Source organism: Pseudoalteromonas sp. CR1 (assembly GCF_019392235.1).
Lineage (GTDB): Bacteria > Pseudomonadota > Gammaproteobacteria > Enterobacterales > Alteromonadaceae > Pseudoalteromonas.
Genome location: NZ_JAHXRM010000010.1, coordinates 115,344 through 156,934 on the forward strand (window position 1 = coordinate 115,344; position 41,591 = coordinate 156,934).

The following is a 41,591-nucleotide window of genomic DNA, read 5'->3' on the forward strand; positions in this document are numbered from 1 at the left end:
GACCAGATGCACGCAGCTACACGCCAATTGAATCAAGGGGCTAATTAGTCAGTATGTAAGGTGAGCAACACGCTCACCTTTTTGCCTTTTATTTCCCGTCACTTATTAGCGAGTTTTTATTATGACCATAATTAACAATACTCAGTACCGCAAACCGCTTGCGGGCTCAAACGTAGATTACTACGATACTCATGCCGCTGTTGATGCTATTAAACCCGGTGCTTATGCTACTCTTCCTTACAGCTCGCGTGTATTTGCCGAAAACTTAGTACGCCGCTGCGACCCTGCTATGTTAACCGATGCACTTAGCCAAATAATTGAGCGCAAACAAGATTTAGATTTTCCGTGGTATCCGGCACGTGTGGTGTGCCACGATATTTTAGGCCAAACAGCCCTTGTTGATTTAGCAGGCTTGCGCGATGCTATTGCAGCAAAAGGGGGCGATCCGTCTAAGGTTAACCCTGTGGTACCAACGCAGTTAATTGTTGACCATTCGTTAGCGGTTGAACATGCGGGTTTTGATCCTGACGCATTTGAAAAAAACCGTGCAATAGAAGACCGCCGCAACGACGACCGTTTTCACTTCATTAATTGGACTAAAACGGCCTTTAAAAATATTGATGTGATCCCGCCTGGTAACGGCATTATGCATCAAATTAACCTTGAAAAAATGTCGCCCGTTATTCAAAACCGCGATGGTATTGCATTCCCCGATACTTTGGTAGGTACCGACAGCCACACCCCGCATGTTGATGCGTTAGGTGTTATTGCTGTAGGTGTAGGCGGGCTTGAAGCTGAAAGCGTTATGCTTGGCCGTGCATCGTATATTCGTTTACCTGATATTGTGGGTGTAGAGCTAACGGGTACTCGCCAGCCGGGGATCACCGCTACCGATATTGTGTTAGCGATTACTGAGTTTTTACGCGAGCAGCGTGTGGTATCTACCTATTTAGAGTTTTATGGCGAAGGCGCTGATGCGCTAACGCTTGGCGACAGAGCGACCATTTCGAACATGACACCCGAATTTGGTGCAACTGCGGCCATGTTTTATATCGACGATAAAACAATAGACTATTTACGTTTAACAGGGCGCGATGAAGAGCAAATAGCCCTTGTTGAAAACTACGCTAAAACAGCAGGCCTTTGGAGCGATAGCTTAAAAACAGCAAAATACGAGCGTGTTTTGACTTTTGATTTATCGAGTGTTGGTCGCAATATTGCGGGGCCTTCTAACCCACATCGTCGTGTTTCAACTAGCGATTTAGCGAAAGAAGGTATTTCGGGTGTTGTTGAAAACGAAGAAGGCCTAATGCCAGACGGCGCGTGTATTATTGCGGCAATTACCAGTTGTACCAATACCAGTAACCCGCGCAATGTAATTGCGGCAGGTTTGTTAGCGCGCAACGCAAATGCCAAAGGCTTAATGCGCAAACCGTGGGTTAAAACGTCGTTAGCGCCGGGCTCTAAAGCCGTGCAATCGTACCTCGAAGATGCAAACCTATTACCAGAGCTTGAACAACTTGGTTTTGGTATTGTTGGCTTTGCGTGTACGACTTGTAATGGCATGAGTGGGGCACTTGACCCTGTTATTCAAAAAGAAGTAATAGATCGCGATTTATACACAACGGCTGTGCTTTCGGGTAACCGTAACTTTGACGGGCGTATTCATCCTTATGCAAAACAAGCCTTTTTAGCATCACCGCCTTTGGTTGTGGCTTACGCTATTGCGGGCACGATTCGTTTTGATATTGAAAAAGATATTTTAGGGCAAGACCAACACGGTAATGATGTAACCCTTAAAGATTTATGGCCAACCGATGAAGAAATTGATGCGGTTATTCAGCAAAGCGTTAAACCCGAGCAATTTAAAAAAGTGTACGAGCCGATGTTTGACTTAACCGTAGATTACGGTGAAGACAACGACCCACTTTATGATTGGCGAGCGCAAAGTACCTATATTCGCCGCCCACCTTATTGGGAAGGCGCACTTGCAGGTGAGCGCACCATGAGTGGTATGCGTGCATTAGCGGTATTGGGTGACAATATTACAACCGATCATTTATCGCCTTCTAACGCGATTATGGCAAGCAGTGCTGCAGGTGAATACCTGACTAAAATGAATGTGCCAGAGGAAGATTTTAACTCATACGCAACGCACCGCGGCGACCATTTAACGGCGCAGCGTGCCACGTTTGCAAACCCTAAATTACTTAACGAAATGGTACTTGATGAAAACGGCGAGGTTAAGCAAGGCTCGTTCGCACGCATAGAGCCCGAGGGTAAAAACACGCGTATGTGGGAAGCAATCGAAGCCTACATGGAGCGCAAGCAACCGCTTATTATTGTGGCCGGTGCCGATTACGGGCAAGGCTCGTCTCGCGATTGGGCTGCAAAAGGCGTTAGGCTTGCCGGTGTTCAAGTGATAGCTGCAGAAGGTTTTGAACGTATTCACCGTACTAATTTAATTGGCATGGGGGTTTTACCGCTTGAGTTTGCACCAGGTACTACGCGTAATACACTAAACCTTGATGGTAGTGAAAGTTACGATGTAAAAGGCGCACCAGCACCGGGCGCAACATTAGAGCTGGTGATCACCCGTAAAAATGGTGAAGTGCTAACTGCAGCAATGAAATGCCGATTAGATACGCAAGAAGAGCTTTCTATTTATGCTGCTGGTGGTGTATTACAGCGTTTTGCTCAAGACTTTTTAGAAGCGACAAACGCGTAATAAGGATTTTTTAAAATGTTTAAACCACAAATAAAAGTGCCGGCAACCTATATGCGTGGCGGTACGAGTAAAGGTGTGTTTTTTAATTTAACCGATTTGCCAAAGCCTGCCCAAGTGGCAGGTGAGGCGCGGGATAACTTATTACTTCGTGTTATTGGCAGCCCCGACCCTTATGGAAAACAAACCGATGGCATGGGTGGGGCTACATCAAGCACAAGTAAAACGGTCATTTTAAGTAAAAGTGAGCAAGCCAATCACGATGTAGATTATTTGTTTGGGCAAGTCGCCATTGATAAAGCCTTTGTTGATTGGAGCGGTAACTGCGGTAACTTAACCTCTGCAGTGGGTGCGTTTGCTATTAGTAATGGCTTAGTTGATAAAAACCGCTTGCCCGAAAATGGCATTGCTATTGTGCGTGTGTGGCAGGCCAATATTAAAAAAAGCATTTTAGTGCATGTACCAATGACTAATGGCGAAGTGCAAGAAACAGGGGACTTTGAGCTTGACGGTGTTACGTTCCCAGCGGCTGAGGTAAAGCTTGAGTTTGTAGACCCTGCTGATGGGGATGGGGCTTTATTTCCTACAGGTAATGTTGTTGACGATTTAGAGGTACCAGATGTTGGCACACTAAAGGCGACGATGATTAATGCGGGTATTCCAACTATTTTTATTAATGCTGAAGATATTGGTTATACCGGCACTGAGCTTCAAGACGACATTAACAATGATGACGCTGCGCTTAAAAAGCTTGAAACAATACGTGCTTATGGCGCTGTTAAAATGGGCTTAATTAATAATATAAATGAGGCACAAGCACGCCAGCACACTCCTAAAGTGGCGTTTGTTGCCAAGCCCGTTGCGTATAATGCATCAAGCGGTAAACACATAGATGCGGGCAGTATTAATTTATTAGTACGTGCTATGTCGATGGGTAAATTACACCATGCCATGATGGGAACAGCCGCTGTTGCTATTGGCACCGCAGCGGCTATAGAAGGTACGTTAGTTAATTTAGCTGCAGGTGGCGGCGCATTGAGTGAGGTGAACTTTGGTCATCCTTCGGGCACGTTAAAAGTAGGCGCCGAGGCTAAAAACAGTAATGGCGACTGGCAAGTTACCAAAGCGAGTATGAGCCGAAGCGCCAGAGTATTAATGGAAGGGCTTGTAAGGGTTCCTTTTTAATCATTTTTTGCTGCATTATTCACTTTTAAAAATCAACTGACCCTTATAGTCAGTTAGGGTTAATTTAACAGTATTAATAATGCAGTAACAATTAAGCAGGATTTTAAAATAAATAATAAACAAGGGATTAGCTTGGTTAGTTCTAAAGGGTTGCTTTTTCATTAAAGCTAAATGCTTTAGGGTTGATTTCCTTCCAATCTACATTTATTTTTAATGTTCTGTCGCAAATACTTGAAGAAAAAATTTAACAAACTAAATTTAATGTAATAATCAATCAACAAACACGATATATTATAAACCAACATGTTGGTTTTTTGTGGCTCTAACCTAGGTTATTGAATTTAATTAAGGCCTATAAAAATTAAAACATGGCGTTAAACTAAAATTACATCATTTTATATGTATAAATATGTAGCAACAACTCATAGCTTAATGGTACTTTTAAAGTTCTAGTAACAAAGGTTAGATTATTGTGCTTGTTTACATTTTTTGTAAACGGTGAATAAGCTTACCCAAGTTTAACCAAACTTTTTCAGATACTTATTTCATAGCTATCAAGGAGAAATAAATGGCGAAGCGTATGATCAAATTTACACCAATAGCGGCATCAGTTGCACTTACACTCGGCTTAACTGCGTGTGGTTCTGACAACGATGGCAATAACTATGTTGCACCAACACCACCGGCTGAATCTTTTAGCTCAGAAGACACGGCTTTATTTAACGTAGAAGTTACAGGTAAAGCGGTTAAAGGTGCGATGATGAACGCGGTGGTTAGCGTTTCAACATTAGATGCAACAGGTGAAATGGTAGCAGTACCATTTCGTTTAGCGGCTTCAGCTGAAGCTGAAACATTCTCTGCTGAAGAGTCAACTCAAGAAGCTGCAGATGCAGCTGTTGCTGCAAGCATTTTAGCAGCAAACCCAGAAGCCGTTTTAACAAACGAAAGTGGTCGTTACAGCGTTTACTTAGAAAATGACTTTTCAGGTCCTGTATACATCACAGTTAAAACATCAGCTGAAGGTGACGATAGCTACCTACGTTGTGATGCTTACCTAGGTTGTGGTACTTATGACGAAGCACCAGCAGCAGAAGACGATGTTAACGATGGCGATACAGCGATTGAGTTTGGCGAGTGGTACAAAACAGACCTAGAGCTTTCTGTTGTTAAATTTATTCCAGCGGTAGAAGCTGATGCATCTGGCGCAAGTGGTGCTTTAGGCGACGCAAACGTAGCGCGTTCACTTAGAGCAAATGCGACTTTCTTAACAACGCTTGTTTCACAACTTTTAATTGATGCAGGTGAAGGTGTTGATGCTGCTGGTATTGCTAATTCAAGTGTTGATGTGCTTGTTCAAGTTTTAGGCCCAGATACAGCACTTTTACTAGCTTCTTTGCTAGGTGATGTTTCTAACGGCGGTGCAGTTGATTTAACTGACGTTGACGGTGAAGAAATGCTAGACGATGGTATTTTATCGTTAACTCAAGTTGCTTCATCTATTCAGGGCCTTTCTGACATTAACGGCAACATGACAAAACTTATTGCTGGTATTAAAGCAGGTAAAGTAACAGGTAGTGACGATGCAGAGATAGCTGCACTAGCCACTGCATTACAACAAGCTGCTACAAATACAGCTAATATTTTCTTTGCAATTGCTACAGGTGAAGAAAGCGATATTGAAGCTGCACTAGCAGCTGCATTTGCTGTAAACAACCCAGATGCGACTGACGCTGAAAAAGCGGCGTTTGCTGCGCAATCTACAGGTATTGCTAAAAAGGCAAAAGCTGCTAAAGATAAAGCTGTTAAAAATGGTGCAGCGAGTGATGCCGGTTTAGCAAAGGCCGCTGAAAAATCTAAAAAAGCACTTGAGAAAATTGGTTGTACTGACGATTGTACAGTGGGCGATGGCTTTTACATGCAACTTGCAGCTAAAACAACTGCTGCCGTTACTGTTGCAGAAGCTGAGCTAGTGTCAATTCAGGCATCAGTTACTGCTGCGCAGGCTGATTTAGTTGCAGTACAAGCACTAGGTGGTGACACTGTAGTTGACGCAGACACAGCCGTTGCGTTTGCAAATGCGGTTGAGTTACTTGCAAATGAAGCTGAAGTGGCTGATTTAGCCGGTGAATCAGATGCATTATTTGTACAGTCTCAAGGTTTAGTGTCTGTAGCTACTTTACTTGTGGCTAATAACACTGATTACCAACAGATTTTAGATGATGCAGACGCGTTAGTTGTCGGTTCTTCTGCTGAAATTGAAAAAGTTGCTACATTTAATACAGAACTTGAAGCACTTGTAGCTGCAGCAACACAAGCACTTGTTGATTTTGATGCAGAAGTTGCAGCAGCTGCTGCTCTTGCTACAGAAACAAATGATTTAGCGCTAGCGGCTGAAACTGCTGCAATGACTGCTGAAACAGCGTCAACAACAGCACTATCTTCTGCTGAAGATGCAATGGTAGACAACGCTGAAAATGCAGCTGAAGCGCTAGTACTTGCAGACGCTGCAATTGTTGCGGCTTCTGACTTTGCTGCAAGTGTTGACGCATTAGAAGTTGCTATTGCACAAGCATTAGCTGCTGCAGAAGCTTACTTAGCTTTAGATGCTGACAACGCAGATGCACAAGATTTAATTGACGCTGCAGAGGCTATGGCTGTTACAGCGGCTGCTAAAGCTGAACTTGCATCAGAGCAGTTTGCTACAGCGTATGCTTTACAATTAACAGCGCAAGACGCTATTGCTAAGTTTGAAGTACTTGTATCAGTTAAAGCAACATCAGAGTCACTAAGTACAATGACTGTACTTACAAGTACTGGTGGTGAAGCGGTTCTTGATGCAGCTGATGTATTAGCTGACGTAATTAACGAACTTGCTGATATGGGCAACTCTGGTGAGGGTACGTCTACTCGTCAACCTAACTGGACTTATGCTTACAGCTTAGACGACCTAACGCTTATGCTTAACAATGCAACCACAGGTGAAATGATCAGCGCTGCTGCATCTTACCAAGGTGAGCAGTTAGTTGTTGCTTGGGGCGCTACATTAGTTGGTGGTGATGCTACGGTTGAGCTAATGACTGCAGACACGCAAACTAACGCACTTGCAGATTGTGTTGACTTTGCAGCTGGTACTATTGACGAGACTCAAATTGATTCTTGTTTAATATTTACGTTTGACGGTGAAGTAGATGCTGACACAGTAGATGACGCTGAAATCGTTAATACTGAGACTTGGAACCACGTTACAATTATGGACGGTGATTCTGGGTTTACTGGTATGTTAAATGTAACTGCTGATGACGCGACTGACATGGGTACTGTTACTCTTGAAGGTATGTCGGGCGACCTAGACTTTAAAGTTATGGGTACGGTTGACGCAAGCGGCGATGAAGATCAAAGCATGTTAGATGTAATGGTTAAAGGTGATGCAGCAATGGGTTACACATTATCTCTTATGGGCGCTGAGTCTACAGGTTACACTGGCGACGTTAAAGCGATGTACGAAGGCATGATGATGTCGTTTGGTACTGCTACTAAAGTTACTAATGGGCTTTCAATCACTTACATTGATGGTGTAACAATGGATTACACTGATGTTGATTTAATTGACTCAAGTAAGTAATTTTTAAACTATTAAAGGGAAAAGCAGTGTGCTTTTCCCTTTTTTTATTGAAAGCGATTAAATTATGAAAAAAAAAATTCTTTTGCTAGGATTTTCATCAGCTCTACTTTCTCCACTTGCATCCGCTAATAATCAGTTTCAAGTTTTTACTCATTTTGACGCAGAAATTTATACCGAAGCGCAACCAGTACAAGCATTTGTTGATGACTTTGATGCGCCGCTGACATCGGGTGACAGTGCATTTACGTACAATATATTTGAAGTAGGTGTAGGATACGGTAATTTTAAAGTTGGACTGCAAAGTCGCTTTGACTACGTATTAAACTTTGACCCTGATACGGCAAAATATACGCACACCGAAAAAAATGATCTTGCTTTTGAAGATAGATATTACACTTACTTTTTAGACGCCAAACAGGCAACGTCTAACGGTGTTTTTGTGTCTTACGATTTTAAATTTTTAGACAAAAATGCATTAACCATTACCCCAAAATTGTCTGTGTTTGCGAGTACGCATTTTCAAGATGGGATAGTTGATGGACGTATTTACAGTGATGAAGTAGAAGGCGATATCTCTGTTGATTATAACTATTCAAAAGATATTTTATTTAAAAAGTTTACTCCCTCTGAAAACCCTGAAGGGCTAGGTTACAGCCTAGATATATTTGCTGATTGGCAAGTAAATGACGAATTACATGTAGGCTTTAGCGTTAAAGACTTACTTTATAAAACAGATTACGAAGACAGTGGTTTTGTAAACGGCCAAACCACTGAGATCCCATTTAGCCAAAACGACAATGGCGACATAATAACTCAGCCAACGGTATCGTTAAAAACGTCGTCATTTGGTAATACGCAATCTCACGATTTTGATATGAAAATGCGCATGCAAGCGTTTGCTGATTACAGAATTAATGATCGATTTTCTACTCAATTAACTCTTAAACGTTACGATCAAGATACATTTAGCCAGTTAAAAGGGCGAGTTCACTTTTGGGACCATTGGAAAGTACAGGCTGGCTACGAAACTAAAAGTAAAGCTTACTTAGTGGGGATTGAAAGCAAGTATTTTGGTCTTAATTTGCAAACCGATAGTTTAGATTTGGATAAAGCGTATTATGCAAATATAAATTGGTACATGAACATTAAGTTTTAAGGAATGAAGATGTTAAAACAAATTATACCCTTAGGGGTTGCAGTAGCATTAGCGGGTTGTGGTGGATCATCTTCGAGTACTGATAACAATGAAAACGTGGCTTTAACTCAAATTACAACTAATTCAACAGCACGTTTTTTTGTAGCTAATTGGCAGTCGCCGCAGGGTACGCTCAATATTTTAAATAGTGAAGGGGTTATTCAAGAATCAATTGACGTTGATAATATTAATACCTTTAGTGTTACTGTAACACCACTCGCTTATAGCCGTTTTGAATTTATACCTGATAACACGTCGCTCCCATGTCCGCGATTTACCGGTTGTGGCAGAACTGTGCGTGACGACCCTAATGATTTAAACGGCAACCGCTTAGTTGATTTTCAAGAACCGACGGCTGTTACATTAAATTATAAGGCCGATGCGTTTATTGCCCCTGGTGTGAACGCGGTGTATTTTTCTCCATTAAGTACCGCTATCACTGATGCCGGCTTAAGTGCAGCAAAAGCTAGTTTATCGGCCACGCCGTTTTATCATTTAACGCACAGTAACCTTACAGCAAGTGTTGAAGCTGAAATGGTCACAAATGCATTTACGTATGCCGCTATTATTGCAGGTGTAGCCGACAGTACATTTAATGTAGATGCGGCATTTAATGCTTTTTCTAGTAATGATACTGAACAGCAAGCATGGCAAGATTACAGCCAATTAGCTGCTCAATACATTCCCGATAATCTGTTTAATGAACAGGGAAATGGCTTATTACCTAACGTTGCAGGCCAAGTAAACCAAACAATTGCGAGTGTAACTACTTATCAACAGTGGGTGCCACGTGTAAGCGAAGCACAAAGCTTAGAGTCAAGAGAGTTGCTTGTTGATGTTAGAAACATTATTGGTGTGACAAGGCTTCAAGAAAAAAGCTATTCAGAAGAAATCGATGCTAAGTTTGCTGAACTTGAGGGCGCTTTTGATGAAGATACCCAAGCAACACTGACTGCACTTATTAATGCGCTCAACGAGGTAATAACAAATTATTCTCCGCTGGCTGATGACTCAGTGCCTGCTGGGCAATATTCGCTTAGAAATTTAGACATTGATTACAGCAAATCGCCTTATACTTGGGCTATAACGGGTACCTACGATGACTTACCGATCAGCATAGACTTATCTATCCCTACTTTTAGAGTAAGTGGTGTGTTAGGCAATAAAATTGAGGGGGTAATGAGTGCTACGGTAACCAATGGTGCAACGATACTGAGTGTTGATGTTAGCGAGTTACTGATTCAGTTTGATGGTATTGAGGTGGTAAACGAAACAAACCCAGACGCTGATACAGGTATTGCCCAGCTTACTACAGATGTTGTTATTAATAAGGCTAATGGTAAGTTGGCAGGGGATTTGTCATTAAATTTAAATCGTTTTGTAGACTCATTTGCAGAGGTGTCTAACACGTTATCGTCTTTTAATTTTCAAGGTGATTATGAAAGTGATATTCAAAATACCGCGTTTCATATTACTGCAATTGAATCGTCACCCTTTATTGGTGAAGAAAATGATGATTTAGCATTTACCTTTGAATTAGATTTTCCGCTAAGTGCTGCCAACGATTTTAAATTTGCTTATGTGGGTGCTGTAGATAATTTAACAGAGCTAACATCAACAGATATATATGTGAGTGCTCAAGGGCAAGCGTTAGATCTTCGTATTCGCGATGTTAATGGCAATATTAGCTTAGTTGCTAAAGGTGAGTACGGTCGCTGGCTAGATGTAAAACAAGCGGGTCGTAATTACAGTGGCGGCTTATACTTTGGTGATACAAAAATTGCTGAGGTTACCGCTGTTCGTGGTATTCCGGGTGTTTTATTTCCAAATGGTGATTTTGAATCGTTGTTTTAAACCCCCTTTAGTTTTAAAAACTAATATTAAAAAGCCCAACAAGGTGAACACCTAGTTGGGCTTTTTGTATTATTGCTCGCTGGTATTACAGCAGTTCTATTTCAACGGTTTCGCCTTGTGCAATGTTGCCACTTTGTGCAGGGACTACAATTAAGCAATTTGCTTTACTGAGTGACGACAGTACACCTGAGCCTTGTTTTTCAACAGGTTTAACAACAAGGTTATTGTTTTCATCGTTACTTGCAATACCACGTTGAAAATCTGTACGGCCAGGGCGCTTTTTAATTTGCTGAGTTGTGACTGCTTTTAAACGAAGCGTGGCTTTATGCTCATTGCCCGACAGTTTAGTCAATGCTGGTTTTACAAGTCGCTCAAGCGTCACAGCGGCAGAAACTGGGTTGCCAGGTAAACCAAAAAAGTAGCTGTTAGGCAATTTACCAAAGGCAAAGGGTTTGCCTGGTTTCATGGCTATTTTCCAAAAGTGAATATCGCCAATGTCGTTTAATACTTCTTTTGTGAAGTCGGCTTCACCAACCGATACACCGCCTGAGCTAATAACGGCATCGGCTTGCTCGTTCGCTTTTAAAAAGGTGTTTTTAATCAAGGTTTTGTCATCAGCAATAATACCAAAATCAATAACTTCTATATTGGGATTATTAAGTTCGCTAATAATAACAGCGCGGTTACTTTCAAAAATAGCGCCTGCAGATAAGGTATTACCCGGCTCTATTAGTTCGTCACCAGTTGAGAACACGGCTACTTTTAGTGTTTCGTAAACGTTTACTTTATTTATGCCAATAGAGGCTAATAACCCTACATCTACACCTTTGAGCTTTCTGCCTGCTTTTAATACCACACTGTTTACTGCAATATCTTCACCAGCAAAACGGACATTGTTATTGAGCTCAATAGTGCCTGAAAAAGTAATTTCATCGTTATTAACAGTGGCGTTTTCTTGCATAACAACGGCGTTAGCACCAGGTGGCAATGCTGCACCGGTCATAATTCTTACGCATTGGCCAGGATTAAGCGTTTTGTCGAAGGTTTGCCCAGCAAATACACTGCCTACTTGTTTGTAGGTGGTAAGGCCGTTGCTGATACACAGTGCATAACCATCCATTGCCGAGTTATCATGAGCGGGCACATTAATTGTTGATTTAACATCAGTAGCTAAAATGCGGCCAACGCTACTCATTAAAGGTATTGTTTCGGTGAGTTTATTGAAGCTAATTGCGTCCAACATATTACTGATTGCGGTTTCTATGGGTAATAAACCGGGTGCATTGCAAACATCGTTCATATATATTGCTTACTTAAATCATTTTTTAAAACAATACTTACAATGTCAAAGCTTTACAATACATGGCTGGGTTATTTTTTGTTGGGTGTTTGCGTGTTTTCAAACATGTTAAACGCAAAAGAAACAATACATGTTGCGGTGGCAAGTAATTTTAAAGCTGTGCTACAAACCTTGCTACAAGACTCCCCAATACCGGGTATACAAGTAAAAATATCAGCAGCATCGAGTGGGGTTTTATATTCTCAAATTGTGCATGGTGCGCCGTTTGATGTGTTTTTATCGGCTGACGATGCGCGCCCGCAAGCATTAATCAAAGAGGGGTTTGCTAGTGAAAGAACATTAGTTACTTATGCGCTCGGTGAACTTGCTGTATGGCAGCCCAATGCTAATAAACTAAACGAAAAAGTAGCTATAGCTAACCCGCGTTTTTCACCTTATGGGCAAGCGTCTGAGTTTTACGCTAATGCCAATTTTAAAAAGCCAATAAGTTATGTATATGGGAATAACATTACGCAAGCCTTTCAGTTTGTTCAAAGTGGTAATGCGTCAGTGGGGATAGTGGCTGTTTCTACATTAAAAATGGCGTTTAATACCAGTCAAGATCCTCAATATTTGTCGTATAAGTTAATTCCACCGAGTGAGTACCCCGAAATTATTCAACAGGGGGTGATTATTAAAACGAGTAAAAAAATATTGAGTGCTCAAAAGCTTATGGATTTTTTAATGACCAGCAACACACAAAAAAAGCTTGTTGAATTAGGGTATAGAACAAAGGATAGCAATGCTTCAAAGTGATTTAACAGCGCTGTGGTTAACGGTAAAGTTAGCTTTTATAACCGCTGTGATGCTGCTTATTTTATGTATTCCTGTTGCATATAAGTTAGCAGGGTACAAAGGTAAATTTAAACCGTTTTTAGAAGCGCTTATTGCAATGCCGCTTGTACTTCCACCGACTTTACTTGGTTTTTACTTACTTGTTTTATTTTCACCCACGCATGCAGTTGGGCAGTTTTGGTTTTGGTTAACAGGCACGCAGCTGGCGTTTAGTTTTCAGGGGGTGGTTATTGGTTCGCTTTTTTATTCTCTTCCTTTTGTAATGCAGCCCTTAGTTGCAGGGTTTAAGCAAATTAATCAAACCTATAATGAAGCTGCAATAGCACTGGGGTTAAGCCACTTTAAACGCTTTGTTTATTTAATTTTGCCGTTATTAAAACCCAGTATAGGTAGTGCGTTTGCATTGGGTTTTGCGCATACATTGGGGGAGTTTGGCTTAGTACTTATGATTGGTGGCAACATACAAGGAGAAACTCAAGTGGTTTCTATTGCCTTGTACGACCATGTAGAATCGTTAAACTATGCAGCTGCGCATCAGCTTTCGCTTATTTTACTCGCTATTTCGTTTGCCTGTTTAGTGCTGTTATTTAAATTTAATAAAAGCATAGTGGGGGTTAAACAATAACATGATTAAATTAACCCTATTTAAAGCACTTAATAATTTTGATTTAGATATAAAGCTTCACCTTGAATCGTTTTCTATTGCTGGGGTTTTTGGCCCATCAGGTTCAGGAAAGTCGACATTACTGCGCTGTATTAGTGGCCTTGAGGGCGAGCAGAGTGTTTATATAAATCACCAGCAAGTTGATCACTTACCGACTGAGCAACGCGGGGTAACACTACAGGTTCAGTCTTGCCCATTATTTCCGCATTTAGATGTGGCAGGTAATTTAGCCTTTACACAAACGCATTGTACTAATAGGCGAACTGATTTAACCGAGCAAAAAGTAATAGAGGCGCTTGAATTACAACCATTATTAAAGCGCGATGTACATAGTTTGTCGGGCGGAGAGCGCCAACGTGTTGTGTTTGCCCGCACATTATTAGCAGGGCAAAAATTTATTATTTTAGATGAACCATTTAGCGCTCTTGACTGGCCACTGCGCTTTAAAACACTTTCAACAATTAGTGAGCTTGCTGCAGAATATAATATTAAATTTATACTCGTGAGCCACTCTTTAAAGGAGTTGTTGTTTTGTTGCGATACCCTTGTGCAACTTAATAATGGTAAGGTAATTAATCACGGCCCAAGTGCGCTGGTGGCTAAAGCTATTTACGCTAATAATAAACAAACACCACTGAGCCTAATTAACTTTCAAATAATTAAATTTGACGAAAAATACGGCGTGTATCAGCTTAAACTGCACGAAAGCGAACAGCAGCTATTTGCATTACCCAGCGCTGTGGAGCAAGGAAGTAAACTGATATTAGAGTGTGAGCAAATATCTGTCAGTGCCGATAGGCCAGTAAATGTAAATAACAGTAATGTTTTAGTGGGGGTGCTTGTTAATGCAGACCTTATTAACGGCTCATGGCAGCTTGCGTTAAATATTGATGGGCAAACCTTGTATTGTTTGCACTCTAAAAGGCTATGTGAGCAAAGTAGCTACAAATTAGGCGATACACTTTACGCCGCTATTCATAACCTAGAGTAAAATAATCAAAACCCGAGTTATTGACTACACGTGGGGCACTGGCTATTTTTAGGGATTTTAAAGCGGTTAAACTCCATGCTGAGCCCATCCACCAGCAATAAGTGTTCACTCAAGCCGCTTGGTAAACCCGCAAGTATTTTTAGTGCCTCTGTGGCTTGAATACTGCCAATTAATCCTACAATGGGTGATAGCACGCCCGACTCTGAGCAGCTTTGTGTTTGATCAGACATAAACTGCGATAAGCACGCGTAGCAGTGGCTATTTTGCTGCATTGTAAAACAGGCAACTTGGCCTTCCATTCTAATTGCAGAGCCTGAAACGAGCGGTGTTTTTGTTTTATAACAGGCGCTATTGAGTAAATTACGTGTAGGCAAGTTATCAGAGCAATCAATTACTATATCAATATTATTTAATAGCTCGTCAAGCGTTGACTGCTCATCTAAAAATACATCAATTGTATGTATATCTATTTCATCATTTAGACTCGCTAACTGTGCTTTAGCAGCATGCGTTTTTAAGCGACCTACGTCTGTTTGTTTATAAAGCACCTGCCTTTGTAAGTTAGTCGCATCAACCACATCGTTATCTATAAGCGTTAAGGTTCCTACTCCTGATGCTGCTAAGTACTGTGCAACCGGGCAGCCTAAACCACCTAAGCCTACTATGAGCGCATGAGACTGCCATATTTTTTCTTGCCCCTCTATATCTAATTTAGGCAGCATTATATGACGCGAGTAGCGCAGTTGTTGTTGGTAAGTCAGGGCTGGTTTAGTCATTAGCGGCTTCTCATTATTTTTATACACAATAGCAATTTTTAGAATATGTGGGCAAGAACGGGGTTAAAAGTAATTGCACTGTTAGTGCTCACATTGATTACCTTAACAGTGCAAATGAAAATTATAACGAATTAGGAAAAACATAAGTCAATGATTTTTAATAAAATAAATTATTGGCTCACTAATTGCTCAGTATGGTTAACGTGAAATTAACAAATGTAGCAGTGTAATTAATAATAAAGTAGTAACTGCTATAAATAACTACAAACGTAACTAAGGAAAAATAACATGCAACCGAGTACTGGGTTTAATCTCATATCGTTTAGCGGAAAAATGAAAATACTGCATTTAAGCTGGATGGTGTTTTTTATCTCATTTTTTGTCTGGTTTAACCATGCGCCATTATTAGGCGCTATAGCGGGTTCGCTAGGCATTACTATGGCACAAGTAAAAACTCTGCTTATTTTAAATGTAGCACTAACCATTCCTGCGCGTGTTGTGGTGGGTATGCTTACCGATAAATTTGGGCCGCGTATTGTTTATGCGGCTTTACTCATTACGTGTAGTATTCCGTGTTTTATGTTTGCATTGGCCACTACGTTTGAGCAAGCCGCTATCGCGCGTTTTGCACTTGGCTTTATTGGTGCGGGTTTTGTTGTTGGTATTCGCATGGTGAGCGAGTGGTTCCCGGCAAATGAGTTGGGTACAGCCGAAGGTATTTACGGTGGCTGGGGTAACTTTGGTTCGGCGGCGGCTGCTATGTTGTTACCAGTACTCGCGCTTATGTTTGGCGGTGATGATGGTTGGCGCTACGCGATTGGCTTGACGGGTGTGTTAAGTGTAATTTTTGGTGTTATATGGTACGTAAACGTAACTGACACGCCAAAAGGTGGCACGTACTTTAAGCCTAAAAAAGTAGGAGCTATGGAAGTAACGAGTAAAGGCGACTTTGTACTACTTCTTATAATGAAGCTACCTATGTACGGTGCTTTAGCACTACTTACTTGGAAATTATCGCCTACTGGCGCAAACTTACTTTCAGAAAACTTTGTTATTGGTACATATGTATTTTTGGTGCTGCTTTATCTTTACGAAGTGTATAAAACGTATGACATAAACGGCCATATTTTTAAGCAACCTGTTCCAGAATCACATCGTTACGAATTTAAACAAGTGGCAGTTTTAAATATTCTTTATTTTACAACATTTGGCTCAGAGCTTGCCGTTGTATCTATGTTGCCATTATTTTTTAGTGAGGTGTTTGGCCTTGATATGGTGTACGCAGGTTTACTTGCATCAGCCTATGCATTTATGAATTTAGCCTCTCGCCCTGGTGGTGGTTGGATCTCAGATAGAATGGGTCGTCGTAAAACGCTTATTGTACTTACCACAGGCTTAGCTGTAGGTTATTTTGTTATGGGCTTAGTTGACGCTAGCTGGCCGCTTTGGCTTGCAGTTGCAGCTGCCATGGCGTGTTCGTTTTTTGTGCAAGCAGGGGAAGGCGCTGTATTTGCGGCTGTGCCGCTTATCAAACGCCGTTTAACGGGTCAAATTGCAGGTATGACGGGTGCGTACGGTAATGTAGGGGCTGTTGTATATTTAACGGCGCTCTCGTTAGTTGATTACCAAACCTTCTTTATGATTATCGCTGCAAGCGCATTGTTAGGTTTAGGTGCTTTGTTGTTTATGAAAGAACCAGATGGCCACATCACAGAAGTAAACGAAGATGGCACCGTTGAACTTATTTCTGTGACTTAAGGCATATTTATGTTTGATGAAACCCAAAAAGCCAGCGCACTTACAAACGAACTTAACGTTGAGTTTGGTGGGCACAGTAGCAAAGGTATAAAAACCGAAAACCAAGATGCGTTTGCTGCTCTTAATACTCAAGCGCAAGAAAAAGAGTCAAAAGGGGTTATTGCCTGCTTGGCCGATGGGTGTTCATCAGCAAAAAATGCTAAACAGGCGTCACAGTTATCGGTAACGCACTTTATAAATGAGTATTTAAATACACCGCCAAGTTGGGCCGTTAAAAAGTCGGTATCTAAGGTATTGGCCAGTTTAAATCAGTGGCTGTATTCGCAATCGGTTAACTATAATCACCTTGGCCAGCGCCAAGCAGATTGGATGACCACGTTTACAGCGCTTATTTTAAAATCGGCTACGGGTTATATTTTTCATTTAGGTGATACCCGAATTACGCGTTTACGTGCAAAAAGTATGGAGGCGATAACACGCGACCATAAAGTAAACGATACCCTAACGCGAGCTTTAGGCGCGCAGCTCCATCAAGAAATTGATGTATACGAAGTTGAACTTAAAGCGGATGATATTTATATACTTACCTGTGATGGTGTACACGATGTGTTGCCATACAGTGATATACAAAAGCTAATTGATGAGCATACTAATTTAGAGCACGCAGCAAAAGCAGTGACAGAGCTTGCCATAGCAAGAGGCAGTGACGACAACGTAAGCTGCCTACTTGTAAAAGTGAATAGTATTGCAAAACAAAATTTAGACGAGTTATATCACTCTTTAACTAGGCGAAAAATTCCGCCACCGTTAAAGGTTGGCCAAAAAATTGATGACTTTACTGTTATCCGCGAATTACACGCTAGTAGCCGCTCGCACATTTATTTAGTGCAACAAACGCCCGATACGCCGCCTGTTGTATTAAAAGCGCCTTCGGTAAATTTTGAAGACGATGTGCACTACCTTCAAGGCTTTATAAGAGAAGGCTGGGTAGGGCAACGTATTAATCACCCCAATGTAATGAAAGTTTTAAATACGCAATCGCAAAGCCGATTTTTATATCATATTTGCGAATACATGGACGGGCAAACACTGAGTGATTGGAAGCATGATGTGCCGCATCCAGAAATTACCCAAGTGCGCAGTATTATTGAACAAATAGTGCAAGCACTTAGAGCGTTTCAGCGTTTGGATATGGTGCATCGCGATTTAAAACTCGATAACGTGATGATAGACGCTCACGCCAAAGTAACATTAATCGATTATGGCACGGTAAGTGTTGCGGCTATGGATGAGTCGGTAAAGCAAATTACTGATGATTGCCCGCAAGGTACGGTAGATTACACCGCACCAGAGACGCTTATCACTATGCATGCCGATTTTAAAAGTGATTTATTTTCGCTAGGCGTTGTTGCGTACGAATTATTATGTTCAAAATTGCCGTATCAGCCACTCGCGCATAATCATGTACCAAAAGATTACAGTCACTGGCAATACACAAGTATTCGTAAACACAGAGCAGATATCCCGTTTTGGTTAGATCAGGCTTTAATGAAAGCATTGGCTCCCAAACCCGAATTCAGATACCACGCATTTTCTGAATTTATAAGCGATATCAATAAACCTAATCCACATTTAAAAAGTACCGCCCCGAAATACTCAATAATGAAACGCGATCCGGTTTTAGTCTGGAAAAGTATTTCGTTGTGTTTATTTATAGCCTTGGTGTGTGTACTTATAATTAAAAATTAAGAGATAAACATGTTAAATCATAAAAAAAACTTACCTATTATTTTTATACTGGGTAGCTTAACTGCGCCTTCAATTAGTGTTGCAGCGCAAACCGATCTTAACTTCAGACTGCGTTTTGAAAGCGCAGAGCAAGATAACGCGTTAAAAGATGCAAGTAGCTTAACGCTACGAACACGCCTTACCCATAAAACAGATGAAGTGAATGGTTTTTCTGCACTTATTGAAGTTGAAGACAGCCGAAGCGTGTTAGGTGTAGACGATTACAACAATACATTGGGTAAAAATACTAATTACTCAGTAATAGCCGACCCAGAAATCACAGAAGTGGATCAAGGTTTTATAAAATACGCGAAAGATGCTTTATCAATTAAAGTGGGTAGGCAAGTAATAGCGCTTGATGGACAACGATTTGTGGGCCACGTTGGCTTTAGGCAAGACAGACAGACCTTTGATGCTGCAACAGTAAATTACACGTTTAACGACATTAACTTGCACTATAGCTACATAAGCAAGCGCAACCGTATATTTGCTGATAGCAAAGATATTGATTCATCAGATCACATGATCAATGCAAGTTTTAAAACAAGCGTAGGTAAGGTAGTTTTATACAGTTATTTATTAAGTAACGACGCAGTAGATGATGACAGCCTAGATACCTACGGTATTTCTTTTAATGGTAATAAAACGCTCAGCGACATTAAATTTTACTACAAAGCAGAGTACGCCACGCAATCTGCATCAACGAGTATGAGTGATTTTGACGCTGATTATTATGCCTTTGAAGGCGGTATTGATTTAGACGGTTTAGGCATTGAAACCGTAACATTAAAAGCCGGTGTTGAATCACTGGGTTCTGATAATGGCGATTATGGTTTTGCTACGCCACTTGCCACAATGCATAAATTTAATGGTTGGGCTGATACGTTTTTAGCAACCCCATCACAAGGACTTGATGACACTTATGTTAGCTTAAATGGTAAAGCCTTTGACGGTAAATGGTTAGTGGCTTATCACAACTTTGATGCAAGCGACAGCGTCAATGGAGTTGATGATTTAGGCTCAGAGCTCAATGTGCAATATGTTAAGCCTATTAATAAAACCTATGCCGTAGGCGCTAAATATGCCGATTATTCAGCAGGCGATAGCGCGGCAGGCAAAGTCGATACCCAAAAGCTATGGGTGTGGGTAAGTGCTAAATTTTAGCCCTCATAATTTAAAGCGTTACAAGTTGGTGCAATAGCGCCAGCTTGTGGTGCTTTCACTTCTTTTTTACTGCACCAATTTGGTTAAGTTACTGAAATATATTATTTATATATCTGGCTTGCATATTGCTATAACAACTACATAACAAATTATACGTTTGAAGTATTAATTTATGCATTTAGTACTTTAAATCAAACAGGTGATTTTAATGCCAAGCAAGCAGCGTGTTGTCGTCGTAGGAAACGGAATGGTCGGGCATCATTTTGTACAGCAGCTAGTATCGCAACAAGGTGATAGCAAAAATGTTGATATTACAGTACTCAGTGGTGAAGACCGCCTCGCTTATGACCGCGTTCAGCTCTCGTCATTTTTTAAAGGCAAAACCGAAAACGATTTAGCACTTACCTGTAGTAAAACCTACCAAGATTGGCAAGTTAGTTTTCATACTCATTCTAAAGTGGTTGATATAAACCGTGATGCAAAAACGGTGACTACCTCAAAAGGCGAATCATTTGCGTACGACAAGCTAATACTGGCAACAGGCTCATTTGCATTTGTGCCACCCATTCCAGGTAAAGATCGTGAGCATTGCCTAGTTTACAGAACCATTAACGATTTACACGCTATAAAAAAATCAGCACAAGGTAGTAAAATCGGTGTGGTTATTGGTGGCGGTTTATTAGGGCTAGAAGCTGCAAATGCGTTAAAGCAGCTAGGTTTACAAACCCATGTAATAGAATTTGCGCCACAGCTTATGGGCGTACAAATAGATGGTGCTGGTGGGCGGTTACTAAAAAATAAAATTACCGAGCTCGGCGTTACAGTGCATACCTCAGTGGCTACAGAGCAAATTATTGAAGGTGAAAACAGCCGTTATAAAATGTGCTTTAAGGGGGGGCAAACCCTAGAAACCGACATGATTGTATTTTCAGCCGGTATTCGCCCATACGATAATTTAGCTCGCGAGTTTAATTTAGAATTAGGTGAGCGCGGCGGCATTGTAATAAACAACCATTGCCAAACGAGTGATAAAAACATATACGCAATAGGCGAATGCGCCCTTTGGAATAACTTTATTTTTGGCCTTGTAGCACCGGGCTACGCGATGGCAAAAGTAGCGGCAGGGCATGTTTTAAAACAGCTTTCTTCAAGTACAGCTTCAAACACACCTTTAAGCAACTATTCAAACAATACTGATGAATTTAGCGGCGCGGATATGAGCACTAAGCTTAAATTAATGGGTGTTGAAGTGGGCTCAATTGGTGATGCCCATGCACGCAGTGAAGGCGCAATTAGCTATTACTTTGAAGATCAGCCAAACGGTATTTACAAAAAAGTTGTCACTAATGAGCAAGGCAACAAACTTATAGGTGCTGTACTTGTTGGCGATACCAGCGAATACGATAACTTATTGCAGTATCACTTAAATAGTATAGAGCTTAGTGTGCCCGCAGAGTCTTTAATAATGCCGCTTGCAGGAGATACTGGTGAGCTAAGTGCTGATGATTTACCAAGTGATGCCATTATTTGTGCGTGCCACAAGGTTACAAAACACACCATTGAACACGCTGTTATGCGAGGCTGCAGCGATTTAAGTGATGTGCAGCAAGCAACTAAAGCAAGTACTGGCTGTGGAGGCTGTGAAAAATTAGTGCAAAGCGTTATTAGTAGTGCACTTAATAATAAAATAGCCACCCTTATCCCTGTAGATGAACCTGTATCACAGAGCGCTTAACGCTAACAATATGAGAGCAGTATGGAAACTTTAAACACTTGTTCAAACACGCCTTTGCTTAAACAAACCACTTGCGCTTATTGTGGTGTAGGGTGCGGGGTTGATATTTCATTATTAAATAATACCCCAACAAAACTTGAAGGCACGCGCGAGCACCCCGCTAATTTTGGCCGCTTGTGTGTTAAAGGCACGCATTTGCTTGACACCACCGGCAGTGATAATCGCTTAACGTCGCCTCTTATTGATAACGAGCCTGCCAGTTGGGATGCTGCAACAAAATACGTTGCGAATAGATTTAACGCCATTATTAAAGAGCATGGGCCGGAATCGATTGCGTTTTATGTATCGGGGCAGTTACTCACTGAGGATTACTACGTTGCCAATAAATTAATGAAAGGTTACATAGGCTCAGGCAATATAGATACAAACTCAAGGCTGTGTATGTCATCTGCGGTTGCCGGTTATAAACGTGCGTTTGGTGAGGATGTAGTGCCATGCACCTACGAAGATTTAGAGCAAACTGAGCTACTTATTTTAATTGGCTCGAATGCAGCTTGGACTCATCCGGTACTATATCAGCGTATGGAGCGCGCAAAAAAGCTTAATCCAAACATGAAAGTAGTGGTTATTGACCCGCGAAAAACCGATACAGCCGAACTTGCCGATACCTTTTTAAATATAAAACCAGGCAGCGACGGGGCACTTTATAACGGCCTACTTAATTATTTAAATGAACATAACTATTTAGATACGCAATTTATTAACGAGCATACAAATGGCTTTGAAACAGCGCTTGCAGAGGCGAAAAAGTGGAGTGTAAAAGCGGTAAGTGACTTTTGTGATATCGACGCGCAGCTAGTCAGTGACTTTTACGCCTTATTTGCAAAAAGTCCAACCGCCATTAGTTTTTATTCAATGGGTATTAACCAATCAAGCTCAGGGGTTGATAAGTGTAATACGATTATAAATGCGCATTTAGCGTCGGGCAAATTGTTAAAACCTGGCTGTGGCCCGTTTTCAATAACTGGGCAACCTAATGCAATGGGGGGGCGTGAAGTAGGTGGCTTAGCAAATCAATTAGCAGCACATTTAGACATTGAAAACGAAGCGCATCAACAGTTAGTGCAGCGTTTTTGGCAATCACCAACAATAGCTAAAAAAGCAGGGTGTAATGCTATTGATATGTTTGATGAAATCGCCAAAGGAAAAATAAAAGCTATTTGGGTAATGGCAACCAACCCTATGGTGAGCCTACCTAATAACGCAGCAATACAAAATGCACTTGAGCAATGTGAGCTGGTGGTTGTGTCTGACTGTATTGCCAAAAGTGATACGCTAAAATTTGCTAATGTGGCGTTTCCATCAACCGGATGGGGAGAAAAAAACGGCACAGTGACTAACTCAGAACGCAGAATATCAAGGCAACGCCCACTAGTTGAGCCTTTCTCAGGAGCTAAAAACGATTGGCAAATAATGTGCTTAGTTGCCAAAAAAATGGGCTTTGAAGGATTTGACTTTACAGACCCAAGTGGCATTTTTGAAGAATGGGCGCAACTTACTGATTTTGAAAATAATGGTGATAGGCTATTAAATTTATCAGCCTTAGTAGGGCTTTCGCAGCAGCAATACGATAACTTAAAACCCGTTATGTGGCCGGTACTAAAAAATGAGCCATATAAAAACGGGCAGGTTTTTGTTAATAAACAATTTAGCACAGCAGATAAAAAAGCCCGCTTTATACCTATAACGCCCAAACTTCCTGTGCAGCAAATATCAAGCGATTACCCTTTTGTAATGAACTCAGGGCGAATACGCGACCAATGGCATACAATGAGCCGCACCGGAAAAAGTACAGCGCTTTCTACTCATATAACCCGCCCATACATTGAAATAAACCCCATTGATGCCAGCAGACTAAATATAAAAGCAAACGATTTAATAACTGCCAATGCTAAAACTGGGCAGGTTACAGCTCATGCAAAAATAACGGATGCCGTGCGTAAAGGTGAGTGTTTTATGCCTATCCACTGGAACAAGCAATTTGCCTCATCCGCTACGGTAAGTGGGCTTTATCAATCGGTTGTAGACCCTATTTCGGGCCAAGCTGAGTGCAAACATGGTGCCGTTGATTTAGTTAAAGCGCAGTTTGCTCAGTACATGCAAATTTTTAGCAAAACAGAGCTTAAAATAACCAGTGATTTTTGGCTTAAAGTTAACGCAAGTAATAGTGTTAACTACCAGTTAGCACTTAATGAAACACAAAATGACTTACTTTATTATTGCCAAACCCTTACAGGGTTACAAGGGCAGTGGTCGGCAATGGGCAGTGCAAAAGCAATGCATATTCAATGTATTCAAAACGAGCAGTTAGTGTTTGTTGCGGTAGTTTCACCTGCTCAAAAAGACATATCACTTGAGTGGATAAATTATTTATTTGCAGAGCCTTTAATAACCTTTAGTCAATTACAGTCATTGCTGTACGCCATGCCCGATGAAGAGTTTACTCAAGGCGCACAAGTATGTAGTTGCTTTAAAGTACGTGAGCAGCCCATTATAAATGCCATTAAAAGTGGTGCAAATACAGTGGATCAGTTGGGGTCTAAATTAAAATGCGGCACTAACTGTGGTTCGTGTAAAACGCAGTTAAGCCAATTAATAAAGCAACATGGTACAAAAAACGCTAACAGTATTGATGTTGCGGTTGTCATTTAAAGTGCTATTTAGAAAAAATAATATAAACACCAAGGAAGCATATGCTTAATGATCAATTTGGTCGGCAGTTTAACTATTTGCGCCTCTCAATTACCGATGTGTGTAACTTTAGTTGCACCTATTGTTTACCAAACGGGTATCAGTGCGATACCCCGCGTAACTTTTTAAATAAAAGCGAAATAAACACCTTAGTAAATGCGTTTGCGCAACTCGGCACAAAAAAAGTGCGTATTACAGGTGGCGAACCGTGTTTACGCAGTGATGTAACCGATATTATAAAGCAATGTAAAAACACGCCAGGCATAGAAAAAGTAGCCATAACAACGAATGGTTTTAACTTATTTAATAAAATTGATGAGTTTTACAATGCTGGCTTAGATGCGCTAAACATTAGTATTGATAGCTTAAACCCAAGCATGTTTAAATTAATTACAGGACACGACAAGCTAACCCATATTTTAAAAGGGATAGACCGGGCAATTGAGCTCGGCATAAAAGATATAAAAATAAATGCAGTGCTGGCTAAGCAGTTTAATAAAAACCAATTAAAGGATTTTTTAGACTGGGTGAAGCATAAAAAAGTAACGGTACGCTTTATCGAATTAATGGAAACAGGCAATGGCGCCACCTTTTTTGAACAAAATCATTTAAGCGGGCAAAGTGTTAAAACGCAGCTTTTAGCACAAGGTTGGTTACAGGTAGTGAGAGGTAAATTAAACGGGCCTGCAGAGGAGTTTTGTCACCCCGATTTTGAGGGCCGCATTGGCTTAATTATGCCCTACAGTAAAGATTTTTGTATAAGCTGTAACCGATTAAGAGTATCGTCATTAGGTAAGCTACATTTATGTTTATTTGCTGAGCAGGGAATAGACTTACGCCCGCACTTAAATGAGCAAGATACGCCAGCCACTGTAAACGCTATTCAAGCAGCAATGGGCAATAAAACTATTAGCCATGAGCTTGATAAGCGCTTAACGGGCGCCACAACCCATTTAGCTATGTTAGGCGGCTAAATATGAGTAATAAAACAGTGTTTACAGGGGTTGTACTCGCTGGAGGGCAATCATCCAGAATGGGCAGCGATAAAGCCAATCTCATTTTAAAAAATAAAACATTACTACAAAATGCATGTGAATTATTAAAAGCTGCAGGAGCTAGTAATGTACTTATAAGTCGTAATGTAAAAAGTGCTAATGGGCAATATATACCTGACATATACCCTGATTCTGGCCCGCTTGGCGGGATTTATTCAACCTTAATGGCAACAGAGCAAGATATACTTGTAACCGCTGTTGATATGCCATTGCTTACTTGCACGTTATTATCGCAAATTGCATCTGCAGGGAGCGATAATTCCCACTTTCAAACAAATCAGCCACAAATACATGCGTGGCACTTTGAAAATGAACCGTTACCCCTGTATATTCGTAACACCCAAAGCGTTAAACGTCATTTAAAACAATTACTCATAAACGCAAATAGTCATAAATCAATTAAACAGTTTACCCGTAGTATTGGTGTGCAAACGCTAAAATGTAATAAAGCGCACGCACTTGTTAATACCAATACACCGGCGCAATTTAAAGCTGTTAACGAGCAATTTGACCAACATAAACCTAATTTATTAAGAAGAACCCTATGAGCCACACAACTGAGTCACAAATAGCATTAAACATTGCCGTAATGACAGTAAGCGATACACGCGATGAAATTACGGATACCTCAGGCCATTATTTAATTAAAGCGCTAACTGAGGCAGGCCATCACTTAGCGGATAAAGACATAGTTAAAGATGATGTCTATCAAATGCGAGCAGTTGCATCGCAGTGGATTGCCGATGACACCATTCACGCTATTTTAGTAACCGGTGGTACGGGTTTTACCGAGCGCGACTCAACACCAGAGGCATTTTCACCGTTATTTGATAAAAGCGTAGATGGATTTGGAGAACTATTTAGACATATTTCGTACGGCGAAATAGGTAACTCAACTATTCAATCGCGTGCGTTGGCAGGCCTTGCCAATAACACCGTTATTTTTTGTATGCCTGGCTCTACGGGCGCATGTAAAACAGCCTGGACAGGTATTATAAAAGATCAGTTAGACTCAATGCACAAGCCATGTAACTTTGCCCCGCATATTACTATTGGTAAAAAATGCGAATCGCGAGAGCAATAATATGCTGAGCCACGTAGACGAAAATGGCCAAGCAAACATGGTTGATGTATCGCTAAAAGAGGTTACTCTGCGCGATGCATCTGCCGAGGCCTATATTAAAATGAGCAAACACGCTTTTGAGCAAGTGTTGCTTAATCAAAATAAAAAAGGTGACGTGCTAGGCGTTGCCCGCATTGCAGGTATTCAGGGCGCCAAAAAGTGCGCCGATTTAATTCCGCTTTGTCACCCGCTGGCACTGAGTAAAGTAGCCGTTGATTTTGAACTTGATGAAGCACATAGCCAAATTAAAGTCACCAGCTACTGTAAATTGGCGGGCAAAACGGGCGTTGAAATGGAAGCGCTCACCGCAGTATCAGTGGCGACCCTTACACTATTTGATATGTGTAAAGCTGCCGATCCGCTCATGGAAATACACGGTATGCGCGTAACGCAAAAAGCAGGAGGCAAGCATGGCAGCTGGCAGCGAGATTAATTTAAATAATACGAATGCAGCTGCAGGGCATGTAAATGTACTCTTTTTTGGCCAACTTAAAGAACGCCTAAAGTGCGATAAGTTAACCGTTGATATAGCTCATACCCTTAGCATTAAATCGTTTAAACACATGCTGGTTGAGCAAAACCCGCATTGGCAGGCATGGCTTGAAGAGCGTGATGTATTGTGTGCGCTTAATCAAACTATGTCATCAAGCGATGAGCTTGTAAAAGCAGGGGATGAACTTGCTTTTTTCCCACCCGTGACAGGTGGCTAATGAGTATAAGCATTAACGTACAAACGCACGATTTTTCAGTAGGCGAGCAACATGACGCACTTTGTAGTAATAACAAAAGTGATGGTGCCGTAGTGACGTTTACAGGGCTGGTGCGAGAATTTAGTAGCGGCGATAACGTAATCGCCCTTGAGCTTGAGCACTACCCAGGAATGACTGAGCATCTACTGCGATCTATAGCCGAACAAGCGCAAACACGCTGGCAACTTGCCCGCATAAGCATTATTCATCGAGTCGGTTATTTAGCCCTTGGTGAGCAGATTGTATTTGTTGGCGTAACCAGCCGCCACCGCCAAGCCGCGTTTGAAGGCGCACAATTTATAATGGATTACTTAAAAAACCACGCTACGTTTTGGAAAAAAGAGCATTTTAAAGATTCATCTAACTGGGTTGAGTTTAAACAAAGCGACAAGCAAGCACTGAGTAAATGGCAAAGTATCGAACAGGATGCAATTAAATAAATGCATATAATCTCTACCAATGTCTCTAAAATAAAAACGGTTGTGCATAACGGCAAAGAGGTCAAAACCGGTATTTTTAAAACGCCAACCAAGGAGCCTGTTGTCATTGAAAAGCTAAATATAATAGGTGATGAACAAGCCGATTTAGTCAATCACGGCGGTATTGATAAGGCGGTTTATGCGTTTTCACATAATCACTATGATTATTGGAAACACACACTTAAAAATGATGATTTAGCAGTAGGTGCCTTTGGCGAAAACTTTACAATTTCAGATCTAGATGAAGCTAACATTCACATTGGCACTCGTATTCGTGTTGGCAGCGCACTGCTTGAAGTAAGCCAGCCCCGTGTGCCATGCTTTAAGCTTGCCATTGCACTTAATAATAAACAAAGCCTAAAACTGTTTACTCAGTATTATCACACGGGTGTTTATTTTAGAGTGCTTGAGCAAGGTATTGCTAAAACAGGGGATGCAGTTACTATTGAGCATAAAGCTGAGCATAATATTTCAGTAAAAACCTTGTTTCAGGCGTTTTTTGATAAACACTACCCAGATTATGAAAGCGTATTATTAGCCGCACTTGAACTCCCTGAGCTTGCACTTGAGTGGCAAACTAAGATTAAAAAAAAGCTCTCAACTTAGGTTTAAGGCAGTTTTAATGTTCATGGCTGTGGTTAATCGCTAGCCACTCCCATTTATTTCTATAACCCGTCTTTAATTAGCATTATTAAGTTCAATTATTTTGTTCGCGACCGCATAAATTGAACTATGTGAATCCATAGCTTGTTTTTGAAGTTGCTTATGGGCATGCTCCTCACTTATTTTTAGTTGCTCTATTAATATATATTTTGCTTGATGAATCACTTTTTGCTCGGTGATGACTCGTTTTGCATCAACCAGTGCTTGGTTAATTTGTTTAATATGTTGGCTTTGCTCTAAAATTAAGTCGTACATGGTTTTATTACTATTTAGCTTGCTTGCCGCTGTATTAGTAGGTTCATTGTTTTTAAGCGCTAGCTGCCCGTCGGTTGCAGGCATATATTGTTGCTCTAAGGTATTGAGTATTTGTTTGTTGGAATTTAATTTTCGTTGTGCACATGCGATTTGCATTGCAGCAGAGTCGATTAAATGATCGCTAATGTTTTGCTCTATTTTATGCATAATATCAATACGCGTTGTGGTTACTTCGTACCACACTTCGCTAAGCTGCGATAAAGGCTGTGCATTTTCGTCATCAAGTTTTTGTAGCAAACTTCTTAGCTTATCTACTTGTTTATTTACAGGGTGCTCTATCAATGAGGTATAGCATTTAAGTAAATGATCGTCTGCGTACTCATTAAAAAACGAAAAACTATGGCTTTGCTCTTGAACAAAATGAGCGAGTTGCGTTTTTTGATCTTCTGTAAATTTACTCGCAGCAAACGCTTGTGCTCCGCAGGCGCGCTCTTGGCCAGCGTATTCTTTACCTTGCATAAAATTAAAATAAGCAACTAATAGGCGAGTAACATGTGGATCGCTTGCACCATCAGCAGCTTCTAAAATAATATTTAATAAGCTAGCTATAAGTTGCGTAAATGATTGAGTTGAATGTACAGGCGTTACGTTTTGTCTGCCTATTTGGTGGCGCAAAGCGGGTAGCACGTCTAGTGCCTGTAAGCTGTAAGTAATTAAATTATATAACCTTGAATGACCCGGGTCGGCATTATCAGATATAAAGGTTGTTTTAAGAGAATGATAAAACGTATCTTGAGCGCTTTGTGTAATGGGTATTTGCTGTGTGAGCTCATTGCTAAAACGTAAGCTTTTTGAGGCCAAAAAGATGTTGCTCATAGCACGTTCTTTTTGTAACTGGTGCACAAAATCACCTAGCTTGGTGAGCGAGGCACAGCTATTTTGCAGTTGCTTTAAAGCGTGAATTTCTTGGTACTTTGCCGCTAGTAAAAACTGTTTTGTGAGAGGATTGCTTGTCTGCATAGGTTTTGTTCCGCACTTTTTTGTTTTTAAAGTGCAACCCTTGTTCCAATCATGAATAAAAATTAACTATTGATTTTAAAATCAATCTAAAACAGCCGCTTGTGGTTATATTTTTATTTAAAAAGTATTAATCACTTTATTTTGAGCACACAAATTTACCCTTTTTGGTGCATAAAAAGGGAATATTGCACTGCTAACATTGTATATAAAAAAGCACGCTTACCCCTGGGGAGGAAATAAGCGCGAAAAGTGCATTATGTATTAAATCTGCATTAAGTATTGACCGTTTGAACTAAAAGCTCAGGGGTAATAGCCATTTTATGGTTTATTACTTCTCCAACAATTATAAGAGTAGGGCCTTGCAGGTTATGGCTAAGGTGATCATTTACTATATTTTCTAATGTACTAGTAATTGCTTTTTGCTTACTCGTTGTGGCGTTTTCGATAAGTGAGATTGGTGTGGTACTTGGCCAATTTACCGATTGAAGGCCGCTACTTAGCTCTTTTAATCGTCCTAAGCCCATATAAACCACTAAAGTTGGATTATTGTTACCTTGCACAAAGGCATAATTGCTCCAGTTTGGCAGTTTTTTAGGGTCTGCAAATTGGGCAGTTAAAAACGTGACGCTTCGCGCTACATCACGTGCTGTAAGCGGAATGCCTGTATAGGCAGAGGCCGCACATGCAGTGGTAACACCAGGTACAATCGCAAAGTTAATATTATGCTTTGTAAGCGCATCAGCCTCTTCGTTTATGCGAGCAAATATACTCGGATCGCCCCCTTTTAAACGTACTACGTTTAACCCTTGTTGAGCATATTTAACGAGTAGGGCGCAAATATTGGCCTGTGTCATTGAATGCATACCGGCTCGTTTGCCTACAAATATACGCTGCGCTGTTTTAGGTAATGTTTTTAGTAAATCTTCGCTTACAAGCCAGTCATATAAAACGACGTCGGCTGTTTGTATTAAACGCTGCGCTTTTACGGTAATTAGCTCAGCATCGCCCGGTCCAGCACCAATAATATAAACATGGCCGTTTTTGCCCTCTTTGCGAGTATGCTTAACGCCATTGGTAAGTTTATTTACAAATTTGTTTAGCCAACCATTTTCAATACCCGAAAAATAAGAAAGCACGCTCATAATAATCTCCTTAAGCAACCGCTTTAATTACTTTCGGCTCTGCGCTTATAAGTACGTTACCGTCTTCAATTTTTGCATCAAAAACCGGTAAATGTATTGTTTCGGCCTCTAGGCACTCGCCTGTTGCTAAACAAAAATGCTGTTTATATAACGGCGAAGCCACAACCAGTTTTCCCTCTATAGAGCCAATAATACCGCGCGATAATACGTTCGCTTTTCCAATTGGGTCGTAGTTACTAATGGCAAACACGCTTTGTGTGTTTTGTGGTACATAAAAAATAGCCACTTGCTGATTATTAACTAATGCGCATACACCACTGTTAGCAACTAGGTCGTCGATTGTTCCAATACTATGCCAAGACATCAGCTTGCTCCTCTTCAAGTTCCACTACCGGAATACGGTTTTGAGTAATTAGTTGTTCGCGTTTTTCAGCATCTGTAGCTGGGCGAATTTGATTACGCTCTTGTACAAATAAAATATTGTCATCGGGATTAGGGCTATTAACAAACTGGCGAAAACGCTTAGAAGCTTCAGGGCTTTCTACTGCTTTTTTCCACTCACAGGCGTATGTTTGAGTAATAAGTTCCATTTGTTCTTCAAGCTCTTGGCAAATACCTAAGCTGTCGTCTATTACTACACTTTTAAGGTAGTCTAGACCGCCTTCAAGGTTTTCCATCCATACAGACGTACGCTGTAATTTGTCGGCGGTTTTTATGTAAAACATTAAAACGCGGTCTATGTATTTAATAAGTGTGGCTGTATCTAAATCGGTAGCAAATAAATCGGCGTGACGAGGGCGCATTCCGCCATTACCACACACATATAAGTTCCAACCGTTTTCGGTGGCAATAATACCTATATCTTTACTTTGTGCTTCGGCGCATTCACGGGTACAACCAGACACGGCCATTTTAAATTTATGTGGTGAGCGTAACCCTTTATAGCGGTTTTCAATTTCTATTGCGTGGCCAACACTGTCTTGTACACCATAACGACACCAAGTACTTCCCACACATGACTTAACCGTTCTAAGAGACTTACCATAAGCGTGGCCTGTCTCAAAGCCAGCTTCAATGAGTCTTCCCCAAATAACGGGTAGCTCTTCTAAACGTGCGCCAAATAAATCGATACGCTGTCCACCAGTCACTTTACAATAAAGGTTAAAGTCTTTTGCTACTTGGCCAATGACAATGAGTTTGTCGGGTGTTATTTCGCCGCCTGCAATACGAGGTACTACAGAGTACGAACCGTCTTTTTGCATATTAGCAAGGTAAGTGTCGTTAGTATCTTGCAAGCCAACATGGGCAGGTTCTAAAATAAAGTCATTCCACGTTGAGGCTAAAATAGAAGCGACTGCAGGTTTACATATTTCACAACCATGATGTCCACTGCCGTGTTTAGCTAATAAATCATCAAAGGTTTTAATGCTTTCTACTTTAACCATATGCAGTAGCTCTTGGCGCGAATACGCGAAGTGCTCGCACACATGGTTGTTGACTTCAACACCACGACTAGCTAGCTCATCATCTACTACCGATTTAAGTAAAGCGGCACAGCCACCACAACCACTGGCTGCTTTTGTGCACGATTTAACAGCAGCTAAATCGCATGAGCCACCATCAATAGCACCCACAATGTCGCCTTTACTCACGTTATGACACGAGCAAATGGTGGCGGTATCGGGTAGGGCGCTGCCCGCTAATGAAGGTGCGCCAGCGCTGTCTGGTAAAATTAAACACTCAGGATGTTCTGGTAAGGCCATGTCGTTTAACATGTACTGCAGTAGCGTATCGTAATCACTAGTATCGCCAACAAGTACTGCACCAAGCAGCTTATCGCCGGTTTCATTTAGAATGATTTTTTTATAGCAGTCTCTAATTGGATCTTGGTAAATAAGCTCTTTGCAGTTGGGTGTTTTTGCATGGGCGTCGCCAATAGATCCTACTTCAACACCGAGCAGTTTTAATTTAGTGCTCATATCGGCACCTGAAAATTCAAGTTTGCCGCCACTTAGCTGGCTTGCTGCAACGCGGGCCATGTTGTAGCCAGGTGCCACTAAACCAAATAGTTTTTTGTCCCACAAGGCACATTCGCCAATAGCTAAAATATCAGGGTCTGAGGTTAGGCATTGGTTATTAATAATAATGCCGCCACGCTCGCCAAGTTCTAGTTCAGCCACTTTGCCCAGTTGATCATAAGGGCGAATACCGGCAGAGAACAAAATTAAGTCGGTTTCTAAAAACGTACCGTCTGAAAAGTTTAATCTAAAGCGGCTAGTTTCACCTTTAACTATTTCGCTGGTTGCTTTTGAGGTATGAACAGTAACGCCTAGTTTTTCTATTTTATTTTTTAATAGCGTGCCGCCTTGCCCGTCGAGCTGTACAGCCATAAGCTGCGGTGCAAACTCAACAACATGCGTATCAAGCCCTAATTGTTTAATGGCGTTTGCGGCTTCAAGTCCTAATAAACCACCACCAATTACTACACCATTTTTACTGGCTGCGGCACTGGCTTTTATTTGCTCTAAATCCTCTAGGGTGCGATAAACCAGGCAATGGGGTTGATCGTTCCCCTTAATTGGCGGTACAAACGGGAAAGAGCCCGTAGCAAGTACAAGCTTATCGTACGGGTATTGATCGCCAGTTTGAGTGGTTACTACTTTGTTTTTTCTATCAATGCCTTCAACCCACTGTTTAGTATGCACATTAATATTAAGTTGTTGATAGTTATCTAAAGTTGTTAGTGCTAAATCGGCGGCTGTTTTGCCATCAAACACGCTTGATAAATAAACGCGGTCGTATGCAAGATTTGCTTCTCCACAAAGTACTGTAATATTTGCTTTGTCATCGCTTTGACGCATTTGCTCAACAAAATGATGTCCGACCATACCATTGCCGATAATGAGTATTTTTTGCGAGGTTTGCATTAGGCATTCCTTAATGTGACGGTTTAAATTTTAAAAACAAAAAAGCCCGCCTCAGATACAAATTCATGTAACTGCGAGCGGGCTTCTTTGCCTGTGGTCATAACAACCTAAATTTATGCCGTTAAAATAACGGACTTGTATTTTATTAAAGCAATAACCTAGCCATAAAAATAAGTTACTGATTAATAGGGTTATTAATGTTTTTTGTAAATAATAGAATCAAATATAGTGCTTTTTTGGTGCAAGGTTTGTATTAATTAGTGCAGTTTAAATGTATCTGGGACTAATAATGCACAAGTTACTTAATAGAGGACCGTATAGGTGGGAGTTTGAAGGTTAAGCTAAAACTACGTTGCATACAGCGCACATTACATGAGTAATAAGAACCCAAGTTAGGGCTAGTGATTACAGATTTTATCACTAAGTTATTGATTATTTATATAGACAAAAAGAGTAAACAAAGCTAAATGAAAACTAACGCCCAGAATAATAATTGATATGACTTTTTTTGACTTACCTTTTTTAAAACTAGCAAAATCCTTAAATTGAATATTATAACTACCAAAAGTGACTCCCTTTAGCACGAGGCAGCCGGTTGAATAAAATAAAAAACCAAAGGCCGTATCAATTATTAGCCATAAAAACATATCGAACATAATGCTCATATTAATTCCTTATATCACGTTGAGTTTTAGATTAAATCGCACAGACTAACACCCCAGTTAGTCGTTTTAGTCTTAAAAATAGTTGTCACTGCTTTCAATATAATCATTTTATTAAAGCATATTCATTAAACAAAGCCAGAGCATGAAGTATAAGTAAACATAAAAACCTCTCTTCTACACGCGCTTGTGTATTTTGCAAAATGCAACTGAATCTATTGCAAGATGCATGAATCTTAAGTTGTTTATATTTTACATATTGATTTTCAATAGCTTAAGTTTTGGAATGGACCCTGCAATGGTTTAAACACTAAATTCATTAGGGGCTAAATTATGAAACTAAACAAATTTGCAACTGCGTGCTTACTTGCATTTCCGTGCGCTGTGCTTAGTCAACCATTCGAATCGTGTCCTAGCCAAGCACCGACAGAAGCGTTTGATACTTCACTATACAGCGTAACAAATGCAGACGATGCCAGTGTGCAAGGCAATGGTTTGTATTTACTTAACGAAAATGGCTTGCCGTTTGCGTGTTTAGCGCCTCTAATAAAGGCATGGCAATAGAGTACTGGGCCGGTGTGCTAGTGAAAGTATTTATAATAGTATTTGCCATTAGCTGGTGGTTAATCCGATTTTCGCATTTTAGTTTAGTGCGAATGGGCATAATGATTTCGGGTATTTTGGTTGCTGTGGCTGCGTTAATTAACAAAATGAATGGCATTGGTTAGGTTGAGGGAACACGTGTCACTATTTCTCGTGAGTATCGCTCGCAATTAGGAGACCCTAACGATCTATCGTTAGTGTTGATGTTTCCAGTGTCCTTTTTGGCAGCAGAACTGTTTGATAAAGGTGCGAATAAATGTCGTCCTATATTTGCAGCCGTAGGTTTGTTGTTAGCTATTTCTGGCGTTATAGTCACACAGAGCCGAGGCGGCTTACTGGGTATTACCGCTATTTTAAGTTTCTTTTTATATCAAAGGTGGAATTATTCTTCAAGGTTGTCAAACGTCTGAGGAATTTGCACATTGTTTATGGAGAAACTCACAATTTACCCTTTCTAAAGAAATTGATGACGCCTCATTAATTATAATTAACTGAATTTGCATTACGTGGGACTTTATAGCTATATTATAAGCATACATTCTATCTTATTGAATTAACAGCTACTCGCCAACTGAGACGTCTTTATGCTACCCACAGTTTTAATCGTTGAAGATACGCAGTCTTTAGCAATGATGTACCAATCTTATTTACTATCAACCGGTGTTAACACCCTTGTGGCAAGTGACGGCCAAACAGCCATAGACATCATAAATAAAGTTCACCCAGACCTTATAGTGCTGGATGTTATGCTACCAGATATGAATGGGCTTGATATTTTAGCGACGTTAGAACCCGATAATTCGCCTCAAGTTGTTGTATTAACTGGGAATGCAACAAAAGAAATAGCCATTCAGGCAATAAAATTAGGCGCGAGCGACTTTTTAGAAAAACCAATAGAAGCAGAGCGCTTTAGAATAACGGTTAACAACGCACTGAAAATTAAAAACTTAAAGCAAACCGTTACACAATATAAAAACAAATACGAAAACGGAAAATACTTTGATTTGATTGGCAGCTCAAAGCAAATGCAGACCGTTTATAAAATTATAAGCTCGGCGTCTGCCTGCAAGGCCACTATTTTCATAACAGGTGAAAGTGGTACGGGTAAAGAGTTGTGCGCACGAGCTGTTCACCAAGCGTCTAATCGAGCTAATCAACCCTTTGTCGCCTTAAATTGTGCCGCAATACCAAAGGATTTAATTGAAAGTGAAATTTTTGGACATCTAAAGGGAGCGTTTACTGGCGCTATTGCCAATAGAGTGGGTGCTGCAGGGCAGGCCAACGGGGGAACGCTGTTTTTAGATGAATTGTGTGAGATGGATATTAATTTGCAAAGTAAACTTCTGCGATTTATACAAACAGGGAGTTACCAGCAAGTTGGCAGTGAAAAAGAAGTAAAAGTTGACGTTAGATTTGTTTGTGCAACTAATAAAGATCCTCTTATTGAAGTAGAAAACGGCCGTTTTAGAGAAGATTTATATTACCGACTCCATGTTATTCCGATAGAGCTGCCACCACTTAGAGAGCGCGGAGCCGATATTATCGAAATTGCCGAAGCCTTGTTTGAAAAACTCGCATTGGAAGAAAATCATCCTTATAAAAGTATTTCGGAGGGGGTAAAGCAGCTGATTATGCAGTACAGTTGGCCAGGTAATGTAAGGCAGCTCGAAAATGTGATCCGTAATGTCTTAGTACTTCACCCTGAGCAATATATTGATACTGATATGATACCCGCATTACCGGTCAGCTCAAAAAGTCAGACGCAACAAACACCAATCACCAACACGCAATCGTCAAATATTGAAACAGCAGCGTTTGATATGGCAACGTCTCAAAGCGAAGTTAAGCCGCTATGGCTTGCAGAAAAAGAATACATTGAGCACGTTATAAAACTATGTATATCGAATGTGCCTAAAGCGGCATCACTGCTCGATGTGAGCCCTTCAACATTGTACAGAAAAATTAAAAGCTGGGATGAGCTCGAATAAACTTATGTACCAGTATTCGCTTGCCTGAGTAGTTTAAATTGCTGTTTACCAGAAAAACGTTCCTCTAGCGTCCTGTAAGCGTTATTGATAATAGTATTGGTGTGATCTTCGGATTGTGAGAGCAGTTTTTCTACCTGTTGCTCAAAGTGTTGTGTATTTGTTTCTTGTATTAAAAACCCTGTAATTCCGTGTTTAATAATACAGGGGATAGCACCTACGGCGCTGCTAATTATAAATTTTTTCTGATATGGCTTCTAGTAGTGCCATTGGTAGTCCTTCTTCTCATGAGCGAATAAGTAATACATCAATTTTTTTCCATATGGTATTACGCTCAACTAGTCCGTGGTACTCAAGGTTATGTAAGTTTGGTAGTTCGTCTTTTATAGGGCGATCACCAAAAATGTGAAACTTAACGTTTAAATCTTGTTGCATATTTCCGGCTAACCTGCAAGACACATCAGGTTCTTTTTCAAATGATAACCGACCAACAAAAACAATGTTAACGCCTGTTTTAAATTTTTTACTATGACTTTGGGATTTATTAATAGCGATAAAATTTTCGAGTAACTGTGCATTTTTAATTGAATGCTTTATTTGTTTAGAGACGGCGAAGTTTATTGATAAAGGGGAAAGTAGTTTATCTAACATGTTGTAAAGTTTTAGTTTACCTGTATCAGCTTCACCAGCATAGTAGGTACTAATACAGCAATGCCTAGTTATTTTACATACTAAACGGCCTTATAACCATGAGTATGAATAACGGTGTTTGAATCTAAGCTTTTTAATTGTTTTAGTAGGCTACTTAGGTTTCCTTTTAAAAATTCATACCTTATATTTTCTTGGTTAAGCAAATCATAAAATTCTTGATTTTTGTGATCCTGGTAAAACATAATGTAGCTGCAAATGTGGTTGTTAGTGAGTAGCTTTGACAGTTCAACTAGGTGTGTTTCCATACCACCAAGCATCGAAGAGTCTACAAATAAAACAACGTTGAATTTCATAACTAACCCCAAAAGATATATATGATTAATTGCTCAATAATTGAACAGCTTAAAAGTGATGTTGGTAACGAACTAGCAGTAGAGCTGCTAAAAACGTTTATTAACGAGTCAAAAAAAACAGTTGAAATCTTGGTTAATACACAGGATGTCAGTGAGATAGAAATTAGCGCACATAGCCTTAAAAGCAGTGCCTATAGTTTTGGTGCTATCAGCTTGGGAGATACCTGTAACTCAATAGAGTCACTCGTAAAAGTTGAACATACTCCACAACAGCTCGATTTATTATTAAAAACAGCAGAACAACAAAGCACAGAAACCTTTAAAGAGCTAGAAGCTGTTATCCAAAACATTTAAAAATGATTACTTAATTGTATGGGCATTTTAAGCAACCCAGTAAACACATTGTTTAGCTCATCTATGTCGTGTAAATGGGCTCTGTTTTTTAGGATAGTTTTACTACCCTGTAATATTTCTTTAATTGCAGAAGACGGAATATTTAAATCGTATAATTTAAAACTTAGTTGTTCTGCAAGCCAATCAACACCCGGTGTTGAAGTGTTTTTCATGACGCTTTTTTCTGTTTTTGAGTTTTCGATAAAAATACGACACGCCGATGTTTTTTGAATAGCTGCCGCTATTTCTTCCACTAAAAACGCAGGTAAAATACTCGTAATAATGCTCCGTGGGCCAATAATGATTAAATCGGCTTCTAAAATGACCTTTACACAGCCCGGGCCTGCAGGGACATCTTCAGATAGTGATACACTTTTAGGCAAAGAGGTTAGTGAATCAATTTCACATTCGCCAATTACTTTTTCATTATTGTTTAGTTCATCGACAAGGTCGGTGGGTACTTCTGTCATGGGCAAAAAAGTTTCTGAATTACCGAGCATAATATTAAAATGAGCAATGGCTTTTGTTGCAGATCCGGTCAGCTCCATTAATCCAAGCAGTGTTAAATTACCTAAACAATGTTCAGCAAGTTGCCCTTGTGTGAATCTGTGTTCGTAAATTGCGTTAAACGTAGATTTCTTATCAGCAAGCTGCAAACAGCAGCGACGTATATTTCCAAGCGCAATGGTTTCTTGTGAAGCTCTAATTTTACCTCTGCTACCACCAAATATCTGTGGTTGCGACAATAGCGGTTATATGACTACTCATCAGCCTAATAGCGCTTAAAACCTGAGCTAATCCGTGTCCGCCTCCAATACACACTATTTTCATTTTTGAGCCTTTGTGTTTTTGTTTATTTCACATGTAGAGTGCATTTATTCCAAATGTTTTATAACAATTAACATGATGATTTATATTGTTTTTTAATCTATATTTAATTGAGAAAAGCCAGTTTTAAAATTACTTTTTGCAAAACGCGATGCATATTGATGAGGAAAATGAGTGTGAAAAAAACAGAACATCTGTGTGTATCTGATTTACAAAAACATTTAATAGATTTAGCTAATTGTGAACACGGTGCTGATTTGTTGGATTTGCTTAGAGCGGTATTTGAGTCACGGCTTAAATATACTGACTGTATTATCATCAATAGGTATAAATATAGATATTACGAGACGATAGCGACGACTAATGATCAGTTTAGTGACAAAATGTGGTCCGAGTGTTATTTGTTTACACAAACGGCTGAACACGGTTATGCCATATGCCAATACCCTCAACAAATTGAAGAACTCGAATTTTCGATTACATATTCAATTCAAACCTTAAAACTAAAAAACTCTTTATTATTTAGTGTGAACACACACTTTGATAAAGGCATAATTATTTTTACAAATGTAGATGCACAGCAATGTGAGCAATTTATTAATTCAGACACAATTAAAATATTCTTGCAGCAGGCGTTTTATACATTAATTAATCACGTTAAGTTAGCTAAACAAACCAATAAAGCTTTATCGCTTACACATAGATTTACGACACTCTCTAACCTATTTAAAGAGTATGGGTCAGAGTGGTTTTGGCGATTAAACCCGCTAATGGTATTTGAAAGTATTAATAATATTGAAACTATTGGGAATGTGTACGATCAGCTTTTTATTGGTCATAGAATTGAACACATCATTACAGATAATGAAAAGCAAAATACAGAAAAATGGCAGCAATTTAACCAGCTAATTGATGACCGTAACGACTTTCATGATTTTGAATTTGAGGTTGAAGCCGACAAAAATTTTTGGGTCATTTTAACAGGTAAACCTCTTTACGATAAGTTAGGCAATTTTTTAGGTTACATGGGGCTTGCTAAAAATATTACGACGTCTAAACAGCGAGAGTTTGCTCTTCAGGCGCAAACATTAAGGGCTGAAGAGGCAAGCCAAACAAAATCAAAATTTTTGAGAGTGATGTCTCATGAAATCAGAACGCCTATTCATGCCGTTATGGGGATGATTGAGTTATTGCTTGATACAGAGCTCAGCCCCGAGCAACAGCAACTTGTTAATTATGCTAACTCAAGCACCGAAATTTTATACGGTTTAATCACCGATGTGCTCGACTTTTCAAAAATTGAGTCTGGCACGGTTTCATGTATAAAAAAACCATTTGATATAAAGCTGTTAACTGAAAATATAGTAGGGCAGTTAAATATTGTTGAAAAGTCAGATGACATTCTTTTTACCACTCACATCGATACGCAAATTCCCCAATATGTTGTTGGTGACGAATACAGATTAGGTCAAGTATTATTTAATGTAATTAGTAACGCGTTTAAGTACACAGTAAATGGTCAAATTAACTTAAACGTAGTGATACAAAATGAGCAGCTTATTTTTGAGGTAAAAGATTCGGGTATTGGTATAGCTAAAAAGCATTTAGATTTAATCTTTAAGCCATTTAGCCAAGTGAATGACAGTATAAACCGTAAAAGTGAAGGGGTTGGATTAGGATTAAGTATTTCAAAAAACTTATTAGGCATAATGGGAGGAGACATAACAGTAGATACTCAACTAGGTTTAGGAAGTACGTTTACCATTTCAATACCATTTGAAGAAGCCCATGTTAGCGATATTGTTGATAATGTAATACATAAACAATCGGCGCTAACAATTTTGGTGGCAGAGGACAACAAAACGAATCAAGTACTGATCAAGGCGTATTTAGAAAAGCTGAATCATAAAGTGACTTTGGCTAATCATGGGCACGAGGCTATTGATTTATTTTCGCGTAAAAAGTTTGATTTAGTATTAATGGATATCATGATGCCTGAAATGGATGGTTTAACTGCTGCAGAATATATAAGAGATGAATTAGTCAGCGATGTACCAATTTACGCTTTAACCGCTAATGCAGAAAAAGACAATAAAGCATCGTGCTTTAAGGTGGGTATGAACAAAGTACTCACAAAGCCGATTAAATTTCAAGAACTCGAAGCCGCCTTGAAAGGGTTGTTTCCACGATAAAATATAGTCCCAGTTATCTTATTAATTGATTTTAGGCTAATTGATTAAGGGTTGGGAGAAATTTGCTTTTAAGTATTTATACTTTTTGGATTGGTACGACTGAGTGGATTCGAACCACCGACCCCTACCATGTCAAGGTAGTGCTCTAACCAACTGAGCTACAGTCGTA

37 protein-coding genes and 1 tRNA gene (1 of these 38 only partly in view) are annotated in these 41,591 nt (G+C 40.1%); 26 read left to right on the plus strand and 12 right to left on the minus strand.

Annotated elements, in window-relative coordinates; all coding sequences use genetic code 11:
• The 6 genes from prpC to KZZ04_RS10740 all read left to right on the plus strand — a co-directional run.
• A protein-coding gene (prpC, locus tag KZZ04_RS10715) for a 2-methylcitrate synthase (protein ID WP_138528459.1) crosses the window boundary here: on the plus strand, window positions 1–44 show its 3' end. The gene continues 1,084 nt to the left of window position 1, outside the view; 44 of the gene's 1,128 nt are visible here — the last part of the coding sequence; the start codon falls outside the window, past its left edge; the stop codon is at window positions 42–44.
• Window positions 45–121: 77 nt separating this feature from the next.
• Window positions 122–2,728 (plus strand): Fe/S-dependent 2-methylisocitrate dehydratase AcnD, encoded by a 2,607-nt coding sequence (acnD, locus tag KZZ04_RS10720; RefSeq protein WP_219422719.1) that lies wholly within the window; start codon window positions 122–124, stop codon window positions 2,726–2,728.
• A gap of 15 nt (window positions 2,729–2,743) precedes the next feature.
• Entirely contained in the window at window positions 2,744–3,910 is a 1,167-nt protein-coding gene (gene prpF / locus KZZ04_RS10725) for a 2-methylaconitate cis-trans isomerase PrpF (protein WP_219422720.1), read from the plus strand.
• Between the two features lie 568 nt (window positions 3,911–4,478).
• On the plus strand, window positions 4,479–7,532 hold the full coding sequence (locus tag KZZ04_RS10730) for a hypothetical protein (RefSeq protein ID WP_219422721.1): 3,054 nt from the start codon (window positions 4,479–4,481) through the stop codon (window positions 7,530–7,532).
• A 64-nt stretch (window positions 7,533–7,596) separates the two neighbouring features.
• Window positions 7,597–8,688 carry a hypothetical protein gene (locus tag KZZ04_RS10735; protein WP_138528467.1) on the plus strand — a complete coding sequence of 364 codons (1,092 nt, stop codon included), beginning with the start codon at window positions 7,597–7,599 and terminating at the stop codon, window positions 8,686–8,688.
• Between the two features lie 9 nt (window positions 8,689–8,697).
• Window positions 8,698–10,581, plus strand: coding sequence for a hypothetical protein (locus KZZ04_RS10740; protein ID WP_219422722.1), 1,884 nt, complete (start codon window positions 8,698–8,700; stop codon window positions 10,579–10,581).
• Window positions 10,582–10,666: 85 nt separating this feature from the next.
• Here KZZ04_RS10740 and glp read toward each other — a convergent pair whose 3' ends face one another.
• The gene (gene glp, locus KZZ04_RS10745; RefSeq protein ID WP_219422723.1) at window positions 10,667–11,881 is read right to left on the minus strand and encodes a gephyrin-like molybdotransferase Glp; all 1,215 of its coding nucleotides are present in this window, start codon (window positions 11,879–11,881) and stop codon (window positions 10,667–10,669) included.
• Between the two features lie 42 nt (window positions 11,882–11,923).
• Here glp and modA point away from each other — a divergent pair, with 42 nt between their 5' ends.
• The 3 genes from modA to KZZ04_RS10760 are packed head-to-tail and all read left to right on the plus strand — an operon-like array spanning window position 11,924 to window position 14,370.
• Complete coding sequence (modA, locus tag KZZ04_RS10750) at window positions 11,924–12,676, plus strand: molybdate ABC transporter substrate-binding protein (protein WP_219422724.1); 753 nt, start codon at window positions 11,924–11,926, stop codon at window positions 12,674–12,676.
• Complete coding sequence (gene modB, locus KZZ04_RS10755) at window positions 12,663–13,340, plus strand: molybdate ABC transporter permease subunit (RefSeq protein ID WP_219422725.1); 678 nt, start codon at window positions 12,663–12,665, stop codon at window positions 13,338–13,340. Before modA ends, modB begins: the two co-directional genes overlap by 14 nt.
• A 1-nt stretch (window position 13,341) precedes the next feature.
• The gene (locus KZZ04_RS10760; RefSeq protein WP_219422726.1) at window positions 13,342–14,370 is read left to right on the plus strand and encodes an ATP-binding cassette domain-containing protein; all 1,029 of its coding nucleotides are present in this window, start codon (window positions 13,342–13,344) and stop codon (window positions 14,368–14,370) included.
• Window positions 14,371–14,387: 17 nt separating this feature from the next.
• On the opposite strand, the gene KZZ04_RS10765 is transcribed toward KZZ04_RS10760, so the two are convergent.
• Window positions 14,388–15,146, minus strand: coding sequence for a molybdopterin-synthase adenylyltransferase MoeB (locus KZZ04_RS10765; protein WP_219422727.1), 759 nt, complete (start codon window positions 15,144–15,146; stop codon window positions 14,388–14,390).
• A 288-nt stretch (window positions 15,147–15,434) separates the two neighbouring features.
• Between KZZ04_RS10765 and KZZ04_RS10770 the strand changes: the two genes are divergently transcribed.
• From KZZ04_RS10770 to KZZ04_RS10825, 12 genes are all read left to right on the plus strand, one after another.
• The gene (locus KZZ04_RS10770; protein WP_219422728.1) at window positions 15,435–16,904 is read left to right on the plus strand and encodes a NarK family nitrate/nitrite MFS transporter; all 1,470 of its coding nucleotides are present in this window, start codon (window positions 15,435–15,437) and stop codon (window positions 16,902–16,904) included.
• Window positions 16,905–16,913: 9 nt separating this feature from the next.
• Window positions 16,914–18,653 (plus strand): bifunctional protein-serine/threonine kinase/phosphatase, encoded by a 1,740-nt coding sequence (locus tag KZZ04_RS10775; RefSeq protein ID WP_219422729.1) that lies wholly within the window; start codon window positions 16,914–16,916, stop codon window positions 18,651–18,653.
• 9 nt (window positions 18,654–18,662) lie between these two features.
• The gene (locus tag KZZ04_RS10780; protein WP_219422730.1) at window positions 18,663–19,856 is read left to right on the plus strand and encodes an alginate export family protein; all 1,194 of its coding nucleotides are present in this window, start codon (window positions 18,663–18,665) and stop codon (window positions 19,854–19,856) included.
• 208 nt (window positions 19,857–20,064) lie between these two features.
• On the plus strand, window positions 20,065–21,591 hold the full coding sequence (locus KZZ04_RS10785; protein ID WP_219422731.1) for an FAD-dependent oxidoreductase: 1,527 nt from the start codon (window positions 20,065–20,067) through the stop codon (window positions 21,589–21,591).
• Window positions 21,592–21,612: 21 nt separating this feature from the next.
• Window positions 21,613–24,303: a nitrate reductase gene (locus KZZ04_RS10790; RefSeq protein ID WP_219422732.1), complete on the plus strand. Its 2,691-nt coding sequence runs from the start codon at window positions 21,613–21,615 to the stop codon at window positions 24,301–24,303.
• Between the two features lie 41 nt (window positions 24,304–24,344).
• Window positions 24,345–25,316 carry a GTP 3',8-cyclase MoaA gene (gene moaA / locus KZZ04_RS10795; RefSeq protein WP_219422733.1) on the plus strand — a complete coding sequence of 324 codons (972 nt, stop codon included), beginning with the start codon at window positions 24,345–24,347 and terminating at the stop codon, window positions 25,314–25,316.
• 2 nt (window positions 25,317–25,318) lie between these two features.
• Window positions 25,319–25,945, plus strand: a complete 627-nt coding sequence (locus tag KZZ04_RS10800; protein WP_138681538.1) for a molybdenum cofactor guanylyltransferase — start codon at window positions 25,319–25,321, stop codon at window positions 25,943–25,945.
• On the plus strand, window positions 25,942–26,481 hold the full coding sequence (moaB, locus tag KZZ04_RS10805) for a molybdenum cofactor biosynthesis protein B (protein ID WP_058405471.1): 540 nt from the start codon (window positions 25,942–25,944) through the stop codon (window positions 26,479–26,481). Before KZZ04_RS10800 ends, moaB begins: the two co-directional genes overlap by 4 nt.
• Window position 26,482: 1 nt before the next feature.
• Window positions 26,483–26,953, plus strand: a complete 471-nt coding sequence (gene moaC / locus KZZ04_RS10810; protein ID WP_058428759.1) for a cyclic pyranopterin monophosphate synthase MoaC — start codon at window positions 26,483–26,485, stop codon at window positions 26,951–26,953.
• Entirely contained in the window at window positions 26,931–27,230 is a 300-nt protein-coding gene (locus tag KZZ04_RS10815) for a MoaD/ThiS family protein (protein WP_219422734.1), read from the plus strand. Before moaC ends, KZZ04_RS10815 begins: the two co-directional genes overlap by 23 nt.
• On the plus strand, window positions 27,230–27,709 hold the full coding sequence (gene moaE, locus KZZ04_RS10820; protein ID WP_219422735.1) for a molybdopterin synthase catalytic subunit MoaE: 480 nt from the start codon (window positions 27,230–27,232) through the stop codon (window positions 27,707–27,709). Before KZZ04_RS10815 ends, moaE begins: the two co-directional genes overlap by 1 nt.
• Window positions 27,710–28,354: an MOSC domain-containing protein gene (locus tag KZZ04_RS10825; RefSeq protein WP_219422736.1), complete on the plus strand. Its 645-nt coding sequence runs from the start codon at window positions 27,710–27,712 to the stop codon at window positions 28,352–28,354. It begins immediately after the preceding gene.
• 72 nt (window positions 28,355–28,426) lie between these two features.
• Here KZZ04_RS10825 and KZZ04_RS10830 read toward each other — a convergent pair whose 3' ends face one another.
• The 4 genes from KZZ04_RS10830 to nirB form a co-directional block, all read right to left on the minus strand.
• The gene (locus KZZ04_RS10830; protein ID WP_219422737.1) at window positions 28,427–29,686 is read right to left on the minus strand and encodes a nitrate- and nitrite sensing domain-containing protein; all 1,260 of its coding nucleotides are present in this window, start codon (window positions 29,684–29,686) and stop codon (window positions 28,427–28,429) included.
• Between the two features lie 272 nt (window positions 29,687–29,958).
• Window positions 29,959–30,828: a uroporphyrinogen-III C-methyltransferase gene (cobA, locus tag KZZ04_RS10835; protein WP_219422738.1), complete on the minus strand. Its 870-nt coding sequence runs from the start codon at window positions 30,826–30,828 to the stop codon at window positions 29,959–29,961.
• A 10-nt stretch (window positions 30,829–30,838) separates the two neighbouring features.
• Window positions 30,839–31,192 (minus strand): nitrite reductase small subunit NirD, encoded by a 354-nt coding sequence (gene nirD / locus KZZ04_RS10840; RefSeq protein ID WP_219422739.1) that lies wholly within the window; start codon window positions 31,190–31,192, stop codon window positions 30,839–30,841.
• Window positions 31,179–33,755 carry a nitrite reductase large subunit NirB gene (gene nirB / locus KZZ04_RS10845; protein WP_219422740.1) on the minus strand — a complete coding sequence of 859 codons (2,577 nt, stop codon included), beginning with the start codon at window positions 33,753–33,755 and terminating at the stop codon, window positions 31,179–31,181. The genes nirD and nirB overlap by 14 nt, the downstream gene beginning before the upstream one ends.
• Window positions 33,756–34,750: 995 nt before the next feature.
• Here nirB and KZZ04_RS21210 point away from each other — a divergent pair.
• The 3 genes from KZZ04_RS21210 (at window position 34,751) to KZZ04_RS10860 (ending at window position 37,008) form a co-directional block, all read left to right on the plus strand.
• On the plus strand, window positions 34,751–34,981 hold the full coding sequence (locus KZZ04_RS21210) for an LruC domain-containing protein (protein ID WP_257903606.1): 231 nt from the start codon (window positions 34,751–34,753) through the stop codon (window positions 34,979–34,981).
• Between the two features lie 20 nt (window positions 34,982–35,001).
• Window positions 35,002–35,145, plus strand: coding sequence for a hypothetical protein (locus KZZ04_RS21215; protein WP_249310696.1), 144 nt, complete (start codon window positions 35,002–35,004; stop codon window positions 35,143–35,145).
• A gap of 459 nt (window positions 35,146–35,604) precedes the next feature.
• Window positions 35,605–37,008: a sigma-54 dependent transcriptional regulator gene (locus KZZ04_RS10860; protein WP_219422741.1), complete on the plus strand. Its 1,404-nt coding sequence runs from the start codon at window positions 35,605–35,607 to the stop codon at window positions 37,006–37,008.
• 2 nt (window positions 37,009–37,010) lie between these two features.
• Here KZZ04_RS10860 and KZZ04_RS21220 read toward each other — a convergent pair whose 3' ends face one another.
• From KZZ04_RS21220 to KZZ04_RS21230, 3 genes are all read right to left on the minus strand, one after another.
• Entirely contained in the window at window positions 37,011–37,241 is a 231-nt protein-coding gene (locus tag KZZ04_RS21220) for a glycosyltransferase (protein ID WP_327078261.1), read from the minus strand.
• A gap of 49 nt (window positions 37,242–37,290) precedes the next feature.
• Window positions 37,291–37,656: a hypothetical protein gene (locus KZZ04_RS21225; RefSeq protein WP_257903607.1), complete on the minus strand. Its 366-nt coding sequence runs from the start codon at window positions 37,654–37,656 to the stop codon at window positions 37,291–37,293.
• An 80-nt stretch (window positions 37,657–37,736) separates the two neighbouring features.
• The gene (locus KZZ04_RS21230) at window positions 37,737–38,009 is read right to left on the minus strand and encodes a hypothetical protein (RefSeq protein WP_235591503.1); all 273 of its coding nucleotides are present in this window, start codon (window positions 38,007–38,009) and stop codon (window positions 37,737–37,739) included.
• 21 nt (window positions 38,010–38,030) lie between these two features.
• Here KZZ04_RS21230 and KZZ04_RS10870 point away from each other — a divergent pair, with 21 nt between their 5' ends.
• Entirely contained in the window at window positions 38,031–38,363 is a 333-nt protein-coding gene (locus KZZ04_RS10870) for an Hpt domain-containing protein (RefSeq protein WP_138528515.1), read from the plus strand.
• On the opposite strand, the gene KZZ04_RS10875 is transcribed toward KZZ04_RS10870, so the two are convergent.
• Complete coding sequence (locus KZZ04_RS10875; RefSeq protein WP_257903608.1) at window positions 38,360–39,148, minus strand: 2-phospho-L-lactate transferase CofD family protein; 789 nt, start codon at window positions 39,146–39,148, stop codon at window positions 38,360–38,362. The two genes, KZZ04_RS10870 and KZZ04_RS10875, sit on opposite strands and share 4 nt — an antisense overlap.
• A complete protein-coding gene (locus KZZ04_RS21420) occupies window positions 39,120–39,233 on the minus strand; it encodes a 2-phospho-L-lactate transferase CofD family protein (RefSeq protein ID WP_368735890.1) in 114 nt (37 codons plus the stop codon). Before KZZ04_RS21420 ends, KZZ04_RS10875 begins: the two co-directional genes overlap by 29 nt.
• Before the next feature lie 173 nt (window positions 39,234–39,406).
• Here KZZ04_RS21420 and KZZ04_RS10880 point away from each other — a divergent pair, with 173 nt between their 5' ends.
• Entirely contained in the window at window positions 39,407–41,422 is a 2,016-nt protein-coding gene (locus KZZ04_RS10880) for a response regulator (protein ID WP_368735891.1), read from the plus strand.
• A 91-nt stretch (window positions 41,423–41,513) separates the two neighbouring features.
• Here the strand turns inward: KZZ04_RS10880 and KZZ04_RS10885 are convergent.
• Window positions 41,514–41,590, minus strand: a tRNA-Val gene (locus KZZ04_RS10885).
• Window position 41,591 lies beyond the last annotated feature (1 nt).

What these genes read in the sequence shown, in the direction of transcription:
- cobA (WP_219422738.1), bottom strand. Translation starts at nt 30,828, where the DNA reads ATGAGCGTGCTTTCTTATTTTTCGGGTATTGAAAATGGTTGGCTAAAC.
- nirB (WP_219422740.1), bottom strand. Translation starts at nt 33,755, where the DNA reads ATGCAAACCTCGCAAAAAATACTCATTATCGGCAATGGTATGGTCGGA.
- KZZ04_RS21210 (WP_257903606.1), top strand. Translation starts at nt 34,751, where the DNA reads ATGAAACTAAACAAATTTGCAACTGCGTGCTTACTTGCATTTCCGTGC.
- KZZ04_RS10775 (WP_219422729.1), top strand. Translation starts at nt 16,914, where the DNA reads ATGTTTGATGAAACCCAAAAAGCCAGCGCACTTACAAACGAACTTAAC.
- moaC (WP_058428759.1), top strand. Translation starts at nt 26,483, where the DNA reads ATGCTGAGCCACGTAGACGAAAATGGCCAAGCAAACATGGTTGATGTA.
- glp (WP_219422723.1), bottom strand. Translation starts at nt 11,881, where the DNA reads ATGAACGATGTTTGCAATGCACCCGGTTTATTACCCATAGAAACCGCA.
- moaB (WP_058405471.1), top strand. Translation starts at nt 25,942, where the DNA reads ATGAGCCACACAACTGAGTCACAAATAGCATTAAACATTGCCGTAATG.
- KZZ04_RS21420 (WP_368735890.1), bottom strand. Translation starts at nt 39,233, where the DNA reads ATGAAAATAGTGTGTATTGGAGGCGGACACGGATTAGCTCAGGTTTTA.
- KZZ04_RS10765 (WP_219422727.1), bottom strand. Translation starts at nt 15,146, where the DNA reads ATGACTAAACCAGCCCTGACTTACCAACAACAACTGCGCTACTCGCGT.
- KZZ04_RS10760 (WP_219422726.1), top strand. Translation starts at nt 13,342, where the DNA reads ATGATTAAATTAACCCTATTTAAAGCACTTAATAATTTTGATTTAGAT.
- modB (WP_219422725.1), top strand. Translation starts at nt 12,663, where the DNA reads ATGCTTCAAAGTGATTTAACAGCGCTGTGGTTAACGGTAAAGTTAGCT.
- KZZ04_RS10790 (WP_219422732.1), top strand. Translation starts at nt 21,613, where the DNA reads ATGGAAACTTTAAACACTTGTTCAAACACGCCTTTGCTTAAACAAACC.
- nirD (WP_219422739.1), bottom strand. Translation starts at nt 31,192, where the DNA reads ATGTCTTGGCATAGTATTGGAACAATCGACGACCTAGTTGCTAACAGT.
- KZZ04_RS10825 (WP_219422736.1), top strand. Translation starts at nt 27,710, where the DNA reads ATGCATATAATCTCTACCAATGTCTCTAAAATAAAAACGGTTGTGCAT.
- moaE (WP_219422735.1), top strand. Translation starts at nt 27,230, where the DNA reads ATGAGTATAAGCATTAACGTACAAACGCACGATTTTTCAGTAGGCGAG.
- moaA (WP_219422733.1), top strand. Translation starts at nt 24,345, where the DNA reads ATGCTTAATGATCAATTTGGTCGGCAGTTTAACTATTTGCGCCTCTCA.
- acnD (WP_219422719.1), top strand. Translation starts at nt 122, where the DNA reads ATGACCATAATTAACAATACTCAGTACCGCAAACCGCTTGCGGGCTCA.
- KZZ04_RS10815 (WP_219422734.1), top strand. Translation starts at nt 26,931, where the DNA reads ATGGCAGCTGGCAGCGAGATTAATTTAAATAATACGAATGCAGCTGCA.
- prpF (WP_219422720.1), top strand. Translation starts at nt 2,744, where the DNA reads ATGTTTAAACCACAAATAAAAGTGCCGGCAACCTATATGCGTGGCGGT.
- KZZ04_RS21225 (WP_257903607.1), bottom strand. Translation starts at nt 37,656, where the DNA reads ATGTTAGATAAACTACTTTCCCCTTTATCAATAAACTTCGCCGTCTCT.
- KZZ04_RS10730 (WP_219422721.1), top strand. Translation starts at nt 4,479, where the DNA reads ATGGCGAAGCGTATGATCAAATTTACACCAATAGCGGCATCAGTTGCA.
- KZZ04_RS10735 (WP_138528467.1), top strand. Translation starts at nt 7,597, where the DNA reads ATGAAAAAAAAAATTCTTTTGCTAGGATTTTCATCAGCTCTACTTTCT.
- KZZ04_RS21230 (WP_235591503.1), bottom strand. Translation starts at nt 38,009, where the DNA reads ATGAAATTCAACGTTGTTTTATTTGTAGACTCTTCGATGCTTGGTGGT.
- KZZ04_RS10740 (WP_219422722.1), top strand. Translation starts at nt 8,698, where the DNA reads ATGTTAAAACAAATTATACCCTTAGGGGTTGCAGTAGCATTAGCGGGT.
- KZZ04_RS10770 (WP_219422728.1), top strand. Translation starts at nt 15,435, where the DNA reads ATGCAACCGAGTACTGGGTTTAATCTCATATCGTTTAGCGGAAAAATG.
- KZZ04_RS10785 (WP_219422731.1), top strand. Translation starts at nt 20,065, where the DNA reads ATGCCAAGCAAGCAGCGTGTTGTCGTCGTAGGAAACGGAATGGTCGGG.
- KZZ04_RS10800 (WP_138681538.1), top strand. Translation starts at nt 25,319, where the DNA reads ATGAGTAATAAAACAGTGTTTACAGGGGTTGTACTCGCTGGAGGGCAA.
- KZZ04_RS10860 (WP_219422741.1), top strand. Translation starts at nt 35,605, where the DNA reads ATGCTACCCACAGTTTTAATCGTTGAAGATACGCAGTCTTTAGCAATG.
- KZZ04_RS10830 (WP_219422737.1), bottom strand. Translation starts at nt 29,686, where the DNA reads ATGCAGACAAGCAATCCTCTCACAAAACAGTTTTTACTAGCGGCAAAG.
- modA (WP_219422724.1), top strand. Translation starts at nt 11,924, where the DNA reads ATGTCAAAGCTTTACAATACATGGCTGGGTTATTTTTTGTTGGGTGTT.
- KZZ04_RS10780 (WP_219422730.1), top strand. Translation starts at nt 18,663, where the DNA reads ATGTTAAATCATAAAAAAAACTTACCTATTATTTTTATACTGGGTAGC.
- KZZ04_RS10870 (WP_138528515.1), top strand. Translation starts at nt 38,031, where the DNA reads ATGATTAATTGCTCAATAATTGAACAGCTTAAAAGTGATGTTGGTAAC.